At 54.7% G+C, this 57,671-nt stretch carries 45 protein-coding genes and 1 tRNA gene (2 of these 46 cut by a window edge); 12 read left to right on the plus strand and 34 right to left on the minus strand.

Going from position 1 to position 57,671, the window contains the following annotated elements; all coding sequences use genetic code 11:
- Positions 1 to 480: the beginning of a GTP diphosphokinase gene (relA, locus tag IBT46_RS19695; RefSeq protein ID WP_200547040.1), read on the minus strand. Its footprint begins 1,755 nt before the window's first position; 480 of the gene's 2,235 nt are visible here — the first part of the coding sequence; the start codon lies at positions 478 to 480; the stop codon falls past the left edge of the window.
- 30 nt (positions 481 to 510) lie between these two features.
- Positions 511 to 1,827, minus strand: a complete 1,317-nt coding sequence (gene rlmD, locus IBT46_RS19700; protein WP_200547041.1) for a 23S rRNA (uracil(1939)-C(5))-methyltransferase RlmD — start codon at positions 1,825 to 1,827, stop codon at positions 511 to 513.
- A 131-nt stretch (positions 1,828 to 1,958) separates the two neighbouring features.
- Between rlmD and barA the strand changes: the two genes are divergently transcribed.
- A complete protein-coding gene (gene barA, locus IBT46_RS19705; RefSeq protein ID WP_200547042.1) occupies positions 1,959 to 4,688 on the plus strand; it encodes a two-component sensor histidine kinase BarA in 2,730 nt (909 codons plus the stop codon).
- 42 nt (positions 4,689 to 4,730) lie between these two features.
- Here barA and IBT46_RS19710 read toward each other — a convergent pair whose 3' ends face one another.
- The 5 genes from IBT46_RS19710 to syd all read right to left on the minus strand — a co-directional run bounded on the left by IBT46_RS19710 (position 4,731) and on the right by syd (position 8,712).
- Entirely contained in the window at positions 4,731 to 5,879 is a 1,149-nt protein-coding gene (locus IBT46_RS19710) for a glycerate kinase (protein WP_200547043.1), read from the minus strand.
- A 60-nt stretch (positions 5,880 to 5,939) separates the two neighbouring features.
- Positions 5,940 to 6,389 (minus strand): flavodoxin, encoded by a 450-nt coding sequence (locus IBT46_RS19715; RefSeq protein ID WP_200547080.1) that lies wholly within the window; start codon positions 6,387 to 6,389, stop codon positions 5,940 to 5,942.
- Positions 6,390 to 6,404: 15 nt separating this feature from the next.
- The gene (gene truC, locus IBT46_RS19720) at positions 6,405 to 7,184 is read right to left on the minus strand and encodes a tRNA pseudouridine(65) synthase TruC (RefSeq protein ID WP_200547044.1); all 780 of its coding nucleotides are present in this window, start codon (positions 7,182 to 7,184) and stop codon (positions 6,405 to 6,407) included.
- On the minus strand, positions 7,184 to 7,510 hold the full coding sequence (locus IBT46_RS19725) for a YqcC family protein (RefSeq protein WP_200547045.1): 327 nt from the start codon (positions 7,508 to 7,510) through the stop codon (positions 7,184 to 7,186). Before IBT46_RS19725 ends, truC begins: the two co-directional genes overlap by 1 nt.
- Before the next feature lie 647 nt (positions 7,511 to 8,157).
- Positions 8,158 to 8,712, minus strand: a complete 555-nt coding sequence (syd, locus tag IBT46_RS19730; protein ID WP_200547046.1) for a SecY-interacting protein — start codon at positions 8,710 to 8,712, stop codon at positions 8,158 to 8,160.
- A gap of 120 nt (positions 8,713 to 8,832) precedes the next feature.
- Between syd and queF the strand changes: the two genes are divergently transcribed.
- The 3 genes from queF to xni all read left to right on the plus strand — a co-directional run bounded on the left by queF (position 8,833) and on the right by xni (position 12,010).
- Entirely contained in the window at positions 8,833 to 9,678 is an 846-nt protein-coding gene (gene queF, locus IBT46_RS19735) for an NADPH-dependent 7-cyano-7-deazaguanine reductase QueF (protein WP_200547047.1), read from the plus strand.
- Between the two features lie 166 nt (positions 9,679 to 9,844).
- Positions 9,845 to 11,209 carry a nucleotide 5'-monophosphate nucleosidase PpnN gene (gene ppnN / locus IBT46_RS19740; protein WP_200547048.1) on the plus strand — a complete coding sequence of 455 codons (1,365 nt, stop codon included), beginning with the start codon at positions 9,845 to 9,847 and terminating at the stop codon, positions 11,207 to 11,209.
- 39 nt (positions 11,210 to 11,248) lie between these two features.
- Positions 11,249 to 12,010 carry a flap endonuclease Xni gene (xni, locus tag IBT46_RS19745; RefSeq protein WP_200547049.1) on the plus strand — a complete coding sequence of 254 codons (762 nt, stop codon included), beginning with the start codon at positions 11,249 to 11,251 and terminating at the stop codon, positions 12,008 to 12,010.
- Between the two features lie 159 nt (positions 12,011 to 12,169).
- Here the strand turns inward: xni and rlmM are convergent, their stop codons facing one another.
- From rlmM to IBT46_RS19765, 4 genes are all read right to left on the minus strand, one after another.
- Entirely contained in the window at positions 12,170 to 13,270 is a 1,101-nt protein-coding gene (gene rlmM / locus IBT46_RS19750; RefSeq protein WP_200547050.1) for a 23S rRNA (cytidine(2498)-2'-O)-methyltransferase RlmM, read from the minus strand.
- A complete protein-coding gene (locus IBT46_RS19755) occupies positions 13,263 to 13,658 on the minus strand; it encodes a DUF423 domain-containing protein (RefSeq protein ID WP_105593916.1) in 396 nt (131 codons plus the stop codon). Before IBT46_RS19755 ends, rlmM begins: the two co-directional genes overlap by 8 nt.
- A gap of 48 nt (positions 13,659 to 13,706) precedes the next feature.
- The gene (locus IBT46_RS19760; protein ID WP_105593915.1) at positions 13,707 to 14,624 is read right to left on the minus strand and encodes a transcriptional regulator GcvA; all 918 of its coding nucleotides are present in this window, start codon (positions 14,622 to 14,624) and stop codon (positions 13,707 to 13,709) included.
- 350 nt (positions 14,625 to 14,974) lie between these two features.
- Positions 14,975 to 15,199, minus strand: coding sequence for a YgdI/YgdR family lipoprotein (locus tag IBT46_RS19765; RefSeq protein ID WP_200547051.1), 225 nt, complete (start codon positions 15,197 to 15,199; stop codon positions 14,975 to 14,977).
- A gap of 224 nt (positions 15,200 to 15,423) precedes the next feature.
- Here IBT46_RS19765 and csdA point away from each other — a divergent pair, with 224 nt between their 5' ends.
- Both csdA and csdE read left to right on the plus strand, forming a co-directional pair.
- Positions 15,424 to 16,629, plus strand: a complete 1,206-nt coding sequence (csdA, locus tag IBT46_RS19770; RefSeq protein WP_200547052.1) for a cysteine desulfurase CsdA — start codon at positions 15,424 to 15,426, stop codon at positions 16,627 to 16,629.
- Positions 16,630 to 16,632: 3 nt separating this feature from the next.
- Positions 16,633 to 17,073: a cysteine desulfurase sulfur acceptor subunit CsdE gene (csdE, locus tag IBT46_RS19775; RefSeq protein ID WP_200547053.1), complete on the plus strand. Its 441-nt coding sequence runs from the start codon at positions 16,633 to 16,635 to the stop codon at positions 17,071 to 17,073.
- Between the two features lie 85 nt (positions 17,074 to 17,158).
- On the opposite strand, the gene tcdA is transcribed toward csdE, so the two are convergent.
- Positions 17,159 to 17,962, minus strand: a complete 804-nt coding sequence (gene tcdA, locus IBT46_RS19780; RefSeq protein WP_200547054.1) for a tRNA cyclic N6-threonylcarbamoyladenosine(37) synthase TcdA — start codon at positions 17,960 to 17,962, stop codon at positions 17,159 to 17,161.
- A 51-nt stretch (positions 17,963 to 18,013) separates the two neighbouring features.
- A complete protein-coding gene (gene mltA, locus IBT46_RS19785; RefSeq protein ID WP_200547055.1) occupies positions 18,014 to 19,162 on the minus strand; it encodes a murein transglycosylase A in 1,149 nt (382 codons plus the stop codon).
- Between the two features lie 204 nt (positions 19,163 to 19,366).
- Between mltA and IBT46_RS19790 the strand changes: the two genes are divergently transcribed.
- Positions 19,367 to 19,443 (plus strand) — tRNA-Met (locus IBT46_RS19790).
- A gap of 82 nt (positions 19,444 to 19,525) precedes the next feature.
- Here the strand turns inward: IBT46_RS19790 and amiC are convergent.
- Entirely contained in the window at positions 19,526 to 20,770 is a 1,245-nt protein-coding gene (gene amiC, locus IBT46_RS19795; RefSeq protein ID WP_200547056.1) for an N-acetylmuramoyl-L-alanine amidase AmiC, read from the minus strand.
- Between the two features lie 213 nt (positions 20,771 to 20,983).
- Here amiC and argA point away from each other — a divergent pair, with 213 nt between their 5' ends.
- Positions 20,984 to 22,357: an amino-acid N-acetyltransferase gene (gene argA / locus IBT46_RS19800; RefSeq protein WP_200547057.1), complete on the plus strand. Its 1,374-nt coding sequence runs from the start codon at positions 20,984 to 20,986 to the stop codon at positions 22,355 to 22,357.
- A gap of 17 nt (positions 22,358 to 22,374) precedes the next feature.
- Here the strand turns inward: argA and recD are convergent, their stop codons facing one another.
- From recD to IBT46_RS19840, 8 genes are all read right to left on the minus strand, one after another.
- Complete coding sequence (gene recD, locus IBT46_RS19805; RefSeq protein ID WP_200547058.1) at positions 22,375 to 24,204, minus strand: exodeoxyribonuclease V subunit alpha; 1,830 nt, start codon at positions 24,202 to 24,204, stop codon at positions 22,375 to 22,377.
- Positions 24,201 to 27,737, minus strand: a complete 3,537-nt coding sequence (recB, locus tag IBT46_RS19810; protein ID WP_200547059.1) for an exodeoxyribonuclease V subunit beta — start codon at positions 27,735 to 27,737, stop codon at positions 24,201 to 24,203. The genes recD and recB overlap by 4 nt, the downstream gene beginning before the upstream one ends.
- Positions 27,734 to 30,619: a pitrilysin gene (gene ptrA / locus IBT46_RS19815; RefSeq protein WP_200547060.1), complete on the minus strand. Its 2,886-nt coding sequence runs from the start codon at positions 30,617 to 30,619 to the stop codon at positions 27,734 to 27,736. The genes recB and ptrA overlap by 4 nt, the downstream gene beginning before the upstream one ends.
- Before the next feature lie 120 nt (positions 30,620 to 30,739).
- On the minus strand, positions 30,740 to 34,108 hold the full coding sequence (gene recC, locus IBT46_RS19820; RefSeq protein WP_200547061.1) for an exodeoxyribonuclease V subunit gamma: 3,369 nt from the start codon (positions 34,106 to 34,108) through the stop codon (positions 30,740 to 30,742).
- Positions 34,109 to 34,199: 91 nt separating this feature from the next.
- Entirely contained in the window at positions 34,200 to 34,517 is a 318-nt protein-coding gene (locus tag IBT46_RS19825; RefSeq protein WP_200547081.1) for a prepilin-type N-terminal cleavage/methylation domain-containing protein, read from the minus strand.
- Complete coding sequence (locus IBT46_RS19830; protein WP_200547062.1) at positions 34,501 to 34,923, minus strand: DUF2509 family protein; 423 nt, start codon at positions 34,921 to 34,923, stop codon at positions 34,501 to 34,503. Before IBT46_RS19830 ends, IBT46_RS19825 begins: the two co-directional genes overlap by 17 nt.
- Positions 34,923 to 35,471 carry a prepilin peptidase-dependent protein gene (locus IBT46_RS19835; RefSeq protein WP_200547063.1) on the minus strand — a complete coding sequence of 183 codons (549 nt, stop codon included), beginning with the start codon at positions 35,469 to 35,471 and terminating at the stop codon, positions 34,923 to 34,925. The genes IBT46_RS19830 and IBT46_RS19835 overlap by 1 nt, the downstream gene beginning before the upstream one ends.
- Positions 35,462 to 35,929 carry a prepilin peptidase-dependent protein gene (locus tag IBT46_RS19840; protein ID WP_200547064.1) on the minus strand — a complete coding sequence of 156 codons (468 nt, stop codon included), beginning with the start codon at positions 35,927 to 35,929 and terminating at the stop codon, positions 35,462 to 35,464. The genes IBT46_RS19835 and IBT46_RS19840 overlap by 10 nt, the downstream gene beginning before the upstream one ends.
- 271 nt (positions 35,930 to 36,200) lie before the next feature.
- On the opposite strand from IBT46_RS19840, the gene ddpX reads away from it, so the two are divergent.
- A complete protein-coding gene (gene ddpX / locus IBT46_RS19845) occupies positions 36,201 to 36,770 on the plus strand; it encodes a D-alanyl-D-alanine dipeptidase (protein WP_200547065.1) in 570 nt (189 codons plus the stop codon).
- A 38-nt stretch (positions 36,771 to 36,808) separates the two neighbouring features.
- Here ddpX and thyA read toward each other — a convergent pair whose 3' ends face one another.
- The 4 genes from thyA to rppH form a co-directional block, all read right to left on the minus strand.
- Positions 36,809 to 37,603: a thymidylate synthase gene (thyA, locus tag IBT46_RS19850; RefSeq protein ID WP_105593898.1), complete on the minus strand. Its 795-nt coding sequence runs from the start codon at positions 37,601 to 37,603 to the stop codon at positions 36,809 to 36,811.
- Positions 37,600 to 38,478 (minus strand): prolipoprotein diacylglyceryl transferase, encoded by an 879-nt coding sequence (lgt, locus tag IBT46_RS19855; protein WP_200547066.1) that lies wholly within the window; start codon positions 38,476 to 38,478, stop codon positions 37,600 to 37,602. The genes thyA and lgt overlap by 4 nt, the downstream gene beginning before the upstream one ends.
- A gap of 157 nt (positions 38,479 to 38,635) precedes the next feature.
- Entirely contained in the window at positions 38,636 to 40,882 is a 2,247-nt protein-coding gene (ptsP, locus tag IBT46_RS19860; RefSeq protein WP_200547067.1) for a phosphoenolpyruvate--protein phosphotransferase, read from the minus strand.
- Positions 40,883 to 40,894: 12 nt separating this feature from the next.
- Positions 40,895 to 41,422, minus strand: coding sequence for an RNA pyrophosphohydrolase (rppH, locus tag IBT46_RS19865; RefSeq protein WP_200547068.1), 528 nt, complete (start codon positions 41,420 to 41,422; stop codon positions 40,895 to 40,897).
- 684 nt (positions 41,423 to 42,106) lie between these two features.
- Between rppH and mutH the strand changes: the two genes are divergently transcribed.
- The 3 genes from mutH to IBT46_RS19880 all read left to right on the plus strand — a co-directional run bounded on the left by mutH (position 42,107) and on the right by IBT46_RS19880 (position 44,415).
- Positions 42,107 to 42,793 (plus strand): DNA mismatch repair endonuclease MutH, encoded by a 687-nt coding sequence (gene mutH, locus IBT46_RS19870; RefSeq protein ID WP_200547069.1) that lies wholly within the window; start codon positions 42,107 to 42,109, stop codon positions 42,791 to 42,793.
- Positions 42,794 to 42,938: 145 nt separating this feature from the next.
- Positions 42,939 to 43,154 carry a YgdI/YgdR family lipoprotein gene (locus IBT46_RS19875; protein WP_200547070.1) on the plus strand — a complete coding sequence of 72 codons (216 nt, stop codon included), beginning with the start codon at positions 42,939 to 42,941 and terminating at the stop codon, positions 43,152 to 43,154.
- Between the two features lie 220 nt (positions 43,155 to 43,374).
- Positions 43,375 to 44,415 carry an NADP(H)-dependent aldo-keto reductase gene (locus tag IBT46_RS19880; protein ID WP_105593892.1) on the plus strand — a complete coding sequence of 347 codons (1,041 nt, stop codon included), beginning with the start codon at positions 43,375 to 43,377 and terminating at the stop codon, positions 44,413 to 44,415.
- 108 nt (positions 44,416 to 44,523) lie between these two features.
- Here the strand turns inward: IBT46_RS19880 and lplT are convergent, their stop codons facing one another.
- The 8 genes from lplT to IBT46_RS19915 all read right to left on the minus strand — a co-directional run.
- A complete protein-coding gene (lplT, locus tag IBT46_RS19885; RefSeq protein WP_200547071.1) occupies positions 44,524 to 45,738 on the minus strand; it encodes a lysophospholipid transporter LplT in 1,215 nt (404 codons plus the stop codon).
- Positions 45,731 to 47,887 carry a bifunctional acyl-ACP--phospholipid O-acyltransferase/long-chain-fatty-acid--ACP ligase gene (gene aas / locus IBT46_RS19890; protein WP_200547072.1) on the minus strand — a complete coding sequence of 719 codons (2,157 nt, stop codon included), beginning with the start codon at positions 47,885 to 47,887 and terminating at the stop codon, positions 45,731 to 45,733. Before aas ends, lplT begins: the two co-directional genes overlap by 8 nt.
- Before the next feature lie 563 nt (positions 47,888 to 48,450).
- Positions 48,451 to 49,854, minus strand: coding sequence for an efflux transporter outer membrane subunit (locus tag IBT46_RS19895; RefSeq protein ID WP_200547073.1), 1,404 nt, complete (start codon positions 49,852 to 49,854; stop codon positions 48,451 to 48,453).
- On the minus strand, positions 49,844 to 52,969 hold the full coding sequence (locus IBT46_RS19900) for an efflux RND transporter permease subunit (RefSeq protein WP_200547074.1): 3,126 nt from the start codon (positions 52,967 to 52,969) through the stop codon (positions 49,844 to 49,846). The genes IBT46_RS19895 and IBT46_RS19900 overlap by 11 nt, the downstream gene beginning before the upstream one ends.
- A 9-nt stretch (positions 52,970 to 52,978) precedes the next feature.
- The gene (locus IBT46_RS19905) at positions 52,979 to 54,103 is read right to left on the minus strand and encodes an efflux RND transporter periplasmic adaptor subunit (RefSeq protein ID WP_200547075.1); all 1,125 of its coding nucleotides are present in this window, start codon (positions 54,101 to 54,103) and stop codon (positions 52,979 to 52,981) included.
- Positions 54,104 to 54,315: 212 nt separating this feature from the next.
- Positions 54,316 to 54,504, minus strand: coding sequence for a toxin-antitoxin system HicB family antitoxin (locus IBT46_RS27375; RefSeq protein WP_234471798.1), 189 nt, complete (start codon positions 54,502 to 54,504; stop codon positions 54,316 to 54,318).
- 438 nt (positions 54,505 to 54,942) lie between these two features.
- Positions 54,943 to 56,658, minus strand: a complete 1,716-nt coding sequence (locus tag IBT46_RS19910) for a penicillin-binding transpeptidase domain-containing protein (protein WP_200547076.1) — start codon at positions 56,656 to 56,658, stop codon at positions 54,943 to 54,945.
- 397 nt (positions 56,659 to 57,055) lie between these two features.
- Positions 57,056 to 57,671 carry the end of a molybdopterin guanine dinucleotide-containing S/N-oxide reductase gene (locus IBT46_RS19915; protein WP_200547077.1) on the minus strand. The gene runs 1,658 nt beyond the window's last position, so the window shows 616 of its 2,274 coding nt (coding positions 1,659–2,274); its start codon lies beyond the right edge, outside the window; its stop codon occupies positions 57,056 to 57,058.

A 57,671-nucleotide genomic window follows, 5' to 3' on the forward strand; every position in this document is an offset into this window, starting at 1 on the left:
CAGGTGCGCAATACGCTCAGCCAGCTTAATCACTACGCAGCGGAAGTCTTCCACCATCGCCAGCAGCATACGGCGAACGTTATCGACCTGTTCAGAGGCCATGGAATCGTTATGGGTGGCTTTTAGCTGGCGAATCGCATCCATATCGCGCACGCCGTGGACCAGCGAGACGATAGGCTTGCCGAAGTGCTCTTCCAGCACCTCTTCAGTGACGACATTCGCATCGGCCAGCGGGAACAGCAGCGCCGCGCGCAGCGTCTCATTGTCCATGCTGAGCATGGAGAGAATTTCCACCATTTCAACACCACGCCACAGCAGCAGCGCGGCATCAGGGTGTCCTTTGGTCGCGGTTTCACAATAGCGCCAGGTATCGGCCAGTCGTTCACATGACTGCTGGTTGGAGATCCCCAGACTGGTGATCCATTGGTCGAGGGCAAACTCGCCAGCCGTATTCAAATGTGCACTTCTTACCGCAACCATATCCTCTCCTGGCATAGCCTCGTTCAGGGCTTATTTTCGGCTAAACAGCACCATGGATTCCAGATGCCCGGTATGTGGAAACATATCGAGCATTGTCACCCGCTCCAATTGGTAGCCGGACTTCAGGAGTACCTGACTGTCCCTGGCAAGTGTTGTCGGGTTACAGGAAACATAGACCACGAGTTCCGGCGCAAGTTTAACAATATGCTCCATCACTCCGGCCGCTCCGGCACGCGCCGGGTCCAGTAACACCTTATTGAATCCTTCGCCAGCCCAGGGCTGACTTGTCACGTCCTTTTCAAGGTTATGCTGGTAAAACGCGACATTGTTCAGATTATTTAATGCTGCATTATACGCAGCCTTTGCCACTAATGCTGCAACACCCTCCACACCCACGACATTTTCAGCCAAATTTCCCATAGGCAGGGTAAAATTGCCCATTCCGCAGAACAGATCCAGCACCCGATCGTGCGGTTGCAGGTCCAGCCACGCCAGCGCACGGGCCACCATCTGCTGATTAACCTCATCGTTAACCTGGATAAAATCTCGCGGGCTGAAGGTCAAACCTAACGGACCGGAATGGATAACCGGCATTTCCCCGTTAAGCTGCTCCAGAGTGTCACTATCCGGCGCAAGAAACAGCGACAGTTGATGTTTATGCGAAAACTGTTCCAGTTTTTGACGATCCGCAGCGCTTAGTGCATCAAGATGACGCAAAACCAGCAGCGGACCGTTATCTGCCAGCACCAGTTCAACGTGGCCAAGTCGCCTGACGGCCTGTAGCCCGCTTAACAATAGATGGAGCGGCTGAATTAACGCATTAAGTTCGGGCTTCAAAATGGGGCACTGGGTGATACTGACCAAATCACTGGAGGCCTGCTCGCGAAACCCCATCTGCAGAGTCTGCGTTTTTACCTGATAATTCAGGCTCAGACGCGCGCGTCGCCGATAGCCCCATGCCTGGCCGGAAATAATATCATCCACCGTGACCGGTGAACCGCTCTCCTTTGAAAGCATATGCGCCAGCGCGCTGGCTTTACTTTGCTGCTGTAGCTCAACCGGCACATGCTGCTGCTGGCAGCCGCCGCAGCGACTATAATGCGGACAGCGGGGCTGAACACGCTGTGGACTAACCGCCAGAATTCGCTTAACCGAACCCCGGGAGTACTGGCGCTTATCTTCACTGATTTCAACTTCAACCTGTTCACCAGGCAGTGCTCCCTGCACAAAAAGCGCTTTGCCATTATGGCGTGCCACGCCCTGACCAAATGCATCAAGATCGTTAACGACAACTGTTATTTTTTGGCGGGTCGTCACGCGCCGTTTTGCAGAGTAGAATTGCGCCATTATTTCATTGCTTCTCAAACGTAGTGCCGAAAAAAATCGGCGTAGCCTACCCTGGCGAGTGATGGAATTCGACCTGTACAGGATAAAATGTCGCAGGAAAGTGGAGCAAGCCGTTTCTCACAGGGAATACTATGACCAAATACAGCCTGCGGGCGCGAATGATGATTCTGATCCTGGCACCCACGCTGATGATCGGACTGCTGCTCTCAACTTTTTTTGTGGTCAACCGCTATAACGAATTACAGAGCCAGCTCACCGACGCCGGGATCAACATTATTGAGCCACTGGCGGTCTCCAGTGAGTATGGCATGACCTTCCGCAGCCGCGAGTCGGTCCGCCAGCTGGTCAGCCTGCTTCATCGGCGTCACTCGGATATCGTTCGGGCAATTTCCGTCTTTGACGATCACAACAGGCTGTTTGTGACGTCGAACTATCTGCAAAATCCCGATCTGCTGCGTATGCCAGACAATACGCCTCTCACTGCCCGCTATCTGAAAGAACGTCACGGTAATTCGGTGATCCTGCGAACGCCGATCCTGTCGGAAAGCTACTATCCGGATGAGTCACCAGGCTGGGATGCCAAACCAACCGGTAATCCGCTGGGATACGTTGCGATTGAACTCGATCTGCAATCCGTCAGGCTACAGCAGTATAAAGAGGTGTTTATCTCCACTCTGCTGGTGCTGCTCTGCCTGTGCATTGCCATGCTGTTTGCCTATCGTTTGATGCGGGATGTGACGGGGCCCATTCGCAATATGGTCAGTACCGTAGACCGCATTCGCCGCGGCCAGCTCGACAGCCGAATGGAAGGCTACATGCTCGGCGAGCTGGATGTACTGAAAAACGGCATTAACTCGATGGCCATGTCGCTGACGGCCTATCACGAAGAGATGCAGCAGAATATCGATCAGGCCACCTCCGATCTGCGTGAAACGCTTGAGCAGATGGAAATTCAAAACGTTGAACTGGATCTGGCAAAAAAACGGGCGCAGGAAGCGGCGCGAATTAAATCTGAATTCCTTGCCAATATGTCTCACGAACTGCGAACACCGCTTAACGGGGTGATCGGTTTTACCCGCCAGACGCTGAAAACCACGCTCAACTCAACCCAACGCGACTATCTGAATACCATCGAGCGGTCGGCCAATAACTTGCTGAGCATCATCAATGATGTGCTGGACTTCTCTAAGCTGGAGGCCGGCAAACTGGTTCTGGAAACCATCCCGTTCCCGCTGCGCGCCACGCTGGATGAAGTGGTGGTGCTGCTGGCGCAATCGGCGCATGAGAAAGGGCTGGAGCTGACGCTGAATATTCAAAGCGACGTGCCGGATAACGCCATCGGTGACCCGCTGCGTATGCAGCAGATTATTGTGAACCTGCTCGGTAATGCGATTAAATTTACCGAGCGCGGCAATATCGATATCCGCGTGGAGAAGCGCGCACTAAGCAACAATCGCATGGAACTGGAAGTGCAAATCCATGATACCGGCATCGGTATTTCTGAAAAGCAGCAGTCGCAGCTGTTCCAGGCCTTCCGCCAGGCGGATGCCAGCATTTCCCGCCGCCACGGGGGCACCGGTCTGGGGCTGGTCATTACGCAGAAGCTGGTGAATGAAATGGGTGGGGAAATTTCCTTCCACAGCCGTCTGAATCACGGCTCCACCTTCTGGTTCCACGTTAATCTGGCGCTGAACCCGAATGCCGCCAGCGATCCCCACATGCTCGACTGCCTTACAGGCCAGCACCTGGCCTATGTTGAATCCAATACCGCCGCGGCTCAGGCGATGCTGGATATGCTGAGCGCCACGCCGATGAAAGTCAGTTACAGTCCGTCGCTCGCCGGTTTGCAGGAAACGCATTACGATGTACTGCTGCTCGGGTTGCCGATTGACGTACATAACACCCAGGAAATTACCGGAGAACAGCTGTCGCCGATGCTACAGCGTGCCAATAGCCTGATCCTTGCGCTGCCTTTCCAGATGCAAATCTATGCTGAACAGCTGAAAGCGCGTGGCGTAACCGCCTGTCTGATTAAGCCCCTTTCCATGGCCCGCCTGTTGCCGATCCTGGTGGATCACCACACGCGCGATATTCCCCCTCAGTCCGGCAGCTCACGCCTGTCGATCCGCGTCATGGCCGTAGATGATAATCCGGCAAATCTGAAGCTAATCGGCGCGCTGCTGGAGGAGCTGGTTGAACATATTGTCCTGTGCGACAGCGGAGAATCGGCTATTCAACAGGCAAGGCAGCAGAATCTGGACATTATTCTGATGGATATTCAGATGCCGGATATCGACGGTATCCGTGCGAGTGAAGTCATACGCGAACTTCCCCAGCATCACAACACGCCGATTGTCGCCGTTACGGCACACGCACTGGAAGGCGAACGCGAAAAGCTGGCTAAAGCCGGCATGAATGACTACCTGGCCAAACCGATTGATGAGCAAAAACTGAGTCATCTGCTGGCGCGTTATCTGCCTGCCAGGAAAGAAACCCTGCTCCTGCCGCAGAGTGGCCCCGTATCGCTGGACTGGGCTCTGGCGTTACGTCAGGCTGCGAATAAGCCCGATCTGGCACGCGATCTGCTGCAAATGCTGGTCGATTTCCTGCCGGAGGTCCGTACGCTGGTGGAACAGTTTATGGAAACCAATAATCCAACAGGCCTGCGTGACATCATTCATAAACTGCACGGCAGCGCCAGCTACAGCGGCGTGCCGCATATGAAAAAGCTTTGCCAGGAACTGGAGCAGAGTTTAATGAAACATGAGGATATCGCCGCCATTGAGCCTGAATTGCTCGAGCTACTGGATGAGATGGATAACGTGGCGCAGCTGGCCAGAGAACAGTTGAAAACATCCTGAACCTGAGCCCGCTAAGCGCAGCGGGCTCAGAAGACACACCGATCAGTTATCGGTAATTATCCGTCCGGCCAGCAGCGTTGCCGCGACATTGCGTGCGGTCAAACGCACGTTTTCTGCCGCTTCCTGTAACGCTTCTTCAAGGCTGCAAATTCGATAGATCACACTGAATACGGCATCAAGGCCGTGCTGGTGTACGACGCCAACATCACTCGTCAGACTGCCGGCAATAGCAATCACCGGCTTATTGTAACGTTTGGCAATGCGCGCCACGCCGACCGGCACCTTACCGTGAATAGTTTGACTATCAATGCGCCCTTCACCGGTGATCACCAGCGTGGCATCCCGAACCAGCTCATCCAGCCCGAGGGCATCGGTCACGATCTCAATGCCCGGGCGCAGCGTGGCCTGGCAAAAAGCATACAGCCCCGCCCCCATGCCACCCGCAGCACCGCCGCCGGGAACGTTAAGCACATCCACGTTCAGATCGCGCTGGATTATCGCGGCGAAATGCGTCAGCGCTGCATCCAACTGGCTGACCTGCTGCGGAGTTGCGCCCTTTTGCGGACCAAATACCGCCGAAGCCCCCTGCTCACCCGTCAACGGGTTAGTCACATCACAGGCAACTTCTATACGACAGTGGGCAATACGCGGGTCTAAACCGCTGACATCAATATTAGCCAGCTGGGCCAGTGCCGCACCGCCGGGGCCAATTTCCTCGCCCTGATGATTCAGCAATTTTACGCCAAGCGCCTGTACCATGCCGGCACCACCGTCGTTGGTCGCGCTGCCGCCAATACCGATAATCACATGCTCAATACCGCTGTCCAGCGCATGGCGGATCAGCTCACCGGTTCCCCAGCTGGTAGCATGCAGGACATCACGACTGGCGGGTGGAACCTGTTCCAGCCCACTGGCCGCCGCCATTTCAATAATTGCGCAGCACCCGTCACCGGAAAGGCCGTAGAAAGCATCAACGGGATTGCCCAGTGGACCGGTAACGCGGAGCGGGATGATTTTCCCCCCCGTTGCGGCAACCATCGCTTCAACCGTCCCTTCACCGCCATCGGCAACCGGCAGTTTGACGTAGTGAGCATGGGGGAATATTTCGCGAAAACCTTTTTCAATCTGCGAGGCAACTTCCAGTGCAGAGAGGCTTTCTTTGTAAGAGTCTGGAGCGATAACAATTTTCACAGGCTATCCCGTCAGCGGATGAAAGCAGGGCGGCCGGCAGGGCCGCCCTGTGAGCATTGATTAGCTAATCAGTTTAGCCCACTGCTCCACCCACGGCGAGGTCACTTCTTCCGGCTCCGGGTTTTCTCCGGCGTCCACCAGCAGCATATCACCCACGCGGACGGCACTTTGTTCCTGCAGCAGGGCGTCAAATTTCTTGCCCGCACCGCAGAAATCGTCGTAGCTGCTGTCACCCAGCGCAATAACGCCGTAGCGCAGGGTTGGCTGGTAGCCGAGGTTATCTTTAATACCATGGAATAAGGATGCGATACTGTCCGGCAAATCACCCTGCCCGGTTGTGGAGGTAATCACCAGCGCAACCTGTCCTTCATAGCGCTTCCAGTCATCCAGTTTAGGATCTTCAAAAATCTTCACCTGGTGACCGGCTTCCGCCAGCAGCGGCTCTGCTTCTTCAGCCACCAACAGCGCGTTGCCGTATACCGTACCAACAAAAATGCCTACCTCAGCCATCATTCTCTCCGGATGCTAAATTTGCCCACTATCCTGCGGGGTTTCCTCGTTTAACTCAACCCTGGGAACCTCAGGGAGACAATTCTGCCAGCCAAACTGCTGCATTGCCCGCTGCCAGACTCCGTCCAACCCGGCACGCAGTTCAAGCGGCTCACCCGTCACCGGATGGATAAGCTGCAGTTTACTCGCATGCAGCATCAGTCGGTTCATGCCAAAATGCTCTGCTGCACTGCGGTTCTGCTTTAAGTCACCGTGCGCACTGTCGCCAATAATCGGATGTCGCAGATGAGTCATATGGCGACGAAGCTGGTGTTTACGGCCGGTCTGCGGCAGCATTTCCACCAGTGAATAGCGCGAGCTGGGGTAGCGGCTGACCGGTACCGGCTGTTCGGTGGTTGCCACACCGCGCCAGTGCGTTGTGGCGGGCTGCGGCGCTTTATCCGGCTGGCTAAATTTATCGGCAATTTTATCCAGCTCTTCGGTCAGGGGATAATCCAGCAGTTCATCCCCTTCCAGCCAGCCGCGCACCACGGCATGATAGGTTTTCTGGATTTGATGCTGTTCAAACTGCTGCGACAGCAGGCGGGCCGTTTCGCTCGACAGTGCCATCAACAGAACACCGGAGGTAGGACGATCGAGCCGATGAACGGTGTAAACGTGCTGACCAATTTGATCGCGCACCGTCTGCATCACAAATACCGTTTCGTGGCGATCCAGCCAGCTACGGTGCACCAGCCAGCCTGAAGGCTTATTGACGGCCACCAGCCAGCTGTCCTGATAGATAATTTCCAGCATTAGTTCGGTGACTCAAACAGCTGGTCAATGGCATTCAGACAGTGCAGCAGCTTAGCGCGCTGTGGAATGTCGCCTTCCAGTGCCACTTCATAATAAGGTGCGATCGCCAGCGTTACCGGCAGAGGCGCTCCTGCATCCAGCAGTGCCTGCATGCGCGGCAGGAAAATCCATTGCAGCCACTGCGTTGGGGTCATGGTATCCACACAGAAGGGTTCTACGCTGGCAAAAGCCTCGCTATTAGGGGCAAATGACTGCCAAAGGCCACAGGACTTAAGCTGCTGCTCAATAGCCTGCAAACGTTCCTGAACTTCGAGTTCACGGCTCATGATTCACCTCTTAAAAATGTGCCAGGAAAAGGGCGCAAAGCATATATCTATCGCGGTCAGAGCCGCAACTCCCGCCATCACGTTAAGATTAGACGCTTCCCCCTGAAAAACAGGCATAAAAAAAGGGAGCACTGTAAAAACAGTGCTCCCGGTTCGTTTGCAGCTATCCTGCTACCTTAATGCTCCCTGCTCATCCTTGAAAACTTTTCCCTGCGCTATCCTGAGCGAATGCCTTCCTGGCAATAATCCTTTCATATCCTTAACCACCGCCATCCTGTGCGGCTCACATTCTCCGTCCTGGAGGTGTCCCTTACCTCATCCTGAGCTGTCCTCGCTTCATCTGTGAAGCCTTTCCCTGCATCATCATCCCGATGGGTCCCACTCGTTCCATGAGCACATCATCCTGACGTTAATCTCGATGTTCTGAGTGTCCTTCGTGATGGCGATAAGTTTGCCAGACTGAGATAAGCAAACAAGATACCTGTGAGCCCTTTTTCATCGCTTGAATGGAGAAACCTCAAGGGGAAATCCATAACATCATGATACGTATGAATTTTGATTTTATGTTGCATGAAATATCTGGGCGATCCATAGCGATCTCTTACATCTTATGTAAGACATCTCTCACAAAACAGATCGCTACAGTCTTAATCGGCTGGAGTAAGGGGTTGTAAATAAGTAAGAAAACTCTCAATAGAAGACGCTATTACCTGCTTTTTCTGTGTGCCTAACTGCTCAATGATGACCTCACCGCTAAGGTTACATACCGAGACCACTTCCAGCTCAGATTCAGTGGTAGCGATAAATAAAGTCGGCGAATGCTTCAGACGACGCTTCATCACCAGATGACCAATCAGGTTTTCCTGAACGCGGGTAAAGTCATCTTCGCTCCATACCTGAATTAAAGACAGTGCCTTTCCGTCATAAGTTCCGGCCATATCACCGGCAAATTGTGCGGTATAGAACGCCGCCACATCGGGCTGAAGTTGAATATCCAGCGCGCGCTCAACCGCATCCAGATTTTTTGCCAGCGTGAAGGGCTGGGGCAACCACCACACTTCATCTTCATGGGTCGCCACAATGCACGGCGAAGGGATACCGTAGAGTTCGCCGCTGGCTGGCGCATGGCCAGTCTGCTGCTGCCACTGCTCACAGTAGCGTCGGGTAAAATCGTTTAATGCCTGGGTGGTTTGTTCAATCATTCTTTTTTCACTCTTTCCTGGCTGAGGTACACTAGCGCCCACTATTGCCCGGAGCACCTCCGGACGGATGACCGACGAATTCGCAACAGCGCCTGCCAGTACGGGCGATAAGGTAACACGATGTCTAGCTACAACAATCATCAGGCACTTGAGGGCCTGACGCTGGGTAAACCAACAGAATACCACGACAGCTACCAGCCTGCGCTGCTGCAGGCGGTTCCGCGCAGCCTGAATCGTGAACCTCTGGGGTTATATCCTGATAACCTGCCTTTTAGCGGCGCAGATATCTGGACGCTGTATGAATTGTCCTGGCTAAACAGCAAGGGCCTGCCGCAGGTTGCCGTCGGGGAAGTTTCACTGTCGGCAGACAGTGTCAATCTGATCGAATCCAAGAGCTTCAAACTGTACCTTAACAGCTTTAACCAGACTCCGTTCAGCGACTGGGGAGAAGTCCGCCGTACGCTGGAGCGCGATCTCAGCGCCTGCGCCGAGGGCGAAGTCAGCGTGGCGCTATTCCGACTGCACGAAATTGAAGGCCAGCCAATCGGCCACTTTGACGGCCACTGTATTGATGAGCAGGACATCGTCATCGACAGCTATGAATTTAACGCCGACTACCTGCGTGATGCCACCGATGGTGAGATTGTTGAAGAACAGCTGGTCAGCCATCTGCTGAAATCAAACTGCCTGATCACCAACCAGCCGGACTGGGGATCGGTACAAATCAGCTATCGTGGTCCACGCATTCAGCGGGAAGCACTGCTGCGCTACCTGGTCTCCTTCCGCCACCACAATGAGTTTCACGAACAGTGCGTTGAGCGCATTTTCAGCGATATTCTGCGCTTCTGCCAGCCGGAAGCGCTGAGCGTTTATGCTCGCTATACCCGGCGCGGTGGATTGGATATTAACCCATGGCGAACCAATGCCGATTTTAAGCCTGGCCGGTCGCGGCTGGTGCGGCAGTAATTGTGAAGTTGAGCACGTATCCTGTTGTTAAACATCATCAGACAGGGCTAATCTGAAGGGAGGCAGCAGCTTAGCTGCCCAGGATTATGACCAGGGTGGCCGTGATGTATCCTGTCGCGGCTGCCGTGGAGTTACCGCTCACCCTGGCGGGTGTAAAGGAGTTCAATTGATTACACAAATCAGCCCACTCGGCTCAATGGATCTGCTGTCCCAACTGGAAGTCGATATGCTGAAGCGCACGGCCAGCAGCGATCTCTACCAGCTGTTCCGTAACTGCTCTCTTGCCGTACTTAACTCCGGAAGCCAGACCGACAGCAGCCAGGAGTTACTCGCCCGTTTTGAAAGTTTCGATATCAACGTGCTGCGCCGCGAGCGCGGTGTAAAGCTGGAACTGATTAATCCCCCTGAAGATGCCTTCGTTGACGGGCGACTGATCCGCTCACTGCAGGCCAACCTGTTTGCCGTGCTGCGCGATATTCTTTTTGTTAACGGACAAATTGATAATGCCGGGCGTTCGCAGCAGCTGAACACGGAAAACTCCATGCATATCACCAATCTGGTGTTCTCAATTCTGCGCAACGCGCGTGCGCTGCACGTCGGGGAAGAGCCGAATACCGTGGTGTGCTGGGGCGGCCATTCGATCAACGCCGTGGAATACCAGTATTGCCGCAGCGTCGGCGCTCAGCTTGGCCTGCGCGAGTTAAATATCTGTACCGGCTGCGGACCTGGCGTGATGGAAGCTCCGATGAAGGGCGCCGCGGTCGGCCATGCGCAGCAGCGCTATAAAGAAGGCCGCTTTATCGGTATGACTGAGCCGTCGATTATTGCCGCCGAGCCGCCAAACCCGCTGGTTAATGAGCTGATTATTATGCCGGATATCGAAAAACGCCTGGAAGCGTTTGTCCGTATCGCGCACGGTATCCTGATCTTCCCGGGCGGGGTAGGAACGGCGGAAGAGCTGCTTTACCTGCTGGGTATTCTGATGAATCCGCACAACCACGATCAGGTGCTGCCGCTGATCCTGACCGGGCCGAAAGAGAGCGCCGATTACTTCCGCGTGCTGGATGAATTTATCGTCACCACGCTGGGCGAGCAGGCGCGCAAGCACTACAGCATCATCATTGATGATGCGGCTGAAGTCGCACGGCAGATGAAAAAAGCAATGCCAAAGGTGAAAGAGTATCGTCGTGAAACCGGTGATGCCTACAGTTTTAACTGGGCACTGCGCATTGCACCGGACCTTCAGATCCCGTTCGTCCCCAGCCACGAAAACATGGCTAACCTGAACCTCTATCCCGATCAGCCCGCAGAGCAGCTTGCGGCCGCACTGCGCCGGGCTTTTTCCGGTATTGTTGCGGGCAACGTCAAGGATGTGGGGATTCGCGCAATTAAAGAGAATGGCCCGTATAAACTGCACGGCGACCCTCAGCTTATGCACCGTATGGATGAGCTCCTGCAGGGCTTCGTTGCCCAGCAGCGCATGAAGCTACCGGGCAGCGCCTATGTCCCCTGCTACGAAATCATTAAGTAACCCTGCGAGCGGCCCGCGGGCCGCTCAGGACTCTTGTTTATGTCTGTTCACCTGTTAATTATCGATGCGCTGAATCTGATTCGGCGCATTCACGCGGTTCAGGGATCGCCCTGCCAGGAAGCCTGCCTGAATGCCGTTCGCCAACTGCTGCTGCACAGTCAGCCCACCCACGCCGTAGCGGTGTTTGACGATGAAGATCGCCAGGAAAGCTGGCGGCATCAACTGCTGCCGGATTACAAAGCCGGGCGTTCACCGATGCCTGATTCACTGCGTGATGAGATGCCGCTACTGCGGGCTGCGTTTGCCAGCGTGGGCATTGCCAGCTGGCACTCTGCCGGAGATGAAGCCGACGATCTTGCCGCCACGCTGGCCAGCAAAATCGCCTCCGCCGGTCACCAGGCAACGATTGTTTCTACTGATAAAGGCTACTGCCAGCTGCTGGCACCGCAGATCATGATCCGCGACTACTTCCAGAAACGCTGGCTGGACGTGCCGTTTATTGCCGCCGAGTTTGGCGTAGCTCCTACGCAGCTGACCGACTACTGGGGGCTGGCTGGGATCGGCAGCAGCAAGATCCCTGGCGTTGCCGGGATCGGCGGGAAAAGTGCGACACAGCTGCTACAGCAGTTCGGCAGCCTGGCAGAGATCTATCGGCAGATTGATGCCGTGCCCGATAAGTGGCGTAATAAATTGATTGAGCATCAGGAGATGGCCGGGATCTGCAAGCAGGTGGCCACGCTGAGAACCGATTTGCAGCTGGAAGGTAACCTGAAGGAGCTAAGGCTACCCGTCAGAAGTTAAGCGCTGGCTTACAGCTGGTTGGCTGCAAGCGCACCGGAGAGCATTTGTCCTGAAACAGCTGCGCTCCTGAGTTATGCACGTTTGAGACGGGTAAACTCAATGCCTGCCGTAACGTTACGGCAGGCAAATTCGACATGATGCCTCAGGCTATAAAATCAATCAGCGCTCGTCGCGGCGGCCCGGAATGGCGCTCCAGATACGACGAATATGCACCGTCACCTCTTCACGATCGTGATACAGCTGGCGTGCCTGAATCTGGGCATTGATCCCTTCAGCCTTCAGCTTTTCTTCAATCATCGCCAGATTCTGCGAGACTTCTTCATAGCGCTTTTTCATCGGCAGCTTGAGATTGAAAATGGCTTCCCGGCACCAGCCGTTCAACAGCCAGTCAACCATCAGATTGGCCACGCGCACCGGTTTTTCTACCATGTCGCAGACCAGCCAGTAGTTATTGTTACGAGTTGGGCGGTACTTGAAACCGTCCTCACGCTGGTGGAAAACCTGCCCGGTATCCATCAGGCTCGGTGCCATCGGGCCGTTATCCACCGCATTCACCATCATGCTGCGTTTCACCAGCTGATAGGTCCAGCCACCCGGGCAAGCGCCCAGATCGACCGCCCACATTCCGCTGGCCAGGCGCTCATCCCATTCGTCAGCAGGAATAAAGACGTGGAAGGCTTCTTCCAGCTTCAGGGTAGAACGGCTTGGCGCATCCGACGGGAACTTAAGGCGCGGAATGCCCATAAAGAACGGTGAGTTGTTATGCGACAGCGAGTAACCAACGTAGCAATAGCCCGGCGCGATAAAGAACACGTGCACTACCGGGCGCTTAGCGCTCTCGTAGTTCAGCAGTACACCGGCCTTACGCAGGCTGGCACGCAGCGGTACGGTGAACTTACGGCAGAACTTCAGCAGCTCTTTACTGGCGTTGGTATCCGGCACCTCGACCCGCAGATCCCCGCCTTTTTCCACCGCGCCGGTCAGCATGCCGACCACGGGAGTAATACGATCTTCCTGCGGCAGATCGCGCAGCAGCTCACCCACCACGATCATCTGGCGAGCGAAGATCAGCTGGCTGAACTGCAGCTCATTGATCAGCTTTTCCGCTTCGCCCTGCTGATAGCACTCAAACAGCACATAAGCGGAATCTTCTTTCACCCGGGCGAAGCCATACACTTCCCGCTCGGCGGCCTTTGCCGTGATTTCCGCGGCACACTCTTTCTCAAAACCCTGACGGCAATAGAGTAAAACTTTATTCATGGCGTTCTGCCTTTTTGTTAAGACGCAGTGCGCCAATCAACATCAAAATCCAACCGACCAGGAAGCAGGTGCCGCCAATCGGTGTAACGTATACCCAGACCTTCAGGTGTGACAGCGCCAGGCAATACAGGCTGCCGCTGAACAGCACCGTGCCCAGCGCCAAAAAAGCACTGCTCCAGTAGAACCAGATATTGGCACGGCGCAGCATCGCAGCCCCCATGCCGAGTATTGCCAGGGTATGAAACGCCTGGTATTCCAGGCCCGTTTTCATCCATGACATCTCTATCGCCCCCAGGGACTTACTTAATACGTGGGAACCAAACGCCCCAAGCGCGACGAAAAAGAGGCCACTAATCGCTGAAAAGATCAGCATTGCACGACTGGACATTCGGTAGTTCCTCACTCAAACCTGCGGTGATTGCCGCGTTCTGGCTGCTTATTGCTCATAGCGAAAACGAAATTTTTCCTGTTCGCTCGCCGCTTTCGCCAGTATCCATTGCCGGAAGGCGGCTATTTTACCCAGTTCTGCCTGACTGTCATGACAAACCAGATAAAAAGCATTTTTACTGACTAATACATCGTTAAACGGGCAAACCAGGCGGCCCGCTTCAATTTCACTCTGCGCCATCACGTTATTCGCCAGCGCTACGCCCTGCCCATGAATAGCGGCCTGAAGCACCATGGCGCTGTGACTAAAAATGGGTCCCTGCTGTACGTTAATGGCATTCAACCCCAGCTGCCGCGTGTAGGCCTGCCAGTCCCGGCGCGAGGCATCGTGCAGCAGTGTGTGATTGCTCAGTACGGCGGGTGACGTCAGCGGATGTTCACCGGTTAACAGCTGCGGTGAACACACCGGCAGCAGATACTCCGCATACAGTTTTTCCACCCGCAGCCCAGGCCAATTGCCGCGACCGTAGAAAATCGCCACATCAACATCGTCGGCCAGTTTCTCTTCATCGCGATCCACCGCCTGGATACGCACATCAATCCCCGGATAAGCTGAGTTAAAGCTGGTCAGCCTCGGAACCAGCCACTGAATGGCGAAACTCGGCAGCAGGCTGACGGTTAATGCACCTTTGGCACTGCGCGCCTGAAGCTTGCGGGTGGCATCATTCAGTGCGGTAAAAATCTCTTTAATATCGAGGTAATAGCTCTGCCCTTCTTCGGTCAGCAGCAGCGAACGGTTACGGCGGCGGAACAGCTTCAGCCCAAGAAAATCCTCTAAAGACTTAATTTGATGGCTAACGGCGGCCTGGGTAACAAAAAGTTCTTCTGCGGCTTTGGTGAAGCTGAGATGACGCGCGGCAGCGTCAAAAACACGCAACGCATTAAGCGGTGGTAAACGTTTAGACATGGTAGATGGGCACTTTTGATTCACAGCCTGAAGTTACTTTGCAACACAGAGTAACGTATTAGTTTTTTTTATCCGAGACATTATAATTTGTCCGTTGAGGAACTACCAGCAAATACCTATAGTTGCCGCACTTCCTGAGCCGGAACGAAAAGTGTTTTGGAGTTTCGCGTTAACACGCTGAATTTTGAGGGCTTTTGGCTTGTGGTCGTGATGTTGTGTTTGCAATTGACCTGACTATTTTAAGGTCTGGTAGCTCCGCTACCGTTTATTCCTGTAGATTTACCCTGTCTGTCCATAGTGATTTTTACAGCACCGCAAATTGCGGTGCTTTTTTTATTGCAGGGCAAAAATTACTGCCCCATCTCGGCCATCTCTTTCACATCGGAGCGATTGATCTGCTGCTTGTTGCCATTAGCATCTTTGTAGCTGATCATACCGGTATCGTCATCAACAGAGGGTTTACCCTCGGCGACAATCGTGCGTCCGTCATTGGTGTGCATCACATAGTTACTTGAACAAGCAGCCAGAGTGAATACCATTGCACCTGCGGCCAGAACTGCGGCTAATTTTTTCATCTTTATCTCCTTGCAGATTGTAATGCGAGAAACTACCCGCAGAACGACTTGTAAACCGACAAATGACGATAAAATAAACTGACAAGACGGTTCTCTTATGCGGGTAATAGCTTAAAGCATGCAATATTCAGCATAACCCGCTTTCTCAGCTTTGCCAGGAAACCGCGATTTTTTAAGCCTTATCCTAATTGAATCCACTAGCCCGCAGGGTTAATGAGGAGTGTATGAAGTCATTTACCCCGCAGCAGTTCCGCCAGCAGTTTCCTGCGCTCAATGAAACCGGCTGCTACCTTGACAGCGCCGCCACCGCCCTGAAACCCCAGGCGGTTATTGCGGCAACGGAAGAGTTTTATCGCCTGAGCGCTGGTACCGTCCACCGCAGCCAGTTTGCCGCAGCACGGCGTTTGACCGAACGTTACGAAAATGCGCGGGGCCAGGTGGCTGATCTGCTTAACGCTGCCGACGCTAACAGCATCATCTGGACAAAAGGCACCACTGAAGCCATCAACCTCGTTGCCCAGAGCTATTTGCGCCCCCGACTACAACCGGGAGACGAGATCCTCGTCAGCGAGTCAGAGCATCATGCCAACCTGGTCCCCTGGCTGATGGTGGCAGAGCAGACCGGCGCAAAGGTGGTGAAGTGGCCAATTGGCCCGGACCGCCTGCCGGATATGGCGCAGCTTCCCGCACTGCTTAGCCCGCGCACTCGCCTGCTGGCCATCGGGCAGATGTCGAACGTGACCGGCGGCTGCCCGGACCTGGCGACAATCATTCCCCTCGCCCATGCGGCTGGAGCCAAAGTGATGGTCGACGGTGCACAGGGTGTCGTTCACTGTCCGCCGGATGTTCAGGCTCTTGATATTGATTTCTATGCGTTTTCCGGCCATAAGCTGTATGGCCCAATGGGCATCGGTGCGCTGTACGGAAAACCCGACCTGCTGGCGGAGATGTCCCCGTGGCAGGGCGGCGGAAAAATGCTCACCACCGTCAGCTTTGACGGCTTTACGCCGCAGGCCGTGCCCTGGCGTTTTGAACCCGGCACGCCAAACGTCGCCGGAGTCGTCGGCCTGAGTGCGGCGCTGGAGTGGCTGGATGGCATTGATGTTGCTGCGGCTGAGCGCTGGTCCTGCGATCTGGCTGATTTAGCGGAAGCACGGCTCGCTTCACTGCCGGGTTTTCGCAGCTTCCGCAGCAGCGGTTCCAGCCTGCTGGCTTTTGATATTGCCGGCGTGCATCACAGCGATGTGGTGACTCTGCTGGCGGAAAGCGGTATTGCCCTGCGGTCCGGCCAGCACTGTGCTCAGCCTTTACTGGCGGCGCTGGGCGTCAGTGGTACACTGCGCGCTTCATTTGCCCCCTATAATACGTTTTCCGATGTGGACGCGCTGACTGCGGCCATGACCACCGCCCTGACACTACTGGCAGACTGATTAATGAGTACAGAAACGCTTGCGCCACATCCTTTTGGCACCCAGATTACCGCCGCCTCCCTGCTTGAGCAGTTCTCCACCTTCAAACAGTGGGAAGATCGCTACCGTCAGCTGATTCTGTTAGGCAAGCAGCTTCCCGCTCTGCCGGAAGCCCTGAAAACCAGCAGCATTGAACTTAGCGGCTGCGAAAATCGCGTCTGGCTGGGGCATCAGCGCGCGGCCGACGGCAGGCTGCATTTTTACGGCGACAGTGAAGGCAGGATCGTGCGCGGTTTGCTGGCGGTACTGCTTACCGCCGTGGAAGGAAAAACTCAGGAAGAACTGTTGCAGAACGATCCGCTTGAGCTGTTCAGCCAGCTGGGACTGAAAGATCAACTCAGTTCCTCACGCAGTGCCGGGCTTCAGGCACTGGCCGATGCAGCGATCGGCGCGGCGAAGGAATAAAGATAAAATGGGCTTTCCGGCGTCATCGGGTTGGACAGTATCAGCTTTGGAACATCCCGCCCTCTGATCGATAGAGCCGGGCACGCTATTCCGCGCGTTCGGCCTTCGCCATCATTTTTTTCAGCGCGTGCGAGACCGCAACGAAGCCGAAAGTGGCCGTCACCATCGTCGCCGCACCAAACCCGGCGGAGCAGTCCATACGCTTTGGCCCCTCGGCGGTAGTGCGCGAGGCACAGACCGAACCATCCGGCTGTGGATACTTCAGCGCCTCGGTGGAAAAAACACAGTCGATGCCAAGCTTGCCTTTACTGCCTTTGACGATATTAAAGTCGCTTTTCAGCCGCTCACGCAGCTTGGCGGCCAGCGGGTCCTGAATGGTTTTCGCCAGATCGGCAACCTGGATCTGCGTTGGATCGATCTGCCCACCCGCGCCGCCGGTGGTCACCAGCGGCACTTTATTACGGCGGCACCAGGCCAGCAGCGCCGCTTTGGGCCTGACGCTGTCAATGGCATCAATCACATAGCTGAACCCCTGCCCCATCAACGCGGCGGTATTGTCCGGTGTAATAAAGTCATCAACGCAGGTCACTCGACATTCCGGATTGATCTCCAGAATTCGTTCCGCCATCACCTCGGTTTTTGCCTTACCGACATTATCCTTTAGCGCGTGGATCTGACGATTGGTATTGGTCACGCAAACATCATCCATATCAATCAGGGTAATCGCGCCGATACCGGTACGCGCCAGGGCTTCTGCCGCCCAGGAGCCAACGCCACCAATGCCGACCACGCACACATGGGCGTCGGCAAACAGCTGCAGCGCGGACTGACCGTACAGGCGTGCCGTACCGCCAAAACGTTGCAGCCAGGCGTCAGATAAAGCAGTCATTTATTCATCCTCGATAAAAACGTCGGGCCGGCAATCCGGCCCGTGATGGGTTTACTGGCTAACCAGTAACGAACCCTGAGTGCGATTTTGCGTGGAGGCAGAAGAGAACAGCGGCATACCGGTTCCCGGCGCGGCTTTCAGCACCCAGACGCGACCATAGTGATTATACCACCCCGCCATATGTCCGGCTTCCGGGCCAATGCCCTGGTACATATCAAAATGCTGCCCTTTAATTGCGCCGCCGACATCCAGCGACACCATCATACGCATCTCATATTTTCCGGTGAACTTACCGTTGTTGTCCAGCAGCGGGATCTCAGCCAGCAGTGCAGTACCCGGCGGGATCAGCGAACGGTCGGCTGCCACAGAGGCCTTCGCAATCAGCGGAACGGCGCTGGCTCCGCGGACTGGTGCAAAATTTTCCGGCTTAAAGAAGACAAACGAAGGATTCTGCTCCAGCAGTTCACGCACCTGTTCCGGGCTATGTTCCTCGCCCCACTGGCGGATGGCCTGCATCGACATATCTTCACGCTTCACCTCACCGCGATCGATCAGCACCTTACCGATACTGCGGTAGGCGTGACCGTTCTTGCCGCCGTAGCCAAAGAACATCAGCGGACGGCCGTCACCGTAGTCAACATAGCCGCTGCCCTGCACGTCCATAATAAAGTTATCCATCAGCGAATTACTCCAGGCCGCAATATAGCGATCTCCGAGCGCGCCACTGTAGATCTGCGCCCGGCTGGGCAGCTTACCCTTGCCGCGCGGCGGCATACGGTAAAGAGGATACTGGAATTCCCCCTGACGCGTATAACGAGCCTGAACGACCGGCGTGTAATAACCGGTAAACTGCACGTTGCCGTAGTTATCTGCCCCTTCCATCTGGTAGGCATCAAGGCCGAACTGGCGCAGCTGGCGAGTATCACCACCGGCCATCAGCCAGCTCTGAATCGCGCTGTAGGTGCCGGACTGGCGTGAATACATGCCGGAAGAGGTTGAGCGAATCTGTGAAACCTGGTCGGCAAAGTCTTTGCCGTTAACCGGGCGTCCTTTGGCATTGGGCTGATTGACCAGAGCCAGCGGCTGATCCAGCTTACCGTCCTTATACTGCTGACCGCGATCGGTCGGTTTTGACGAACATCCAACCAGCAACGCCATCAGCGTACCGGTCACCAGATATTTAGCCCAATGTCCTTTCATCCTTTATCTACCTTTATGCAGAAACCCAGCGCGAAGATAGCAAAGCCACTGACATAATTAAATGCGCCATCGGCTGTAGCGCTCTGATTTGTGCAACATTTCACCACACGGTTCAAATAATGAGTGGAAGGCACGTTTTTTCCCATTTATCGTAAAAAATGGGTTGCAAGAAAAACCATGCGGCGTATAGTGCGCATCCACGGACGCGGGATGGAGCAGCCTGGTAGCTCGTCGGGCTCATAACCCGAAGGTCGTCGGTTCGAATCCGGCTCCCGCAACCAATCAAACACCCTTCAGGGTGTTTTTTTGTATCTGTAGTTTGTTCGCTGATATAAAGCGGACGGTTTCCCCGCCCACTCTTCTCTACTTATGCGGACTCAGCGATGCGCCGTTTGCAAAGTAAGCCTTAATCCCGGCAAAAATCGACTCCGCCACCTGCTGCTGAAAATGCGCGGTACGCAGCTTGCGCTCTTCTTCTATATTGCTGATAAACGCCGTCTCAACCAGTATTGACGGAATATCCGGTGCTTTGAGTACCGCGAATCCGGCCTGATCGACGCTGCGTTTATGCAGATGGTTCACCTTTCCCATTCGAGACAGCACCTCTTTACCAAACTTCAGGCTGTCGTTAATTGTCAAGCTCTGGACCATATCAAACATTGTATGGTCCAGATAGCGATCGCCGCTCATGCTGACGCCGCCAATTAAATCCGATTCGTTTTGGGTTTGCGCCAGATAACGCGCGGCGGTGCTGGTAGCCCCTTTGGTCGACAGGGCAAAAACCGACGACCCGCGAGCAGCGCGGCTGGTAAACGCATCGGCGTGGATCGAGACAAACAGATCCGCACGCTGCTTACGCGCTTTCGCCACCCGCACCTTCAGCGGGATAAACACATCTTCATTACGCGTCATATAAGCACGCATGTTCGGGTGTTTATCGATTAGCGCTTTCAGGCGGCGGCCAATTTTCAGCACCACATCCTTCTCGCGGGTTTTATGCTTGCCGACCGCACCGGAATCTTCCCCACCGTGCCCGGGGTCAATCATAATCACGATGGGCCGGTCTTTCCCGGCCTTACCCGGCAGCGGTGCCGCGGCGGGCTGGCTGCGTTCCAGCTCGCCCTGATTGTAATCTTCCAGTAATGCCAGCAGCGGATCATCATCGTGCGACTGTTTAATCGGGTAAAGATCCAACACCAGGCGGTTTTTGATCCCGGCAACCGGTGCCAGCGTAAAGGTCTTGGGCGAGACGTTTTGCTTCAGTTCCAGCACCAGGCGTACGGTGCTGGCATCAAACTGGCCCACGCGGGCATTTTTGATATAGGGGTCGTCCTGACGCACCAGATTGCCGACACCGTTCAGCGTACGATTGAGCTGGATATTTTCAATATCGATCACCACGCGATCGGGATTACTGAGCGCGAACTGCTTATACTTCAGTGGGATATTAGACTCAATGGTCAGGCGAGAATAGGTTGATGATGGCCAGATGCGGATCGCCACAACATGGCCGCCGGCAGCCATACCTGCCCGGCTGACGCTGAGCAGCAATACGGCACCCGCTCCCTGTAAAAGCCGTCGTCGGTTGAGGGATGTTGAATCGGTCATGCCACTCCAGTTGCTGTGAATTGATTAATAAAAAGACAAACGTTCGTTTTTTGCAAAAACTTTAGCGAATCCCTTAACCTGTGTCACCCCAAAAAAGCGATTAAATGCAGCACATTAGCTTGAGCAAAAATCAGTACTGGGTGATAACTAAGGAAAAATGCCACTTGCGCCCGAAGCAATAAAAGAATAAAAATACACATTTACCGAATAATAATGCAAAGAGGGTTTGCCGTGAAGGAACGTAGTACCGAGCTGGTTCAGGGTTTTCGCCATACCGTTCCCTATATCAATGCCCACCGTGGTAAGACGTTTGTCATTATGCTGGGTGGTGAAGCCATCGAGCATGAGAACTTCTCAAGCATCGTTAACGATATTGGTCTGCTGCATAGCCTGGGCATCCGCCTGGTGGTGGTTTACGGGGCCAGACCGCAGATCGATGCCAACCTCTCCGAGCGAAATCTCGAGCCTGTTTATCACAAGCATACCCGCGTAACGGACGCACAATCGCTGGAGCTGGTCAAACAGGCCGCCGGCCGGCTGCAGCTGGATATTACCGCTCGCCTGTCGATGAGCCTGAACAATACTCCGCTGCAGGGCGCGCATATTAATGTAGTCAGCGGCAACTTTATTATCGCCCAGCCTTTGGGCGTGGATGACGGGGTGGACTACTGCCACAGCGGCCGTATTCGCCGCATTGATGAAGAAGCGATCCACCGTCAGCTGGACAGTGGTGCCATCGTGCTAATGGGCCCGGTGGCGGTTTCCGTTACCGGCGAAAGCTTTAACCTGACCTCTGAAGAGGTGGCAACCCAGCTGGCGATTAAGCTGAAAGCGGAGAAAATGATCGGTTTCTGCTCCGAGCAGGGTGTCACCAACAGCAGCGGCGATATTGTCTCCGAACTGTTCCCGAATGAAGCGCAGCAGCGCATTGAAGAGCTGGAAAACGACCAGGATTACCATTCCGGCACCGTACGTTTTCTGCGCGGCGCGGTAAAGGCCTGCCGCAGCGGCGTGCGCCGCAGCCACCTGATCAGCTATCAGGAAGACGGTGCCCTGCTGCAGGAGCTGTTCTCTCGTGACGGTATTGGTACGCAGATTGTGATGGAGAGCGCCGAGCAGATCCGTCGCGCCACCATTAACGATATTGGCGGCATCCTTGAGCTCATCCGTCCGCTGGAGCAGCAGGGTATTCTGGTGCGCCGCTCACGTGAACAGCTGGAAATGGAAATCGACAAATTCACCATTATCGAGCGTGATAACCTGACTATCGGCTGCGCCGCGCTTTATCCATTCCCGGAAGAGCAGATTGGCGAAATGGCCTGCGTTGCCGTTCACCCGGATTACCGCAGTTCATCACGCGGCGAGGCGCTGCTTGAGCGTATCGCGCTACAGGCTCGCCAGATGGGGCTGAAGAAGCTGTTCGTGTTGACCACGCGCAGCATCCACTGGTTCCAGGAGCGCGGCTTCCAGCCGGTGGATGTGGAACTGCTGCCGAGCAGTAAGAAAGAGATGTACAACTATCAGCGCCGTTCCAAGGTGCTGATGGTGGATCTCCGGGAAAACAGCGTGCACGTGCGCCAGAGCTAACTGGCGCCGCGCTATTTTTACAATCGCTCCACCAAACCACTTCGGCGCTGGGTACGCATTTTCACCGCGCTGTTAAAAACGCGGGTATCAGCGTACAGCGTCAGCTGGCGCTTAGCGCGGGTAATGCCGGTATACACCAGCTCGCGGGTTAATACCGGCATCACCTGATTAGGCAGCACCATCAGCGTGTGCTCAAACTCTGACCCCTGAGATTTATGCACCGTCATCGCATACGCGGTGTCGTGCGGCGGCAGTCGGCTGGGCTGCACCGCTTTGATGGAGCCATCCGGCAGCGGGAAAAAGACCTTCAGCGCCTGCTCACCATCCAGCATTGCAATGCCGATATCACCGTTAAACAACCCCAGCAAGCGATCGTTGCGGGCAATCATCACCGGCCTGCCAACATACCATTTACCGTTTGCCAGCGTACCGCGACGAATCAGTCCGGCCTGGCGTAGCGTAGTTTCGATACGTTCATTCAGGCCGCTAACGCCGAATGGCCCCTCGCGCAGTGCGCACAAAAGCTGAAAGCGCCCAAATGCCGACAGCACGTCAGCAGGGGAATCCCCTGCGGCAAGCCGCGAGAGATAATCACGGTAGCCTGTCGCACAGTCGTTAAGCAGCTGCTGGTACTCTTCGCTGCTGCTTAAACCGTGCCGGCGGATATCGCTAAACTCACCGCCAAACACGGCGTCTGCCCTTTTTACATCCCCGGCATTCACCGCCATCGCCAGCTGGCCGATTCCCGAAGATTCGGTAAAGCGGTAACTTTTACGCAGCAGACAAATCGCATCGCGGACCGGCGGAGCGGCTTGATCCTCATTCCCCGTCACCTCACAGCCGGTGAGCCGGGCGAGTTCAGCGGCACGCGCCGGGCTGTAGCCAAATTCGGCGCACCGACAGATATCACCCAGTACGGCTCCCGCCTCTACGGAGGCCAGCTGATCGCGATCGCCAAGGAAGATAATCCGCGCCTGCGGCGGCAGCGCGGCAATCAGATTCGCCAGCATCGGCAGATCGACCATCGATGCCTCATCGACGACCAGCACATCCAGATGCAGCGGATTACCGGCATGGTAGCGCATGCGCTGGCTGCCGGGCAGCGCGCCCAGCAGGCGGTGCAGCGTTGTCGCCTCCACAGGAAAGCGTTTCAGTACCGCATCGTCCAGCGCCAGCTGTTGCAGCGTTTTGCCCAGTGACTCAGTAAGACGTGCCGCGGCCTTGCCGGTCGGAGCCGCCAGTTCTATCCGCGGAGAACCCGGGTAAAGCTCAATCAGACAGGCCAGCAGTTTAGCCACCGTGGTGGTTTTACCCGTGCCCGGACCGCCGGAGATCACGGCAACCCGTCGGGTGATGGCAACCGCTGCCGCAATTTTCTGCCAGTCTTCCGGCTGCTGACCGAAATAACGATCCAGCGTGATACGCAGCGCCGCGTCATCAACGGGTAAGGGCTGCTGCTGACGATGAATAAATTCCACCACTTCACCTTCACTCTGCCACATGCGGTGCAGGTAGAGCCGCTGCTGTTGCAGCACCAGCGGCGTGGCGCGCGAGCCATCGCTCACGGCGGAACTCTCCGACAGCAGCTGATGCCAGTTCGTCGGTGAACCGGCAGCCTGCCAGATAGCCTGCGCCAGTTCAGGGTGACGCCCGTCAAACATCTCGTCAGGATGCAGCAGCTCAAGAGGCAGACAAACGTGCCCTTCCCCGGCATCACGGCTGACTAAAGCCGCTACCAGCATCAGTGCGGGCTGATGTTCACCGGCTACCATCAGCGCAAACTGCACGTCCAGGGTGCGCAGCAGGCGCTGGCGACACGCCAGCTGCAGGTGCTCGATTAGCGTCATGCTTCACTCTCCACTTCGGCAGCAAACAGCAGGTCGAGCGCGTTGACAAAGTCTGCCTGTGGCCGGGTACTAAAGATGCCGTTACTTCCTTCCGTACCGTCCAGGCCTCGCAGGAAAAGATAGATTACGCCACCAAAGTGTTGTTCATAGTCATAACCGGCAAGACGCTGCCTGAGGTAGCGATGCAGCGCCAGGCTATAGAGCTGATACTGTAAATCGTAGCGATGAGACTGCATCGCCTGCGCCATCGCTTCCCGGGTATAGGCGCTGCTCTCCTCCCCCAGCCAGTTCGACTTATAGTCGAGCAGGTAATATTTCCCCTGCCAGCAAAACACCAGATCGATAAACCCTTTCAGCATGCCGCGGACCTGATAAAAATCGAGGGGCGGACAACCGGCGGATAGCGGGTCCTGCCGCACCAGTCGATCCAGATCCTCAGCGGTGAGCAGGCGGGAAATCGGCAGATAAAATTGCAGCTCCACCCGGCACGTATCCGGTGAAAGCTGATTCAGGCTAACGCCACTGTCGTTGAGCGGGGTTTGCAAAATGCGCTGCATCCATTCCGTCATTGTCGGCAGCCAGGCCATATCCAGCCCCTCGGCACTGAGCCGTTCTGCCAGCCACTGCTCATCAAGCGGCGCTGAAAAGTCCAGCGATTCAAACAGACTGTGCAGGAATGTACCCGGTGCTGCCCCGCGCGGGAAGGTATGCGGCGTCAGCTGCGGCAGTAGAGAATCCTGCGCCTCACCGGCGGCATCCACATCCAGCCGAGGCAAAAGATCCAGCGCCGCTGCGTGGCCGTGCTGCTGTAAACCTGAATAGCTGGTCACCCGCCAGTCGTCATGCAGCGAACGCGTCAGCTGCTGGCTGCTCAGGACTAACTGGCCTTCCACCTCCGGCTGCCACAGCTCAGCTTCCGTCAGCGGCTCGGCAGCCAGAGCGGTATGATCGCTTTCCATCTCTGCCAGCAGGGTATGCAGCGTTGCGGCGTCGGCCTCCTCGCCGCGCTGGATAAGATATCCCGGCGCGCTGTGATGCAGGTCGCTGTTGCCCTCTTTCTTGCGCGTACCTTTAATCAGCGGCGCTATCCCGACGCTACAGTGATAAATCGAACGCGTCAGCGCCACGTAAAGCAGGCGCAAATCTTCGGCCAGGCGTTCTTCTTCTGCCAGGCGGGCGCTCTCCTCATCCTGCTGTAAATCCAGCAGCGCCTCGAAAGTCTGCCTGTCATGATAGATACCGTTTTCCGCCGCACGGTAGTTAGAGACGAACGGCAGCCAGACCAGCGGATACTGCAGGCCTTTCGATTTGTGAATAGTCACAATCTGCACCAGATGGCGATCGCTCTCCAGCCGCAGCTGCTGATTAGCCACCTGGCCGTCGGGCTGCACAACCTGCTGCGCCAGCCAGCGTACCAGCGCATGCTCGCTGTCCAGTGCGGTTGCCGCCTCCTGCAATAATTCACCCAAATGCAGCAGATCGGTCAGACGGCGTTCACCACTGTCGGATGCCAGCAAATTCTCGGCGATTTGCCGCCGCATCATCAGATCGCGCAGCATCGGCAGCACGCCCCGTTTCAGCCAGCGCTGACGGTAACGATCGAACTCATCGACCAGCTCATCCCATGCACGCTCATCGCGGCTCAGGGCATCCAGCGTTAGCGCATCAAGTCCAAACAGGCTACTGGCCAGTGCGCTGCGCAAAATACGCTCCTGCTCGGGTGCCAGCACGGCCTGGAGCAGCAGCAGGACTTCGCGTGCTTCCGGTGTGGTAAATACGCTATCGCGGTTGGAAAGATAGACGGAGGGAATAGCCAGGCGATTCAGCGTTTCACGCATCACGGCCGCTTCGCTGCGGCTGCGCACCAGAATGGTAATATCTGAAGCCTGTAGCGGTTTAAGGTGCGGCATTTTTCCGATCAGCGCCAGCCCCTGCTGCCCCGCGGTCAGCCAGCGGCAGATTTCCGTCGCACACTGCTGCGCCATATAGTGCTGATAATCAGCCACTCCCACACCGTCGCCAGGCTGCAGCCAGAACTTCAGCGCGGGCTGCTCCACACCGTCCACACTGAAGCTCAGAGAATGGTTGGGTTCCGCCGGGCTGACCTCAATAAACGGGATTTCCTGGAATACAAACGGGGCAGGATGACGCTGAAACAGCTGATTGACGCTGGCCACCATCGCCGGTGACGAACGCCAGTTCGTTTCAAGAGTATAGTGGGCACTGACTTCAGCCCGCGCCCTCATATAGGTAAAGATATCTGCGCCACGAAAGGCATAGATCGCCTGTTTCGGGTCGCCAATCAGCAGCAGAGCACTATCGGCCTGCCCCACATAGAGCGTCTGAAAAATTCGATACTGCTGCGGATCGGTATCCTGAAACTCATCGATCAGAGCGACAGGGAAGCGCTGACGTACGGCAGCAGCTAACAGGTCGCCGCCGGGCTGTTGTAAGGCTGCATCGAAACGGCCAAGTAGATCGTCAAATCCTAACTGCGCGTGCAGGCGTTTTTCCTGACGGGTGACGGTACGGATTTCGTCCAGCGCACGGGCAATAATCAGGTCGCGCAGCGTGCGGGGTTGTGCCAGGAAAGTATCAATCTGTTCAAAGAGCGGATGAACGGGAGCGACACCTTTTTTCGTTTTTTCCACCAGCACCCGCTGGCCGAAGCGTTCGAGATCTTTTGCCACGTCATAATCAAGCGTTTCGCTTTGCGCCCACTGGGTAATTTTATTCAGCCAGTTAGGTAAGTGCTTACTGTTGTAGCTACGTCTGTCGATACCTGACGCGTCAATCAACTCAAACAGATTTCCCGCCGCCAGCCACGCCTGCTTCAGCGCAGCGATCTGGCCGATAATCGCCTCGTGTCGCTGTACCAGCGTTTCTTCCGGGTTTGGTGCTGACTTCAGCGAGGGCGCCTCGCCCCCCAGCCAGGGCGACAGGTCCTTGAGCAGCTGCTCAGGCCCATCCCACAGTTGGCGAACAACACGGGCAACCGACAGCGGCAGCGGATAGCAGTGGCGCCGCCAGAAATCCGCCGCTGCACGGCGGCGCAGCGGCGTTTCATCTTCAATCAGCTGCTGTTCGAACAGCATGCCGGATTCAAAGGCATTCAGATTGAGCATCCGCTGACAGAAACCGTGAATGGTAAAGATACCGGCTTCATCCATCTGCCGCTCGGCCGCCAGCAGTACTGATGCAGCCTGCCGCAGATCGGGAATTTGCTCAATCAACGCTTGCAGCATCGGATCACGGCTTTCACCACGCACACAGTCGATACGCAGCGCGTGGATGTTTTCACGAATACGCCCGCGAAGCTCGGCGGTAGCGGCCTCGGTAAAGGTCACCACCAGAATCTCCTCCACCGACAGCGGACGGCTGAATGCAGATTCTCCGCCTAATCCCAGCAGCAGTCGCAGATAAAGCAGGCCGATGGTAAAGGTTTTTCCCGTACCCGCCGATGCTTCAATCAACCGCTCGCCGTGCAGCGGCAGGGTTAACGCATTCAGTCCTTCGGCAACCTGCTGACTCATGGTTTATCCTGGCTCACCGGGAACGACTGTTGCAGGGTAGACAGATTTTTCCAGGTCTTCCAGCCTGCCGGAGCCGCATAGTCCGCCTTACCGTGATGGCTGCCGGAAATCTGCGATAGCAGTGCCAGACCGGTTGGTGCGATAACCGCCTGATGGAAGAAATCAGCAATGCCATCCGGCGTCAGCGCCTGAATCTGCGCAATCACTTTTTCGCGCGTATCGAACTGATAATTTTCGCGATTAAAATCTTTGCTGTAACGACCGGCTTCTTCATCCAGCGTCTGCGGACGCTGTTTCAGCTCGTTGATCATCGCCGCCTGATACTGGGCAAAATCCTCTTTGCTCAGCGCACGCAGGCGCTTCTCGGCGGAAGGATAAAATGCCTCGAAGCGCTGCAGCAGATAGGCAGGCTGCTTGACGTTACTTTGCAACAGGAAGCCAATGCCCCACTGACGCCCTACCGGCATCTGGAAGGCAAACACCGCGTAGCCAAGCTGCTCTTCGGTACGCAGCTGGTTGTAGAACCAAGGCTGGATAATCTGGCTCAGCATGCTACTGCTGGCCATACTTTGATGTTCATCAAAGCCAACCGGCACGTAGACCGCCGCCAGCGCCGAGTCCGTGCTGCTTCCCGCCTTCTGCAGGTTAGCCAGCGCCTTTTTATCCACTTTAATAAATTCACTGTGCCACCAGCTGTGACCTTCACAGTTCAGCTGTTGTCTGACCTGTTCAGCCAGATTGTTTACCGCCTCAGGTGTCATATTGCCGACAACCAGCAGCTCGGGCGTGGACTGCTCCAACAGCATTTTACGGTAGTCCAGTAACTGCTTCAGGGTGATAGCAGGCAGTAACTTACGGCGCTCGCTACGCTGGGTGTAAGGCAGACGTGAAAGCAGCTGCGCAGGCTGGATAGCCAGTTCAAATGCTTTGCCTTTTTCCGCCGAGTCCAGGCGCTCCAGATACCACGATTTGGCCTGTTCCAGCTGTTGTTCCGTCGGCGTGAAGCTGGCATACCCTTCCAGCAGCTGCTTCATCAACTTCGGCAGGCGCTGCGTAAAGCCGCTGGCGCTGAACGTCACGCCATCATCTTCCCCGGTGGAAAAACTAATGCCGCCGACCGATGCCTGCGAACTCAGTTCATCCAGCGCCACGCCGGCCAGATAATCATTAAGAGCGAACAGCACCTGGTTCTGTGCGCTGTCCACCGCCGCTTTATTACGCAGCGCCAGGGTGATATTGGCCTTAGGCTCATCAGCATAGTACTGGCTGGGCATGTAGAAGACCCGCAGCCCGGGCTGATTGAGCAGTTCCTCCGGACGTTCATACTTCTTATCCTGCTTGATCAGGCTGAAGTCGTCAGGAATGTACGGGTTGAGCACCGGCAGAGACAGGGTTATTTTGTCGCTCTCTGCCTGCCATTGACTGAACCTTTCGCTGCTGATTTTATCCACCTGATAAGGCGCATCAACGAAGTAGGCCGTTTTGTTATGTGGTTCATTCGGGCTGATAAACCAAATGCGGGCATTCTGCGGGGTCATTCCCTCAAGGCGCGCTTTAATAGCCTGAGGATCGTAGCGGTCTGCGATGTAAGGTGCATCCAGCACATCGGCAACCGGCACGCGAAGCATGGTATCCACCAGCCATTCGATGTAGTCCATATCGCGGGTGATGGAGGGATAACGGAAATCCAGGTCCAGCACGTGCGCCACTTCATCAAAGTAACTTTTATCGATGCCCTGCGTACGTAAGGTGTTCAGATAGCTGAAGACTGCGGCGATAACTTCATCACGATTGGCCTGGCCTTTATCCGTCAGCGAGACGGAAATCGAGAATACCCCACCGTTGCGGTCGATAACCGGATCGGCACCGGCACTGATAGAGTCAGCCAGCCCACGGCTTTGCAGCCAGTCTGATAAGGTGTTTTTGCTGCGGTTGCCAATCAGATAACCAATAAGCGTATCGGTTTTACTGCGGAACTCGGCGCTGTTGTTATCAATGCGGAACTCAATGCGCAGCTGCTTGCGCGGCTGTGCAGGGACATTGTGAATGATGATGCCTTTCTGCTTATCGGTGACCACCGGCACGGTGATATCCGGCACCGTCGCCTGACGGTTTTCGACGCGGCCAAAGGTTTCGGCGGCTATTTTTTCCAGCTCGGGCAACGGTTTATTACTGTAGATCACCGCTTTCATCAAATTGGCTGAGTAATAACGATGATAAAACGCCTTCAGGGCATCGTGCAGTTTACTGCCCGGCTTATCGCGCAGGGTTTCCAGATTCCCGCCGGAAAAGCGTGAGCTGGGATGTTCAGGGTTTAGCGTTTCAGCACCAACCTGTGCCATACGCAGGCCGTCACGGGATCGCGCCATGGTCAGTTCGGCGTTGACCGCATTACGTTCGCGATCGGCATTGACCGGGTCGAGCAGCGGTTCGGCAATGGCGTCGGCCAGCCTGTCGGCAGCCGGTTGCAGCGCATCGTTCTCCACTTCCAGATAAAACGCCGTACGATAGGATGCGGTACTGGCGTTGTGGCTACCCCCGTGCTTTTTCAAAAATTCGGCGAGGTTATCCGGCTGCGGGTAACGCTTTGACCCCATCAGCACCATGTGCTCAAGATAGTGTGCCAGGCCAAGCTGATCGGTGGGATTTTCCAGCGATCCGACCGGCAGCGCCAGTGCGGCCAGCGACTTTGTGGCCTTGTCATCGGAAACCAGCAAAACGGTCATGCCGTTATCCAGGCGGATTGCCTTGTACTGACGAGGGTCTTTTTCACTTTTACGAATAATGTCTGTGACCGGTTGCCATCCGGTTTCTGCCTGCGTCAGCGGGCTGAACAGGGCGAAAAAGACAAAGTAAACTAACCAGACTGCATAACGACGCATTCAAACTCCCTCAATTTTGCTGGTGTTTAATTGTTATAAAATAACACTACAGGAGATCATCCTGATTGTCCGTAAAACTTCCCCTATCTTCCTTGGGGAATGTGGGTACATCACCAAATACTATACAGAATGGTGCGCCTGAAGCAGCGGTAAAAGCCAGCGTTCGGCATTCTCGCTCATTGCCAGCAGGTACGTTTCATCCAGCGTACGGATCACCCGTTGCAGATAGGGATCGCTGCCTTCGCCCTCAATCTGATAATTTCCCTGCCAGCGCGCCAGTAGCTTGTTACGCGCTTTTTTCTGAGCAGCTTCATCTCGCAGCAGCTCACCCGATGATTCATCGTAACTTTCCTCCAGCCAGGCGGCACCGGATTCAGTCAGCAGCAGCGGTGAGCACATGCCCTCGCGGTAGCCCGCAACGTAACGTGCCAGCTGATGCAGGGCGTCATCCGCCGTAATCGCCGGGAATCGCCATTCGCTATCGTTACGACCCAGCATCAGGCTGGTGCCATTGCCGCCCGTCGCGCAGTAAACCAGATGCTCCAGCCACAGGGTCAGGCCATCCTTAAAGTTAAGATTGCCCGGCCGCCAGCGTAACAGCCCACTGTCCTGCACTTGAGCAAGCCATCCGGTAAGCAAAACACCGTCAACCAGCAGCGAGATTTCCCGGCTTTCCGCCGCCGCACGCTGCTCGCGCACGCGGCTGGCCAGCACGTTCATTTCCTGCTCCTGCTCTTGCCAAACCAGTTCACCGAATGCGCCGTAGGGTAAAGCCCCTGAAGCACGTTGCCGGGCGTAAAGGCGAGAACTTTCTTCCCTCTCTATCAGGCTGTTAAGCAACTGCGCATTCATCTGATAACGCGTCAGGCCATCCAGTGCAAAAGGCTCGGCGTCTGGCAATTCCATCTCTTCCAGTCTGAAGCTGACGCCAAGCCGCATGCTGAAAAATGCCCTGACCGGATGCCGCCAGAAGCGCACCAGCCGTTCAAAGCTTAGTGAATCAAGCTTTTCTGCTGCTAAAGGCTGCATAAACGGCGGATGAGCAATACCCGATGCTTTAGCAGCAGGTAACCACTCGTCAGCAAAACTTCTGAACTCAGAAGTTGCACTGAAGTTTTCGGCCGCAAAGGGCATTCTGCTGTGCAGATGATGCAGATGGCGCGCCACGTTTTTTGCACTGCGGTCAACATCCAGCGAGCGGTCTTCGGGCAAGCAGAAGCTCTGGCAGATGTACTCCACTAATTCACTGACCAGTACAGAGGGATATCGTTCCGTATTATCCTGAATTGAACGGGCGATATAGCTGATATACAGCTGCTGCTGCGCTGAATTTAGCGCTTCCAGGAACAGATAGCGGTCATCATCGCGGCGGCTGCGATCGCCTTTTTGCAACTGCTTACTCATTAAATCAAAGCCGAGCGGTGGCAGCGTTCGTGGATAAATGCCGTCGTTCATACCCAGCAGGCACACCACCTTGAAGGGAATGGAACGCATCGGCATCAGGGTACAGAAGTTCACCGGCCCCGCGAGGAAACGCTGGCTGATACGCTGCTGATCGAGCCGGGAGACCAGTTCATCGCGCAGTACGGTTAGCGGTACAGCCTGCTGATAACCTGCCTCAACACCATAGCCAATCACCTGCTTCCACTGATCTTCAATCAGCGTTAGCGCCGCTTCCGTTTCCGCATCGCAGATAAAAAAATCATCTAATAGCTGGCGACAGAGCGGCAGCCAGTGTGCCAAATCGCTGGTTTCATCCAGCCAGCGCCGCCAGCGATGCAGCTGCATCAGTAACTCGGCCAGATTCCCAGCCAGTTCCGCGATCAAACCACTGGACTCATCATAAGGCAGGACCCCCTGCCACTCCCCGGCATCACTGTTCATCGCATAGCCCAGCAGCATTCGCGTCAGGCCGAAGTGCCAGGTATGCTGACCGGTAGCAGGCAGGTCCAGCTCGCGGACGTTGTCATCATCCAGACCCCAGCGAATACCGGATTCAGCAACCCAGTGGCGCAGCAGGCGTAGCCCCTCTTCATCAATTGCAAAACGCCCCGCCACCGCAGGAACTTCAAGCAGGGCCAGAACATCTTCAGCGGTGAAGCGGCTGTCAGGCAGGCTCAGTAGCGAAATAAACGCCTGAAGCGCGGGGTGCGCCTGACTGGCGCGACGATCGGAAATGGCAAACGGCAGCGCACGCTCCGGTGGCGCATTACCAAATACCGCCTGAATAAAGGGCGTATAGGCGTCGATATCAGCCACCATGACGATGATATCGCGCGGGGTCAGCGCCGGATCGTCAGCCATCATTGCCAGCAGCCGATCCTGCAGAACTTCGACCTCGCGCTGCGGGCTGTGGCACTGATGGATCACAATTGAACGATCTTCCGGTGCAAGCAGGCGTTTGGCTTCACTGTTTTCCCATTCGCTTTTTTTCAACCCGATAACCGCGTTGTCTTCCAGCTCCAGCAAATCCCGCTTCAGGGTTTGCAGCAGGTTTACCGGCTCAAGATCGACAAAGGCGAAGACCTCATTAGGTTCAATCTGCGCCAGCAGGTAGAGATTATCGCGCCCCAGCTTGCCCCATGAAGCCAACAGAGGATTACTCAGCTGCTGCTCACCTGCATCGTTGAACAAAGACGATGCGCTGTCAGCATCACGGAACTGGGAGATCTCATGATTATCCTGATAATGCCTGCGGTTGCGGTTTTGCAGCCTGGCCAGAAACGCGTAATCCTGAATATCTCCCCAGTAATGACGGCAGGGATTGGTAAACAGCAGATGAATATCGATATGTTTACCCAGCGCGCTAAGTGCCTGTAAATAAACCGGCGGCAGTGCCGAAATCCCACAAATAAACACCCGATCCGGCAGATTTTCCGGGCGAGTTGAGCTGTTTTCCAGCCGGTGAATAAAACGCTGATAAAGGTTGGCACGGTGCCATTCAGGTTGCCCAAGCTGATGGGTATATTCAACCAGTGCCGCCCACAGCGGAGCCTGCCAGACCTGTGCCTCGCCAAGCCCCTCGGTCAGTTCGCCTTTTTCCCATCCGTTAAGCCACTGCGGACGATACACCAGATACTGGTCAAACAGGTCGGCGACTCTGGATGCCAGCTGGAACAGCTTGCGTTTATCGTCGTCATCGCTGAGGTAATTACGCAGCGTTGCGAAAGCCTCTCCCGGCAGCATCTCAGGGAGGATCGCCATCAGTTTCCAGCTCATACCGGACTTGCTAAAAGCGCTCTCACGTGGAATATCCGGTAACACGCGAACAAACATGTCCCAGATAAAGCTGGCGGGTAGCGGAAATTCAATATTAGCCGCAATACCAAAATCTTCGGCCAGCGACATTTGCAGCCACTGTGCCATTCCCGGGCTTTGTACCAGCACCACTTCCGGGTTCAGCGGATTGGGCAAGGGCTGATTTTTTATCTGCCATGATGCCAGTGTCTTAAGCAGATCCAGCTGATTGGAGTGGTAAACAGTGAACATAACCGACAGATTCTCAACGTAAGAGGGTTTAATTTCCTGAAGGGTACTCTACCCGCACAGGACGAACATTGGAAATGTAGCGCTGCTGCAGTCAATTATCCATCGCCGGGCAGCGCAACTGAACCAGTTCGGCTCGGCGCCCCGAAGGGCTTACCGTTTTAGCGATTAACAACGGGCATCCTTCCGGGCCATCCTTCTGCTGCACCTGTGCCTGCCAGCCCTCCAGCGGATTACCCTGCAACAGTTGCCGGGCGTTACGCCATGCGCTGCGCTGCTGCCACTGCTGTTGGAACCCCTCTGCCAGCACCAGCTGATAGCGCATCAGAGCCATGATGCTAAGGCTAAACAGCAGCAGGGCAAACAGTGTTTCAACCAGGCTAAATCCCCGTTGATTACGACGAGGGATCATCACACAGGCTCCTGTCGGGCAATGGGCAATAATCCAGCCAGCCCTGAGGGACCGCGCTAACTTTCCCACCGGTAAGGCTGCTAACCCAGCGATACAGAGACAACGTTCCACTGCCGCTGTCACCGCGCAACAGCATTCCGGAGGCGTGGCTTAGCAGGCAGGCGCGCCAGGTATACTGCGGTTGCAGCTGGCAGTACCAACCTACTTCAGCGCCAAGCCACGTCAGACGCTCTCCCCACGCCAGCGCAGATACCGCATCGGTGTACTCAAGGATATAGTGCCGTTCATCAGTGACCAGGCTGAGATTATCACTCAGCTGCTGGCGTGTAGCGTGCAGCAATGCGGTGCCCATAAGCAGAATGATAATCACCATCAGCAGTGCGCCGTTTCCCTGTTGTCGGTGCATTATAAATTCTCCGCCACCAGCCAGTGCTCAATATGCTGGACCAGAGCAGGCCAGACGCTGGAACTCCCCTTCAACATGAATCGGACCTGCTGCCGATTGCGAACCACCCTGAACTCCTCAATGGCGATGACACCGGGATCGTTCAGCTTCTCCCAGCCGCCACCTTCACAGCGATCAACCCCGCGCTGCATTTCCAGATTTTTCGATCTTAAGCGAAAGCCATAGTAATCGCTGTCTTCTCGCCCGGTACTCTCCCATTGCCCGTTGCTGTTTTCATCCCAGCGCACCAGCAGGCAGCGGCCTCCGTTCTGAATCTGCATCGCAGCCCCGCTACAGCGACCGTGGCAGTAGCCCGCGCGCCGGGCGGCTTTTTCCAGCGTCTGCATAATCTGCTGCAGCTCTTCATTGAGCTGAACCTGTATCTGCAGGCGCAAATTATGCTGCTGCAATAGCGGTAACGTTCGCGCAGCGCCGAGCATTATGACGCTTCCGATCGCCATCGCCAGCAGCGTCTCAAGTAAGGTAAATCCCCCCGTATTCATCGGCATCCTTCCTCTGATACTGAGCAAATGCGCACCCTGCCACGCGAAGAGACAATGATTCGCCGTTCACCGGCATCGCTGGCAATAGTGATATTGCCAGGGCGGGCGGTATTCTTCACACCATAGAACCCGATTTCCGCGGTCATCGAGCGTATGCTGACTTCCGGCCACGGAGCCAATAGTGTAAAGCGGGCCTGCGGGGAACAGACATCAGGAACACTTCCGCCTCCCAGACACCAGTATCTGCCCGGTTTAAGCCAGATGACCCTGTCGGCGTTATGCCACCAGGCATCGCTGCGCAGGCGCAGAAGCAGCCGCTGGATCTGCTGCGCACTGTCATTAAGCTGACGTAGCTGCTGCCATCGCTGCCAGCCCTGCCATGACCCCAGGCTCAGTACAGCGATGAGCGCGATTACCATCATCAGTTCCAGCAATGTGAATCCCGCTGATTGCGTTATTTTCATCAGCCGAGTGTTGGCTTTTCTCCGCCGCGCCACCAGCAGTACCTTGTGGGTTTGCGCGTTATCTTCCAGGCTAAATACGTCTTCTCACCGGCTTTCATTACCGCTGCGTGGCGCTACGCATTTTTACCAACAAGTCTGATACCATCGCCGGATTTGCCTGGCACCAATGGTGAGAAAGGCTAAGATGCCTGAGCGGGTAAACGGTGTCAGAGCCGAAAAAACCCTGAGTAAAGTCAGCGTGCCAGATTCGAGCAGAACCAAGAGAGAGAAAATGGATGAGATTCAAATGATCGATATTGCCACCTCGCTGCCGCAGGTGAAGATCGATTTAAAATACGCCACAGCGGATAACATTACCGGCCAGCCGATTTACTGCGAATACCGTTGCCTGTTGCACCCGGATGCTGCAGCGGCGCTGGCTCGCAGTGCGCATCTCGCCGCTCTTGCAGGCTTTACCCTACTGGTCTACGACGCATACCGCCCGCAGAAAGCGCAAATGAATCTGTGGCTGGCCTGCCCTAATCCTGACTACGTTATCCCCGTCACTCAGGGCTCGAATCACTCCCGCGGAACGGCTGTTGACGTCACGCTGATAGATGAACAGGGAGCGATTGTGGATATGGGCAGTGGTTTTGACGAAATGCACGAATGTTCACATCCCTGGCATCCTTCGATCCCGACGCTGACATTACGTAACCGGCTGATGCTGAGTGCGATTATGCTTGAAGGAGGCTTCAAGGGGATTACGACAGAATGGTGGCACTTTGAGCTGCCTGGAGCGGCAGATTATCCGCTGCTGACGGATATTTTTGACTGTTACCCACCGCAATCCGCGGCGTAATGCTATCCCCGGCATTATGCATGCCGGGGATAGCATTTTTACACGGCTACCGGCGCTTTAATCGCCGGATGCGGGTCGTAACCGACGATTTCGAAATCATCGAAACGATAGTCGAAAATAGAGGCCGGTTTACGTTTAATCACCAGCTGCGGTAGCGCGCGCGGTTCACGGCTCAGCTGCAGGCGAGTCTGTTCCAGGTGATTGCTGTACAGGTGGGTATCCCCCCCGGTCCAGACGAAATCACCCACTTCCAGATCGCACTGCTGTGCCATCATATGCACCAGCAGAGCATAACTGGCGATATTAAACGGCAGCCCGAGGAAGATATCGCACGAGCGCTGATAGAGCTGGCAGGAAAGCTTGCCGTCCGCGACGTAAAACTGGAAGAAAGCGTGACACGGTGCCAGCGCCATCTCGTCCAGTTCACCCACGTTCCACGCGGAAACGATGATACGGCGAGAATCGGGATCGTTTTTAAGCTGCTCAACAACCTTGCTCAGCTGGTCGATCTGGCGACCATCCGGTGCACCCCAGCTGCGCCACTGTTTGCCGTAGACCGGGCCGAGGTCGCCGTTTTCATCCGCCCACTCGTCCCAGATCGAGACGTTATTTTCCTTCAGATAAGCGATATTGGTGTCGCCATTGAGGAACCACAGCAGTTCATGAATGATGGATCGCAGATGGCACTTCTTGGTGGTAACCAGCGGAAAACCATCCTGCAAATTGAAACGCATCTGATGACCGAAGACCGACAGCGTACCCGTTCCGGTACGATCGTTTTTCGGTGTGCCCTGCTCAAGGACATGCTGCATTAATTCCAGATACTGTTTCATTTTTCCTCACGAAGTTGCTGCTGCGGGCGACGACGATACGCCCAGATCATCATAATCACGCCGGCCAGAATCATCGGCACGGAGAGGATTTGCCCCATGCTGATGCCGCTGAACAGACCAAGCTGCTGATCGGGCTGACGGAAGAACTCAATAATAATACGGAAGGCGCCATAACCAATCAGGAACAGGCCTGAGACGGCTCCCATCGGGCGCGATTTGCGGATAAACACATTCAGAATGATAAACAGCACGATCCCTTCCAGAATCAGCTCATAAAGCTGTGAAGGGTGACGCGGCAGTACACCGTAGGTCGCCAGCAGAGACTGCCATTCCGGATGAGTGGAAACCAGTGCGATATCTTCGCTGCGTGAACCCGGGAACAGCATCGCCCACGGCAGATTTGGGTCAACGCGCCCCCACAGTTCTCCGTTGATAAAATTACCGAGGCGACCAGCGCCCAGGCCAAACGGGATCAGCGGCGCGATAAAGTCCGAAACCTGGAAGAAAGTACGCTTGGTGCGGCGGGCGAAGATCAGCATCACGACGATCACACCAATCAGGCCGCCGTGGAATGACATCCCCCCATCCCATACCTTAAACAGATACAGCGGATTATCGAGGAACAGCGGCAGATTGTAGAAAAATACATAGCCGATACGGCCGCCGAGGAACACACCCAGGAAACCCGCATAAAGCAGATTTTCAACTTCCTCTTTTTTCCAGCCGCTTCCAGGTTTATTAGCCCGGCGAACGGCCAGCCACATAGCGAAAACAAAACCAACCAGATACATCAGCCCGTACCAGTGAAGAGACACAGGGCCGATAGAGAAGATCACCGGATCAAATTGGGGGAAAGCCAGATAGCCGTTATTCATCTTTCACCATTTTTAAATTCTGTCCTGACGGGCAGGCGACGGAATATGTAGACGCGTGCGCACATGGCGCTGCTGCTTAAGGCTGCGCATGATAGCATAATGCGAATTATTCCGGTCCGGCGTAACTGTAAACTTTGTTAAGCACCGGATCGGATGACTATTTCCCGCCCCGGATCAAACCGCCCAGCCCTCTGCGCTCCATAAAAGCCGCAATCAGTTGACGGACTTCACTGGTGTGCGGCGCTTCCAGACCACGCTGCGCAAGTTCCCGGGCTTCTGACTGGTCGATATGGCGAAGTAAATACTTTACGCGCGCCACATTACGGCCGTTCATGCTGAGATGGTAGTAACCCATGCCGATCAGCATAACCACACACATCGGATCGCCCGCCATTTCGCCACACAGGCATAGCTCTACCCCTGCACGGCTGGCTTCCTGTCCAATACCGTGCAATGCACGAAGCACGGCCGGATGCAGGCTATCGTAAAGGCTGGCAACCCGGGTGTTGTTACGATCCACGGCCAGTAGATACTGGGTCAAATCGTTGGTGCCAACGGAGACAAAATCTACGCGACCCCGCAGATGGCTCAGCATAAAGATCATCGACGGAACTTCGATCATCACCCCGAGGCGCGGGCGCGGAATTGCATAGCCCAGCATTTCTTCCACCTCGCGCCCCGCCCTGTCAAGCAGGCGCCGTGCCTCGTCGATCTCCTCAAGGCTGGTGATCATTGGCAGCAGGATGCTCAGGTTTCCGCTGGCAACGTTGGCCCGCAGCATTGCGCGCAGCTGAACAAGAAAGATCTCGGGCTGATCGAGTGTCAGGCGAATGCCCCGCCATCCCAACGAGGGGTTTTCTTCACTAATCGGCATATAGGGCAACTGCTTGTCGGCACCGATATCCAGCGTGCGCAATGTGACCGGCTTGTCCAGAAACAGCTGCAGCATTCCCTGATACTGTGCAACCTGCTCTTCTTCCGAGGGAAAACCGTTCTGTAACATAAACGGAATCTCGGTACGATAGAGGCCCACGCCATCGACCCGGCTACCGATCGGATGCTCATGTTCAGCACTCAAACCCGCGTTAAGCATGACTTTCACCGGTTCACCGCTTTTAAGCGCTCCCGGCTGCTCAACCAGGCCTTCTGCGAGCTGGCTTAATTCATTTTCTTCGCTGATCAGCCGCTGATATTCCTGCACCAGCACCGGTTCGGGATCGACCAGCAGTTCACCGCGATAACCATCGACGATGAGCAAGCGCCCCTTCATCAGGTCGGGCTGAATATCGGCTCCCATCACCGTTGGGATACCCATAGCGCGAACCATGATCGCCGCATGAGAGTTAGCGGCACCATCGCGTACGACAACCCCCGCCAGCCTTTCACGCGGCAGCTCTGCCAGAGTGGTAGCCGTCAGTTCGTCGGCCACCAGCACAAAGCGCTCAGGCCAGGTATTGGTGCCCTGAATCGTATCATCGAGGTGAAACAGCAGGCGCTGACCGAGCACACGTAAATCACCCGCCCGCTCCCGCAGGTAGCTGTCCTGCAGGCTGGCAAACTGCGCGGCAAATTTCTCAATAACCTTTTTTACTGCCCACTCAGCCACCGAACCGGCATCAATTTCCGCCAGCAGATCTTTTTTCAATCGCGCATCGCTGAGCAGGTGCGAATAGAGGTCGAAAATGGCCGCGCTTTCTTTATGCATGCTGGCGGTGAAACGCTTGCTGTAGCGACGAAATTCGTTCGATGCTTCAGCCATCGCCAGCGCCAGACGCTCACGCTCACGCACAGAATCCAGCGTTGAGGCGGCAGAAACATTCTCCAGTGAGGGCTGTGAGGAATCAACCCAGCCTTCGGCTATCGCTACGCCAGGTGAGGCCGCCAGCGCTTTGATTCGCGTCTGCCTGTACTGCCCAAAGAGAACATTAAGCTGCGACTGAGAAAGGATCGCCGCCATCTGAGTGGCAAGGGTAACCAGAAACGACTCTTCGCTCTCATCGAACTGCCGATGTTCGCGTTGCTGAACCACCAGAACGCCCTGCAGCTGGCGTCTGCTGATAATCGGTACGCCAAGAAACGAGCGAAAACGCTCTTCTTTCACGGAGGGGATAAATTTAAAACTGGGGTGCTTTTGCGCATCGGCGAGGTTAATGGGTTCAGCAAGGCGACCAACCAGCCCAACGATGCCTTCATCAAATGCAAGGGCGACAGTACGCCCACGCGGCTTTTTCAGCCCACGCGTTGCCATCAGGTAGTAACAGCGGCGTTCATGATCGGCCAGATAAACCGAGCAAACCTCGATATCCATGGCCAGACAAATCTCATTAACCAGAATATCCAGCGCCTCGGTAAGCCGGGGCGCTGCCGCCACTTTCTCAACTATTTCGCGTAGTTGTGTGAGCATAATCTACGTGGCTTAACCTCTCTTCCTTCGAAAGCCTGGCGTATTTCTCTGCGCGGTATTCTCCTGCAGGGGCATAACCACACCAGCAAACTCTTTCATTACGCGGCGGTAAACATCGCGTTTAAAAGAGACCACCTGGCGTACCGGATACCAGAAGCTGACCCAGCGCCAGCCGTCAAACTCTGGCGTGCTGCTGGTTTGCATATTGATATCCGCTTCATTGCACAACAGCTGCAGAAGAAACCACTTCTGTTTTTGGCCGATACAAACCGGCTTTGTGTCCCAACGCACCAAACGTTTTGGCAATTTATATCGTAACCAGTTACGGGTGGATGCCAGGATGCGAACATCCTTACGGCTCAAACCGACTTCCTCGAAAAGTTCGCGGTACATCGCCTGTTCCGCCGTCTCGCCAGGATTAATCCCTCCCTGAGGAAACTGCCAGGAGTGCTGGCCATAGCGCCTTGCCCACACAACCTGTCCCTGCCTGTTACAAATTACGATACCAACATTCGGGCGGTAGCCATCATCATCGATCACCGGACTACCTCAAACTAAAACTGGATGTTCTGATTGTTTCACACTCCTTACAGGCGGTAAACCACTGGTTTAAGCCTGCAAGTCCGCATTGAACTTGGATAACTACTACCAGTGGACAGAGTTATAAACAGAAACAGGGGCAAAAAGGCGATCTTATTCACGTTTTCTGTGGATAGCTTTGTGCAGAACTCAGTTAACAGGTGGGGAAAACTTTATTCAACGTTTGGAGACACCTCGCAAAAAAAAGAAATAACCCCAGGTTAATCATAAGGTTTAACGTCATTTTTACGTTAAATCAGGTGCTGTCATGCTGCTGTCACAGACGGACTTCCGGCAACTGGCGAAAGATCGAGCACTTGATGATTTATCCACAGAATATGGTGATTAGTTGGACATGAAAGGGGCTAAAGTTGCCAAAACCCCCTGCGTCAAGGCTGTAAATCGAAACAGTATTATTTTTAAATGTGAGTTATCCCATTTTTCTGTGGATAACTATGTAGAAGATCCTGTTCACTGTCGGTGATAAGACGGGTAAAACTTGTCTGAGCAGTGTAAATCCCCTGCAATGGGGGGAATAAAAAACATGATTTATCATGCTATTATTATGCTTACCCCCAGAATTAGCGTTAAGCCGTGTAACGCTGGAACTGAGAGTTCGTTTTTTAAACAGATCTGGATATCACAATGACAGGCGCTCCTTTCCTCGTTCCTCCCCCCCGTGATGAAACCGAACTGCTGGACAGAGCTAACGCACTTGCCGGTTATACCCTCGGTGAACTTGCCCGGCGTATAAGTTTACCGATTCCCCGAGACCTTAAACGGGATAAGGGTTGGGTGGGGATGCTGCTGGAACGTTACCTCGGTGCCAGCGCAGGCAGTAAGCCGGAACAGGATTTTGCCGAAATTGGCGTGGAGCTGAAGACGATCCCCGTAGATGCCACCGGGCGCCCGCTTGAAACGACCTTCGTTTGCGTCGCACCGTTGACCGGTAATAGCGGCGTCACCTGGCAGAACAGTCACGTGCGGCATAAGCTCGGGCGCGTGCTGTGGATACCGGTAGAGGGTGAACGAGCTATCCCACTGGCAGAGCGGCATGTTGGCGCTCCGCTGCTGTGGAGCCCAAATGACGAAGAGGAACATCAGCTGCAGCGCGACTGGGAGGAGCTGATGGATATGATTGTGCTGGGTCAGGTTGAACAGATTACCGCTCGCCACGGCGAGGTTTTACAAATTCGTCCCAAGGCAGCTAACAGTAAGGCTCTGACCGAAGGTATTGGCCGCCATGGGCAACCCATTATGACTCTGCCGCGCGGCTTTTATCTGAAAAAAACCTTTACGGCAGCGCTGCTAGCACGCCATTTTTTACTGTAGTTTTCCTGCTGATTTGCGGAAGATTATACGAATGTCAATAATATGCGCCTGATTGAGTCCATTTTCAGACTGATGAAATTATCACTACAGGGAAAATAGTTTATTACTACACTCATCAAAGTAATAAATATCAAGGGAGACAAGTATGAAGTGGATGTTAGGTATTGCGGCGCTGAGTGTATCAATGCTGATAAGCGGCTGCAGTAGTGACTACGTGATGGCGACCAAAGACGGTAAAATGATTATGACCGACGGTAAGCCAAGTATTGATAAAGAAACTGGACTGGTGAAATACGTTGATGAATCCGGCCATGAAATACAGATTAACGGTGATGAAATCTCTTCAATCGTTGAGCGCTAAACCCTGCTTTGCCATCTGACGCTGATATTTCAGATGGCAAACGATATGCTTTCCTCTCTCTGATGGGTAATCCCTCTTTCACCTCCCGCGTCTGGCGGTTATAGTCGAAAACCGGGTTCTGGTTCTGTAAGCACAGACACTGCAATCTATTGCCAGTATCCCCTGTTGCGGACGCAGCTGATGTCCCTGACCTTTTAATAATGAAAAAAGGAAGTCTGCTATGCATTATCACCGTATCCCCCACAGCACACTTGAAGTCAGCTCTCTTGGACTGGGTACTATGACGTTTGGGGAACAAAACAGCGAAGCCGACGCGCATGCCCAGCTTGATTTGGCGCTTAGCCGCGGCATTAATCTGATTGACACAGCGGAGATGTATCCGGTGCCGCCGCGCCCGGAAACACAGGGTTTAACTGAGAAATATATCGGCAGCTGGCTGAAAGCGCGCGGCTGCCGCGACAAAATCGTACTGGCTTCTAAAGTGGCGGGTCCGGTACGCGGTGCCGATGCCTCTATCCGACCTAATCAGGCATTGGATCGCAAAAATATTCGTGAAGCGCTGGATGCCAGCCTGAAAAGGCTGAATACGGACTATATCGATTTATACCAGCTGCACTGGCCTCAGCGTCAGACCAACTACTTCGGCAAGCTGAATTATCAATACACCGATAACACCGCGCCGGTGACGCTGCTGGAAACACTGGAAGCACTGACCGAACAGGTGCGCGCAGGAAAGATTCGTTACATCGGGGTTTCAAACGAAACGCCATGGGGCGTGATGCGCTATTTGCAGCTGGCCGAAAAACATGAACTACCGCGAATCGTCAGCATCCAGAACCCTTACAGCCTGTTAAATCGCAGCTTCGAGCTGGGACTGGCAGAAATCAGCCAGCATGAGGGCGTAGAACTGCTTGCCTACTCCAGCCTGGCGTTTGGTACGCTGAGTGGAAAATATCTTAACGGTGCGAAGCCTGCAGGCGCGCGTAATACGCTGTTCAGCCGCTTTACACGCTACAGCGGCGAACAGGCTCAGTTAGCAATTAGCGAATATGTTGCACTGGCGCAGCGCCACGGACTCGATCCTTCTCAAATGGCGCTGGCATTTGTACGTCAGCAACCGTTTGTTGCCAGCACGCTGCTGGGAGCCACAACGCTGGAACAGCTTACTGTGAATATCGACAGCTACGATCTGACTCTGGATGCCGAAATTATTGACGAGCTGGAAGCAATCCACCGCCGTTATACTTACCCTGCCCCCTGACGGATCTGCACAAATGTTTGCGGGGCCATCGGGCCCCGCAACAGCACATCAGCACATCAGCACATCAGCACATCAGCACATCAGCACATCAGCATCATAAGACACGGACTATGAGGCAACAGCTTTACGCTTCTGCGCCAGCTGCCAACCCCAGAGAACGGCAATAGCCAGGGCAAACAGTGCACCAAACCCGACGCCGGTTGCAACCGGCGGCGCGCCCAGCTTAATCGCCAGAGAATACAGCCCCAGCATCACCAGCATCGCCGTATTTTCACCCAGGTTCTGTACCGCAATCGCGTTACCGGCACCCACCGTCTGCTTACCGCGCATTTGCAGCAATGCATTCAGCGGTACCACAAAGAAACCGCCCAGTATCCCGATAATCGCCAACAGCACGTAGGCGTTCAGCGCCGTATGCTGCAACGAGAAAGCCACCACCGCAACACCGATTAACACGCCGGCAGGCATACAGCGCCCGACGGTTTTCAGCGTCACCAGTTTTGCCGCCGCTGCGGCACCAAACACAATGCCGACGGCAACCATCGCATTGAGCATCGTTGGGGTTTTATTGTCGGCAATGCCCAGCGCCACCGGCACCCACAGTACCAGCAGAAAGCGCAGCGTAACGCCGGCCCCCCAGAAAAGGCTGGTGCCCACCAGCGAGAAGCGGGTTTCGCCGTCGCGCCACAGCACGCGACAGGCGCGGAAGAAACTGGCGGACATCGCGGCAGGTCGCCAGGATTGGCCACTGCGAGCTGCTGCCAGTTTGGGGATCATCAAATTAGCAACGACCGCCAGCGCATAAGCAACAACACACGCCAGCAGCGCACTGGTCAGGTTGAGGTCAGCAAGATATCCCCCCGCCACGGAGCCGAGCAGAATCGCGGCTATCGTTGAGGACTCCATCAGGCCGTTGGCTTTGACCAGCGTTTCACCATCAGTCAGCTCGCCGAGAATCCCGTATTTGGCCGGGGAATAGGCGGCCGCACCAATACCAACCAGACCATAACCTAAGAAAGGGTCCAGCCCAACGCAGATAGTCAGTGCGCCAAGCAGCTTGAGGCCGTTGGCAAACATCATCACCCGGCCCTTCGCAAAACTGTCGGCCACCTGGCCCACAAACGGAGCCAGAACGATATAGGTGGCAACGAACACCATCTGCAGAATCGGCTGGCTCCAGTCGGGGTACACCAGCTGCTTCAGTACCGCCAGAGTGGCGAACAGCAGGGCATTATCCCCAAAAGCGGAGAGGAACTGGGCGGCAATCACCGCCATCATTCCCTTCGACAATAATGGTTTTGATCCGGCAGTCGGACTATTCATGAGTCTCCTCTGGCCGCTCGGCCATTTCGCGCAGGGTAACAAAATCCGGCTTGCCGCTGCCGAGCATCGGGAGCTGTTTCAACACCCGAATATCCCGTGGGATCGCCAGTTCAGGGCTACCCAGTTCACGTGCTGCGCGCTGTAAACGTTCGCGGGTCAGCTCACTGTCGGTGGTAAACAACACCAGAGCTTCGCCACGATTGCCGTCCGGCTTAATTGTCGCCGCGTGCTGTTTTTCATCAGACGCCTTCAGCGCAATCAGCTCTACGCTCTCCAGCGAAACCATCTCGCCGGCGATCTTCGCAAAACGCTTCACGCGCCCCTGAATCTGGCAGAAGCCGGCATCGTCAAAGCTTACGATGTCGCCCGTATCGTACCAGCCGCTCTCCATCCGTCCTTCACCGTTATCGGCCTCAGGCGCTTCAAGAACGCCGGGACGCTCGACGCGCAGATAGCCTTTCATGATATTCGGTCCACAAAGCTGTAGCAGTCCGCCTTCTTCAATACCGGGCACGGAAATCAGCCGTGAATCCATACCCGGCAGGATACGACCAACGGTATGCGATCGGGCTGCCATCGGCACGTTTATGGCCACCACTGGTGCGCATTCGGTCACACCATAGCCTTCCAGAATGCGGATGCCGAACTTCTCAAACCAGGCATCACGCGTGCTCTGCTGTAGTTTTTCCGCTCCGGCCACCACGTAACGCAGACGGGCAAAATCATACGGCTGAGCGAAACGGGCATAGTTACCAAGGAACGTCGAGGTACCGAACAGCACGGTACAGTTACGATCGTAGACCAGCTCGGGCACAATGCGATAGTGCAGCGGGCTGGGATAGAGGAAGACCTCAGCGCCGGTCATCAGTGGCGTAAACAGCCCCACGGTCAGACCAAAAGCGTGGAACAGCGGCAGCGCTGACATAAAGCGATCGCGCGGAGTGAAATCGGCGACCGTGCGGATCTGTTCCACGTTAGCCAGCAGGCTTTTATGGGAGTGAACAACGCCTTTAGGGTGCCCCTCTGACCCTGAAGTAAACAGCACCATCGCGGCATCTTCAGGCTGCTGTTTCACTTCTGCCAGTGACGGCACCAGCAAGCGGCTGAGTATCCACAGTTTGTCCCGGGTAGTAACGGTATCTTTCAAATCTTCCAGAAAAATCCACTTAACGTCGGGGATTCCCTCCGGCAGATGCCACAACTTGCCTTTATCGAGAAACTGGCGCGAGGTAAACACGGTTTTTACCTGGGCCGCCGTCAACGCGCTGGTCAGCCCTTTGACTCCGGCGGTGTAGTTAAGCATTGCAGGAATACGCCCACGCAGCGTTGCTCCGAGGATCGCTGCTGCCGTAACCGTTGCGTTTGGCAACAGCAGGCCGACATATTCACCCTGCTGCGTATAACGCTGCAGAATACGGCCAACGCCCAGTGATTTTTTCAGCAGGCCGGTGTAGCTATCGGGCGTAAAGTTAACGTCCTCAATACAGGGCTTGAAGTAGCCATAGCGCACACGTGCTGCAAGAAAGGCCTGATAAATCGTCTGACGAGGACGCACCGCCATGCGTGCTTCCATCATAATATGGTGCAGATGCTCTCCTGCCAGCCTGCGACGATCGCGGGCACGAGGGGCTTCCGGCATCGGAATGGTCGTAGCGGGTAATACGGTAAGAGAGATTTTTGGAAACAGGCGGCGTTTGAAAACGCCAGCAAGGCGGCCAAAAAGCGTGTATTCAGCACCTTCAATACGTATCGGAACCACCGTTGCCTGTGATTTCGCCGCAACAAAACCCGCTCCGTCGTAGATTTTCATCAGTGAGCCGGTAACGGTAATTCGCCCTTCTGGGAAAATCACCACCGGCCGGCCCTGGGCAATCAGTTTCACCAGGTGCTTAATCGACATCGGCTTCGTCGGATCAAGCGGCACAAAGTCAATAAAACGGCTCAGCCAGCGCATGTACCACTGCTCACTGATCGAGGTGTAAACGGCAAACACCGGTTTCACTGGCAGGAAAACGGCTAACAGCATGCCATCAAGGAATGACATATGGTTTGGGGTGATTAACACCTTCTGCTTGTACAAACCCGAAAGATCGCCCGTTAGTTGGGCCCGAAAAATCAACCGGAAGAGTAACTTAAGGAAAGAGATCACGTTGCCAGCTCCGTAGCAGGTTGCAAGTTGAGTGTAACAATGCAAGATATACTAGCGTAACTCAACTTTTTAAACGTAAAATTAAGGTGTTAGCTGACAGAGCTTCATTATTCTCCCCCTTGCGATTGAGGCACGTATTAAACACAAAAATAATCCCCCCACGGCTCTGCAATGCCTTGTGATGTCATTACAACCAAACCTCAGAACCAGAGATTAAGAAAAGATAAAACCAGGAACAAATGAACAACGTTTCTGGAGCAGGTTTTGCGCAAAAGAACCTGAATTCAATTACAAAAACTATGACAACTTCACAACATACATGAGTTTCATGCTATCAAGCGGTTTTGACCCACTGGCACCTCATGTCTCAGGTCTGCAGGCAGCTTACAAAAGCTGGTATAAAGAAATAAAAGTCAGCTCACTTCGCTCAGCCATCCTTAATAGTTGGTCCTACCGCGATTGCTGATAATAATTAAAAAAGCCCGGATAATCCGGGCTTGATTCTTAACGCAATATTGATCGATTTTTCGATCAATATTGCGGAGTTTAAAACAGGCTTAACACTATGATTTCCATCCTCCGCCCAGCGCTTTATAAAGCATTATCTGCTGAGTCAGCTGCCCCAGCCGGGTGGTAATTAATAGCTGCTGCGAACTGTATAACGATCGCTGTGCTACCAACACATTCAGATAATTGTCGACCCCTTCACGATAGCGAACGGTAGCCAGATCGTAGTTTCGCTGACTGGCTTGTTCATCCAACTGACGTGCGTACAGCTCATCTTTATAAGTTTCCTGCCCAGCAAGCGCATCTCCAACCTCTTTGAATGCTGTCTGAATCGTTTTTTCATAATCCGCAATTTCAATACGTTTTTGCAGCTTGGCAATATTCAGGTTCGCGACGTTTTTTCCACCCCGGAAAATAGGCAGATCGATAGCTGGACTAACGGCCCATGCCGCAGTACCACCGCTAAGCAAATCGCTCAGCCTGCCTGATGTCGATCCTCCCATTGCCGTCAAACTGATACTGGGGAAAAATGCCGCGCGTGCTGCGCCAATATTCGCGTTCGCGGATAACAGCGTGTGCTCCGCAGCAATAATATCAGGGCGGTTGGTCAGCAAGTCTGAGGGCAGCCCGGCTGGGGTTGCCGGGAAATTCCACTCTTTTTTCAGGCTGGCGCCGGCCAGTATATCCGCAGGCAAATCGGTGCCGACCAGCAAGGTCAACGCATTCACATCCTGTCGCACCTGTCGACTGTAGGTCGCCACATCCGCCTGGGCAATACGCACGAGGGTTTCGGCCTGGACCAGATCCTGCTCGGTGCTGACGCCCCCTTCATAGCTGCGTTTGATCAGATCGTAGGAGTCCTGCTGGCTTTGTGCCGTGCTCTGCGCCAGCTTGAGCAGTTCATTATCCGAACAGAGCGACAGATAGCTTGCCGCCACCTGCGAAATCAAACTGATCCGTGTTGCACGCTGAGTGGCGTCCGTTGCCAGGTAACGTTCCAGTGCGCTGTGGCTGAGGCTACGCAGGCGACCAAAGAAGTCCAGTTCCCATGCGGTCACACCGAAATTCGCATCAAACTGATGGTAGGTTACTCCTCCGCCCGGCCCGGTGTTATACAGATTACCCGGCAGGTGAGCGGCCGTTTCACCGGCATTAAGATCGACAGATGGCATCAGCGCGGAACGAGCAACCGTTACCTGCGATCGCGCAACTTCAACATTCAGCGCCGCAACCCGCAAATCACGGTTGTTTTCCAGCGCCCGGACGATCAGCTTATGCATCACCGGATCGGTGAAAAAGTTTTGCCACCGGATATCTGCTCCGTTGCCGTTCAGATGCTGTCCCTGCCCTGCATAATGACCGGCAACAGGTAACGACGGGCGTTGATAGTCCGGTTCCATCGTACAACCAACCAGCATCAGTATCGGCAACAGCCCCATTGATAAAGTCTTATGCATCATGGTTCTGCACCTCTTGTTCTTTTTTATTCCTGCCGGCAAATAGCTGCGAAACGACAACGTAAAACATCGGCACAAAATAAATCGCCAGGAAAGTCGCCGTAAACATGCCGCCCACAACGGCTGTACCAATCGAGTGCTGGCTCCCTGCACCTGCACCGTGTGAAATCATTAGTGGCATCACACCAAGGATAAACGCCATTGAGGTCATAATAATTGGCCTGATACGAAGTTTTGCCGCCTCTGTCGCCGCTTCCACTAACCCCATCCCCTCTTTCTCATGCAGGTCTTTGGCAAATTCGACGATCAAAATAGCGTTTTTCGCCGCCAGCCCGACCGTCGTCAACAGACCAACCTGGAAGAACACATCGTTTTCTAGTCCCCGCATCGTCACGGCCAGCACGGTACCCAGTACCCCCAGCGGGACGACAAGGATAACGGAAAACGGTATTGACCAACTTTCATACAGAGCGGCAAGGCAAAGAAACACGACGATCAGAGAAATCGTATACAGCGCGGGGGTTTGTGAACCCGACATCTGTTCTTCATATGACAATCCGTGCCACTCCACTTTAAATCCCGGGGGCAGTTTGGCAGCAATCTCCTTGACCGCTTTTACGGCTTCCCCTGAACTGTATCCCGGGGCCGGCGATCCCATTATTTCTACTGCGGAAATACCGTTAAAGCGCTCATAGCGTGGAGAACCATACTGCCACTCTCCTTTACCGAAAGCCGTATAAGGCACCATCGTTCCGCTGCTGTTGCGGAAGTACCATTTTTTCAGGTCCTCCGGCGTTACACGGGAACCGGCATTTCCCTGCACGTAAACTTTTTTAACGCGGCCGCCATAGGTGAACTGATTCACGTAACTCGACCCCCAGGCAATGGAGAGTGTGTCGTTGATATCGCCAAGATTCAGGCCCAGCGCTCTTGCGCGCTCATCATCAATAATCAAGTGATACTGCGGTTCATCTTCCATGCCGTTAGGACGGGTGGCGAACAGGCGCTTATCTTTCGCCGCCATGGCCAGAAACTGATTTCGGGCGGCCATCAATGCGGTGTGGCCTTTGTTTTGAGTATCCTGCAGGAAGAAGTCAAAACCGGTCGCGTTCCCCAACTCCATTACCGCTGGCGGTACAAGCGCATAAATCCTGGCGTCTTTCGACTTCGAAAAATGTGCCATCGCTCGTGCTGCCAGCTTCTGGACCGACTGCTCGCTGTTACGCTCACTCCAGGGTTTCAACAGGACAAACGACATCGCGGTGTTCTCACCTCGCCCCGAGAAACTAAAACCGTTAGGGGAGAATACGGACATGACTTCGGGGTTTTTCAGCAACCACTCTTCCATATCATTAATCACTTCCTGAGTACGTTCTGAGGCGGCGTTAGCCGGCAGTGTCACCTGCATCATTAAAACGCCCTGATCTTCATCCGGCAGGAATGAGGTTGGCACCCGCATAAACAGTACGCCGGTTGCAACAACCATCGCCAGATAGATAACCAGGAACAGGCTGCGCCGGGAAATTACCGTACCGACACTCCTCGTATACTTCAGCGTACCGGCATCAAATTTACGGTTAAACCAGCCGGCAATACCTTTATCTTTATGATCTTCAGAAGCGGGTTTTAAGATGGTTGCACACAGTGCCGGAGTGAAAATCATCGCCATCATCACCGAAAGTGCCATGGCGGAGACAATGGTGATTGAGAACTGGCGATAGATAACCCCGGTAGAGCCGGCAAAGAAAGCCATCGGCAGTAACACCGCCGAAAGCACCATGGCAATACCGAACAGAGCGCCCTGAATCTGCTCCATAGATTTGATTGTCGCAGCCTTGGGATCGAGCCCCTCCTCATGCATCACACGCTCAACGTTTTCCACGACCACGATCGCATCATCCACCAGCAGCCCGATGGCCAGTACCATCCCGAACATCGTCAGTGTGTTTATCGTATAACCACAGGCCGCCAGCACGCCGAAAGTCCCCAGCAGTACCACGGGCACCACCATCGTGGTAATCAGCGTAGCGCGGAGGTTTTGCAGGAAAATCAGCATAACGAAAAACACCAGCACGATAGCTTCGAACAGCGTTTTCACCACCTCTTCAATCGATGCACTTACCACCGGCGAGGTGTCATAAGGATACTTAACGATCACACCAGGCGGCAGCGACGGCATTGCATTTTCGACAGTCTGACGCACACCATCGATGGCATCTAACACGTTAGCTCCGCTGGCCAGACGTAAAGCAATACCGGCGGAGGGTTTACCGTTATACGTTGCTGAAATGCTGTAATCCTGCGGCCCTAAATCCACACCGCCCACATCACGTATGCGCACCTGTGAACCATCAGGATTCACTTTCAGCAGGATATTTTCAAACTGTGCGACCTTTTGGAAACGTGTTTTACCCACGATAGTGGCGCTGAATTTTGCCCCCTCTACCGAAGGCAGCCCCGCCAGCTTACCGCTTGATACCTGGACGTTCTGTTTGTTGATAGCGTTAGTCACATCGCTTGGAACCAGCTGAAACTGGTACAGCTTGGCCGGGTCCAGCCAGATACGCATGCCGTATTCTGACCCCATGACGATAAAGTCACCCACGCCATTCGAACGCGCAATCGAGTCCTGGAGTTTTGATACCAGCAAATCGGCGAGGTCACCGTTACTCATTTGACCGCTGTCCGCAATCAGGCTGACCACCAGCATAAAGTTGGCCTGATATTTACGGACGTTGATCCCCTGCTTAACGACCTCATCGGGTAGCTGTGACTCGGCGAGTGACACTTTGTTTTGCACCTGAACCTGAGCAATATCGGGATTGGTACCCTGATTGAAGGTCACAATAATTGTCGCGCTGCCGTCGCTGTTACTTTGCGATTCGATATAGCGCAGGTTATCTATGCCGTTCAACTGCTGCTCAATAACCTGCACAGAGGTATTCTGAACCGTCTCGGCGCTGGCGCCAGGGTAGGTCACCTGTACAGAGATAGCCGGCGGAGAAATATTCGGATACTGGTTAATCGGCAGGGTAAAAATCGACAATCCCCCAATCAGCATCACCAGAATCGCCACAACCCAGGCAAAGACAGGGCGCTCAATAAAGAATTTAGACATCCGTTTTCCTTACTGCGCTGAGGGATCGGCAGTGGTTAAGTTAGCCCGCTTAAAGACTTTAGGCTGATGCTCACTGGGCGAAACCAGGCTGCCATTACGGACCAGCTGTAATCCATCAACAACAACCCGGTCGCCCGACTTAAGTCCTTCAGTGACCAACCACTGGCCGTTAATCATCTCGCCGGTTTTAATAGCCTGCTCAACCACTTTATTATCTGTCCCAATTTTGTAGACATAAGGACGGCCTTTAGGGTCGTGCATAATGGCCGGCTGCGGTGCCAGTATTCCCTGATGAGCAACCCCCTGAGGCAGAACCGCGTGTACAAACATACCCGGCAGCAGATCACGGTTGGGATTCGGGAAAAATGCACGCATCGTAATGCTGCCGGTGGTTTCATCGACAGTCACTTCCGAGAACTCCAACTTGCCCATATGGACGTAGTCCGAACCATCTTCCAGCGTCAGCTTAACCGCAGCGGCGTTGTCCCCTACGGCCTGCAACTTGCCTTCAGCCAGCGCGCGCCGCTGACGCAGTAGCTGCAACGACGATTCACTGACGTCTACGTAGATCGGGTCTAGCTGCTGGATTGTAGTGAGGTAATTGCTTTGACCATTGGTCACCAACGCACCCTCGGTATAAAGAGAGCGCCCGATTCTGCCGGTGATCGGCGATCGAACGTTGGTATAGTTGAGATTAACCTGAGCAATTTCTAACTCTGCCTTCGCCTGTTTTTCCGCGGCAACGGCATCGTCATAGCTTTGTTTGCTGACGGCTCTGGCTTCCATCAGCGGTTTGTAGCGTGTCGCCAGCTGGCGGGCATTTTCCAGTGTTGCCAGCGCCTTATCGTAGGTCGCCTGATAACTGGCGGGATCGATCAGATATAAAGGCTGCCCTGCCTTAACGTCACTCCCCTCAACAAACAGACGTTTGAGAATAATACCGCTAACCTGCGGCCGCACTTCGGCTGTCCTGACCGCAGTCGTCCTGCCTGGAAGTTGTGTAAATAGCGTTACCGGCTGACTTTTAAGTGTTGTCACACCAACACTGATCGGTTTTACCGTGGTGTCTTTGGTTCCCTGATCGCAGCCTGCAAGCATAAAAACCAGACATAGGGGAAGGATCGTTGATCTCATAATTTAATCTCTTACCATAACCTTTAAATTTAATAACGAGAGTGACTATTCTCAAGATAAGTTAATAACATACCGGGGAGCTGAGCCAGGCCTTAGCACGGCTGGGCTTACGTCAAATATGTTTGCTTAAAGCGTTGAATGGCCCCTATAACGCTGGGTCACCAGTACGTTGGTTACAGCCTGCTGGCTGACAATTAGCAGGCTGTATCTGATCAGCCTCTGGGCTCAATTCCCCGGCGACGCAGCTCTCGCCGGGCCAGTTCCTTGAGCCAATATGCAAGGGTAATGTTGTCATCATCCGTCAACGACTTAATCTGAGCATGAAGCTCAGGATGTATTCGCAGCTGAAAGGCTGCTGAACGTCCACCGACTTTAGGCGTCCTGTCTTTAAGTTTCGGCATAGTAATCAGCTCCTGGGAATAAGAACGCCCCTTGTCGCGCTACCAACACCATCAAGGGGCTGACACCGTTAACAGAATGCGATGCTGACAGTGCTGGGGGCAGCTTAGCCTCAATGCAATTATTTCTTTGGTGGATTCAGGTGAAAGATGTAAACAGAATATTGAAAGTTGTGAGCGTTCTTCTGGATTGAAACAAAGCGTAAGATTCTGAAGATACAGACAAAAAAAACCCACGCATCCGCGTGGGTTGGTGCAACTGAACAGGGTGCAGTCCGCCGGGAGCAGACTGTATTCACACCAATCAATACCTCTGGGACTGCTATTGTCACCAGAAGCCGATCCTGAAACCAGCAAACAAAAGCAAATGAATGGCGCTAAATGCAACCAGTCATGACCGGCCGCTCATTTCTTTACATATTGAACATCCTGAGGTTTTTCCTAACCCGGGTTGTAAAGTGCATCCGGCGCGATATTCATATGCTTCAGCACCGGACCAATAATATTGCCAAATACCGGTGCCGCCACCGAGCCACCAAAGTGATCCCCGGCGGTCGGGTGGTTAATCATAATCACCAGTGCCACCTGAGGATTGCTGGCAGGGGCCACGCCGGCGGTATAGTTGATATAGCCGCCGTCATATTTGCCGCTGTCACCCATTTTTTCCGCCGTACCGGTTTTAATTGCCAGCCGATAGCCCGGCACCGCCGCACGCACCCCACTGCCGCCAGGGAGCGCATCACTCTCCATCATATGCACCACGGTTTTGACCGTATCCTGATCGGCAACCCGCGTTCCCAACACCGGCGGTGTGACCTTGGTGATCGACAGCGGGCGATAAACGCCGAATGAACCCAGCGTGGCGTACTCACGCGCAATTTGCAGCGGCGTAACGCGTAAACCATAGCCGAATGAGAACGTTGCACGTTCAATGTCCGCCCAGCGCTGACGGTGCAGGGGGAAGTAGCCGACGCTTTCGCCGGTCAGCCCAAGGCCGGTTGGTTTACCCAGGCCAAACGACTGATAGGTATTCACCAGCACCTCTGCAGGCATCGCCAGTGCGATATGCGACACGCCGATATCACTCGATTTCTGCAGGATGCCGGTCATCGTTAATCGTGACCAGTGGCCAACATCGCGGATCAGATGGCCGTTAACCCGGTAAGGGGTGGTATCCAGTACTGAGTCCGGGCGAACCAGCTTGCGGATCAGCCCTTCCATTACCACCAGCGGTTTAACCGTTGAGCCCGGCTCGTAGCTGTCATTAATCGCCGTGTTACGCATCTGCGCGGGCGATACTTTGGCAAAATTGTTCGGGTTAAATGAGGGATAAGAGGCCATCCCGAGGATCTCGCCGGTATCGATTTTGATCAACACCGCCGCACCGGAGTCCGCCTTATTCAGCAGTACGCCATCGCGCAGCTTGCTATACAGAGTGTACTGGTCGAACTTATCAATACTCAGCTGCACCGTCGGCGGCTGCTGAGGCGGCTCGTAGTTAATCATTGCCACAATATTGCCGTTGGCGTCCTGGCGATATTTCTCCACGCCGGGCGTTCCCTGCAGGACTTTATCGAAGCCTTTCTCCAGCCCGGTCAGCCCGTTGCTGTCTGCACCAACGATACCAATAAGCGGCGCGGTGGCCTCACTCATAGGATAAAAACGGCTGTCGTCATAAACAGTGGTAATACCGGTAAGATGAAGTTTGGAGATATCTTTCGCGATACCCAGCTCGATTTTTCTGCCCAGATAAAGGAAGCGACGATTGGGATTAGCATTAATTTGTGCCGCGATCTCCTCCGGCCTGAGCTCCAGCGCATTAGCCAGATAGGCCCACTTGGCGCTGGTAAAGTCCGGATGCGCTTCTAAAACTCGTTGCGGATCGGCAATCACATCGCGCGAGGGCACGCTGAGCGCCAGCGCTTCGCCGTTCCTGTCGAGCAGGGTGCCACGGTTGGTCGGTAAGGTAACGGTTCTCAGCGAGCGTTCATCCGCCTCTTTTTCCAGCATCGGATGGTTAATCAACTGTAAATCGGCCACCCGCGCGAGCAAAACACCCAGGCATGCCAGCACGCCCACACAGACAAGGCGGAATCGAACGGGATTTAACGTCGGGGCTGGCTGAGATTTGGTCAGCGATCTTTTCAAGGGAGGCATGTTTTTTCCAGAACAGGGTGCGTGATAACTCTCTGGCGTTTATACAAAAAATGATTCGGAGTTAACAGGCAAACAGTGTTTCAGATCGTGATTAAGCGAGAGGAGAAGTCATGCAGAAAGTTCAGAAAAAAAGATGAATAAAATCAGTAATCTGTAAGAAAACCCTTAGATTACAGGCAAAAAAAACCTGCGCATCTGCGCAGGTCGGTGAAACAAAGCGATAAATACTTTTTGATGTTCACCCATCAATACCTCTGGGATCTGAACTGTATCAATCCGCCGCATCGGCTCGCTACTCAGGAATCGCAACAGTTACCCGCAAAATGTAACCAGCTATGTGATTTGTAGGGGTTTTAGCAATGAATCGCCAACATTCAGGCTAATCCCCTTCATCCCGTCAGGCCACTTCAGCCAGTTTGCGAATCTCCACCAGGCAACTCATGGCGTTCGGTCCCTGAGTTAAAGACGAAGTACCAATATCCAGCGTCAGTACGTTAGGATTTCCGGCACGATCGTAGTCCCGCCAGGCTTTGCCAAACCCGGGATCGAACCAGGCACCGGTGGAAATCAGCACCACGTTCTGACTGACGCCCTCCGTCAGGCGCACGCCGGCCTGAATACGGCCGCGATCGTTACTGACTTCAATCACGTTACCGTCGCTGATACCGCGTTCCGCCGCATCCAGCGGATGCATCCACAGCGTTTCGCGCCCGGCCGTTTTGTTGGCCTGCACCGTTGGCGTGGCATCCAGCTGACTGTGTAGACGGTCGCCGGGTTGAATGGAAATCATATGCAGCGGGAAGCGTTGTTTAACTTCCGATCCCAGCCACTCGGCTGGCTCACGCCATTCGGGATGCGGACCAAAGTCAGCAAGCTGATAACCCTCAATCGTTTCCGAAAAGAGTTCGATTTTACCGCTGGCGGTTTTAATCGGATTGGCCACCGGATTAGCGCGGAAATCAGCCATAAATACCCAGTCTTCCTTCGGCAGCGGGATCTCCACGTGCCCTTCC

Origin of the sequence: Erwinia sp. S38, from assembly GCF_016624545.1 — a bacterium.
In the GTDB taxonomy this organism is placed as follows: Bacteria; Pseudomonadota; Gammaproteobacteria; order Enterobacterales; family Enterobacteriaceae; genus Erwinia; species Erwinia coffeiphila.

Coding starts and splice junctions, on each gene's coding strand:
- rlmD (WP_200547041.1), bottom strand. CDS start 1,827: ATGGCGCAATTCTACTCTGCAAAACGGCGCGTGACGACCCGCCAAAAA.
- barA (WP_200547042.1), top strand. CDS start 1,959: ATGACCAAATACAGCCTGCGGGCGCGAATGATGATTCTGATCCTGGCA.
- IBT46_RS19715 (WP_200547080.1), bottom strand. CDS start 6,389: ATGGCTGAGGTAGGCATTTTTGTTGGTACGGTATACGGCAACGCGCTG.
- truC (WP_200547044.1), bottom strand. CDS start 7,184: ATGCTGGAAATTATCTATCAGGACAGCTGGCTGGTGGCCGTCAATAAG.
- IBT46_RS19725 (WP_200547045.1), bottom strand. CDS start 7,510: ATGAGCCGTGAACTCGAAGTTCAGGAACGTTTGCAGGCTATTGAGCAG.
- syd (WP_200547046.1), bottom strand. CDS start 8,712: ATGATTGAACAAACCACCCAGGCATTAAACGATTTTACCCGACGCTAC.
- queF (WP_200547047.1), top strand. CDS start 8,833: ATGTCTAGCTACAACAATCATCAGGCACTTGAGGGCCTGACGCTGGGT.
- xni (WP_200547049.1), top strand. CDS start 11,249: ATGTCTGTTCACCTGTTAATTATCGATGCGCTGAATCTGATTCGGCGC.
- rlmM (WP_200547050.1), bottom strand. CDS start 13,270: ATGAATAAAGTTTTACTCTATTGCCGTCAGGGTTTTGAGAAAGAGTGT.
- IBT46_RS19755 (WP_105593916.1), bottom strand. CDS start 13,658: ATGTCCAGTCGTGCAATGCTGATCTTTTCAGCGATTAGTGGCCTCTTT.
- IBT46_RS19760 (WP_105593915.1), bottom strand. CDS start 14,624: ATGTCTAAACGTTTACCACCGCTTAATGCGTTGCGTGTTTTTGACGCT.
- IBT46_RS19765 (WP_200547051.1), bottom strand. CDS start 15,199: ATGAAAAAATTAGCCGCAGTTCTGGCCGCAGGTGCAATGGTATTCACT.
- csdA (WP_200547052.1), top strand. CDS start 15,424: ATGAAGTCATTTACCCCGCAGCAGTTCCGCCAGCAGTTTCCTGCGCTC.
- csdE (WP_200547053.1), top strand. CDS start 16,633: ATGAGTACAGAAACGCTTGCGCCACATCCTTTTGGCACCCAGATTACC.
- tcdA (WP_200547054.1), bottom strand. CDS start 17,962: ATGACTGCTTTATCTGACGCCTGGCTGCAACGTTTTGGCGGTACGGCA.
- mltA (WP_200547055.1), bottom strand. CDS start 19,162: ATGAAAGGACATTGGGCTAAATATCTGGTGACCGGTACGCTGATGGCG.
- amiC (WP_200547056.1), bottom strand. CDS start 20,770: ATGACCGATTCAACATCCCTCAACCGACGACGGCTTTTACAGGGAGCG.
- argA (WP_200547057.1), top strand. CDS start 20,984: ATGCAAAGAGGGTTTGCCGTGAAGGAACGTAGTACCGAGCTGGTTCAG.
- recD (WP_200547058.1), bottom strand. CDS start 24,204: ATGACGCTAATCGAGCACCTGCAGCTGGCGTGTCGCCAGCGCCTGCTG.
- recB (WP_200547059.1), bottom strand. CDS start 27,737: ATGAGTCAGCAGGTTGCCGAAGGACTGAATGCGTTAACCCTGCCGCTG.
- ptrA (WP_200547060.1), bottom strand. CDS start 30,619: ATGCGTCGTTATGCAGTCTGGTTAGTTTACTTTGTCTTTTTCGCCCTG.
- recC (WP_200547061.1), bottom strand. CDS start 34,108: ATGTTCACTGTTTACCACTCCAATCAGCTGGATCTGCTTAAGACACTG.
- IBT46_RS19825 (WP_200547081.1), bottom strand. CDS start 34,517: ATGATCCCTCGTCGTAATCAACGGGGATTTAGCCTGGTTGAAACACTG.
- IBT46_RS19830 (WP_200547062.1), bottom strand. CDS start 34,923: ATGCACCGACAACAGGGAAACGGCGCACTGCTGATGGTGATTATCATT.
- IBT46_RS19835 (WP_200547063.1), bottom strand. CDS start 35,471: ATGCCGATGAATACGGGGGGATTTACCTTACTTGAGACGCTGCTGGCG.
- IBT46_RS19840 (WP_200547064.1), bottom strand. CDS start 35,929: ATGAAAATAACGCAATCAGCGGGATTCACATTGCTGGAACTGATGATG.
- ddpX (WP_200547065.1), top strand. CDS start 36,201: ATGGATGAGATTCAAATGATCGATATTGCCACCTCGCTGCCGCAGGTG.
- thyA (WP_105593898.1), bottom strand. CDS start 37,603: ATGAAACAGTATCTGGAATTAATGCAGCATGTCCTTGAGCAGGGCACA.
- lgt (WP_200547066.1), bottom strand. CDS start 38,478: ATGAATAACGGCTATCTGGCTTTCCCCCAATTTGATCCGGTGATCTTC.
- ptsP (WP_200547067.1), bottom strand. CDS start 40,882: ATGCTCACACAACTACGCGAAATAGTTGAGAAAGTGGCGGCAGCGCCC.
- mutH (WP_200547069.1), top strand. CDS start 42,107: ATGACAGGCGCTCCTTTCCTCGTTCCTCCCCCCCGTGATGAAACCGAA.
- IBT46_RS19875 (WP_200547070.1), top strand. CDS start 42,939: ATGAAGTGGATGTTAGGTATTGCGGCGCTGAGTGTATCAATGCTGATA.
- IBT46_RS19880 (WP_105593892.1), top strand. CDS start 43,375: ATGCATTATCACCGTATCCCCCACAGCACACTTGAAGTCAGCTCTCTT.
- lplT (WP_200547071.1), bottom strand. CDS start 45,738: ATGAATAGTCCGACTGCCGGATCAAAACCATTATTGTCGAAGGGAATG.
- IBT46_RS19895 (WP_200547073.1), bottom strand. CDS start 49,854: ATGATGCATAAGACTTTATCAATGGGGCTGTTGCCGATACTGATGCTG.
- IBT46_RS19900 (WP_200547074.1), bottom strand. CDS start 52,969: ATGTCTAAATTCTTTATTGAGCGCCCTGTCTTTGCCTGGGTTGTGGCG.
- IBT46_RS19905 (WP_200547075.1), bottom strand. CDS start 54,103: ATGAGATCAACGATCCTTCCCCTATGTCTGGTTTTTATGCTTGCAGGC.
- IBT46_RS27375 (WP_234471798.1), bottom strand. CDS start 54,504: ATGCCGAAACTTAAAGACAGGACGCCTAAAGTCGGTGGACGTTCAGCA.
- IBT46_RS19910 (WP_200547076.1), bottom strand. CDS start 56,658: ATGCCTCCCTTGAAAAGATCGCTGACCAAATCTCAGCCAGCCCCGACG.